This is a genomic window from Clostridiales bacterium (assembly GCA_025757645.1).
Taxonomy (GTDB): Bacteria; Bacillota; Clostridia; order Oscillospirales; family Oscillospiraceae; genus CAG-103.
Window position 1 is genome coordinate 346,029 of the sequence record CP107216.1, and the last position, 57,421, is coordinate 403,449.

Here is a 57,421-nt window from a genome sequence, read left to right on the forward strand (position 1 = left end):
CGCCGGATCAGTCCCGAGCTGACCAGGCCCTGCCGCTTCCGGGGCAAGGCGTTCGCCGTCGGGCTACTGACCGGCCTGATGCCGTGCAGCGCGCTGTCGTCGATGTGGATCTTCGCCGCCACGTCCGGGTCGTGGGCAAGCGGCGCGGTGAGCATGCTCGCCTTCGGCGCGGGCACGTGCGTCTTTATGCTGCTGTTCGGCCTGCTCGGGACGTTTCTCCCGAAGCGGTACAACAAATATCTGCTCAAGGGCAGCACGATCCTCATCGTCGCTCTCGGGCTGAGCCTGATGACCAAAGGCATCCGGCTGCTTGCCTGACGGCAAGCACAAGCGGCGCGTCCGGTTTCGGACGCGCCGCTTGGTTTATCAGATTTTCCGGGGGATCACTTTCCTGCCTCGGTCTCGCAGTACAGGCAGCGGTAGACGCGCCGCTCCCGATCCGTGAGCACGAACTCCTGCGGCAGCTCGCGCTCGGTCGAGGTGATGCAGCGCGGATTCTTGCACCGCAGCACGCCGCGGATGCGCTCGGGCAGCTTGAGCGTGCGCTTTTCCTGCAGCTCGCCGCCGCGGATGATGTTGACCGTGATGCTCGGATCGACATAGCCGATCAGGTCCCAGTCGAGCTCCATCTCGCCGTCGATCTTGATGATGTCCTTGCGGCCGAGCTTGCCGCTGGTGACATTTTTGAGGATGGCAACGGTGCAGGCGAGCTTGTCCAGACCGAGGATCTGGTAGAGCTCCATGGCCTTGCCGGCCGTGATGTGGTCGATGACGATCCCGTTTTGAATCGAATCAATAAGCATAACGTTTCTCCTCCCGTCAGTCGATGCCCAGCAGCTTGAGCATGAGCGCCATGCGGATATAGCGGCCGTTTTTCACCTGCTTGAAATAGCAGGCGCGCGGATCGTTGTCCACGGCGGCGGCGATCTCGTTGACGCGCGGCAGCGGGTGCAGGATGCTCATGTCGGGCTTGGCGGTCTCGAGCTTATCCGGTGTGAGGATATAGCTGTCGCGCAGGCGCAGGTAGTCCTCCTCGTTGAAAAAGCGCTCGCGCTGCACGCGGGTCATATACAGCACGTCCAGCTCCGGCATCACGGCCTCGAGCGACGTGGACTGCGTGTAGGGGACGCCGGGCTTTTTGAGATACTCGTCCTTCACGTAGCGCGGGAGCTTGAGCTCCTCCGGGGAGATGAGCACGAAGCGGATGCCCGTGCAGCGGCTCATAGCGGCGACGAGCGAGTGCACCGTGCGGCCGAACTTCAGGTCGCCGCACAGGCCGATCGTCAGGTCGTCCAGCCGACCCTTTTCGCGGTAGATGGTCATGAGGTCGGTCAGCGTCTGCGTGGGGTGGTTGTGTCCGCCGTCGCCCGCGTTGATGACCGGGACCTGCGCGTGCATGGACGCGACCAGCGGCGCGCCCTCCTTGGGATGACGCATGGCGATGATGTCGCTGTAGCAGCTGACGACGCGCACGGTGTCCGCGACGGTCTCGCCCTTGGAGGCGGACGAGCTCTCTGCCGAGGCGACGCCGAGCACCTTGCCGCCGAGCGAGAGCATCGCGCTCTCGAAGCTCAGGCGCGTGCGCGTGGACGGCTCGAAAAACAGCGTGGCGAGGATCTTCCCGTCGCACTTGTGGGCATATTGCTCGGGGTGCTCCATGATCGCGCAGGCGGTGTCGATGAGCTCCATGATCTCCTGCGGGGTCAACTGCATAATGTCGATCAGATGCTTCATATCACGCCTGACTTTCTGCCTGGATCCAGCTCTCGTCGGAGGGGTTTTCGCGGAAGGCCAGCAGCCGCGCGACGTCGTCCTCGGTGATGTAGCCCTCCTGTGCGCCCGTGCTGGCGACGGTGTCCAGATCCGTGAGGCTCACGTTTCTGACCTGCGCTGCGGCGAGCCGCTCCACGCCCTTTTTCATGCCGTAGGTGAAGATACTCACGACGCCGAGCACCTCCGCGCCGGCTTCACGCAGCGCGTCCACCGCGTCGAGCACGCTGCCGCCGGTGGAGATCAGATCCTCGACGACCACGACCTTCTGCCCCGGGACGAGCTTGCCCTCGATGCGGTTCTGGCGGCCGTGATCCTTGCTGCTCGAGCGGACATAGCCCATCGGCAGACCGAGCAGATGCGCGGCGATGGCGGCGTGGGCGATGCCGGCCGTGGCCGTGCCCATGAGCACCTGCGCCTGCGGATACTCGCGCCTGACCGTCTCGGCGATGGCGCGCTCGACCAGATCACGCGCCTCGGGCGCGGTCAGGATGAGGCGGTTGTCGCAGTAGATGGGGCTCTTGATGCCGCTGGCCCACGTGAACGGCTCCTGCGGGCGCAGGAACACCGCCTCGATCGAGAGCAGGCTGCGCGCAACTTCGTGTTTGATATCCATAGCAGTTCCTCCTGTTGAAAAAGTCTCTGATCCGGCGCTCAGCCGACGAACGCGGCCACGCACCGGCGATAGGCAGCGACGGGGTCGTCCGCCTGCGTGATCGGGCGGCCGACGACGATGTAGTCCGAGCCGATCTCCCGGGCGCGCTCCGGCGTCGTGACGCGCTTCTGGTCGCCGCTCTCCCCGTCGGCAAAGCGCACGCCGGGCGTCACGGTCAGAAAGTCCGCGCCGCAGCGCGCATGAATGCTGCCCGCCTCCAGCGGGGAGCAGACCACGCCGTCAAGACCGGCATCGCGCGCATTGCGCGCATAGTGCAGCACGACCTCGTCGATCGGCGCGTGGATGAGCAGCTCCCGGTCCATGCGCTCCTGATCCGTGGAGGTCAGCTGCGTCACGGCGATGAGCAGCGGGCGCGTGCCGTCCGGCCGGGTCAGTCCCTCGAGCGCGGCGCTCATCATGGCCTTCGTGCCGGCAGCGTGGAGGTTGATGATATCCACATCCAGCGCCGAGAGCGCGGCCATCGCCTTTTTCACCGTGTTCGGGATGTCGTGCAGTTTGAGGTCGAGAAAGATCCTGTGGCCGCGCGCGTGGATCTGGCGCACGATGTCCGGCCCTTCGGCATAAAACAGCTCCATGCCGATCTTCACAAACGGCTTCTCGTCCTGAAAGAGGTCGAGAAATGCGAGCGTCTTTTCCCGGCTGTCAAAATCCAGCGCAATGATAACGTCCTTACCCATGATGTGCTCCTCCTATGATGTCCCTGAGATTGTCGATGCCGAAGCGCGCCATCGCGTCCGGCAGAGTTTCAATGATGTGCTTGCAGGCATACGGCTCGACCAGGTTTGCCGCGCCCACACCGACCGCCGTCGCGCCCGCGAGCATCAGCTCCAGAACGTCCTGCGCGCTCGTCACGCCGCCCATGCCCACGATGGGGATGTGCACCGCCTCGTACACCTGATAGACCATGCGCACGGCCAGCGGGAACATACCGGGGCCGGACATGCCGCCGGTCCGGTTGGCCAGCAGCGGGCGGCGGCGCGCAAGGTCGATGCGCATACCCGGCAGGGTGTTGATGAGGCTCACGCCGTCCGCGCCCGCGTCCTCACAGGCCTTGGCAACGGCGGCAATGTCCGCCGCCGTCGGCGAGAGCTTGAGGATGATTGGCTTTTTCGTCACGGCGCGCACCGCGCGCGTCACCTCCGCCGCGGCCGACGGCTCCGCGCCGAAGGCAGCGCCGCCGCCGTGGACGTTCGGGCAGGAGATGTTGACCTCCAGCCAGCCGACCTGCGGCTGCGCGTCAAGCCTGGCGCAAACCTCGGCATATTCTTCCACGCTGAAGCCGCTCACATTCGCCATGACCGGCTTGTGAAACACCTTTTTCAGCTCCGGCAGCTCGTGCGCGATGACCGCGTCCACGCCGGGGTTCTGCAGCCCCACCGCGTTGAGCATTCCGCCGGCATACTCGGCGATGCGCGGCGTGGGGTTGCCGAAGCGCGGCGCGCGCGTCGTCCCCTTGAAGGAGAACGTGCCGAGCATATTGATGTCATACAGCTGCGCAAACTCCTGCCCGTAGCCAAACGTGCCGCTGGCCGGGATGATGGGGTTTTCCAGCTCGATCCCACAGAGCGTTACGGCTGTTGCGGCCATACGATCTCCTCCTTTGTGAACACGGGCCCGTCCTTGCAGACGCGCTTGCTGCCGTGCGTCGTTTTGCAGGTGCAGCCCATGCACGCGCCGAAGCCGCAGCCCATGCGCGCCTCAAGGCTCAGCTGACCGTCGAGCGGCGTCGCGCTGCACAGCGCCTGCAGCATGGGCATCGGCCCGCAGGCATACACATAGGTGCCGCCCTCGGGCAGCGCGTCGGTCACGAAGCCGCGCGCGCCCATGGTGCCGTCCTCGGTCACGACAGTGACGGGGATGCCGAGCGCTTCAAACGCATCGGCAAGCAGCACCTCTGCCGCCGTGCGAAAGCCGAGCACGGCCAGCGGGCTGCACCCCTCGGCCACGAGCTGCTGCGCCAGACCGTACAGTGGGGACGCGCCCACGCCGCCGCCGACCAGCAGCGGCCGCGCACCGGCGGGTGCGGTGTCAAAGCCGTTGCCGAGACCGACCAGCAGGTCCAGCTCCGTGCCCGGCACCAGCGTGCTCAGCTGCGCCGTGCCTGCGCCCGCCACTTTATAATACAGCGTCAGCGCGCCGTCACTCCAGCTGCACACCGACACGGGGCGGCGCAGAAAGCGTCCGGCAAGCCGGATGTCCACAAACTGCCCCGGCGCGGTGATCGCGGCGGTGTCCCCCGTGAGCTGCAAACGGTAGGTGTCACGGGCGACGGGCGCGTTTTCCGCAATGGTGAAAACTCTCTGCTGCACGGCTTACTCCGCGTGGATCGTGGACACGGCCAGCGTCGTCTCCTCGAGCACGTCGAGCAGTACGCGCACCGTATCGAGCGAGGTAAAGACGGTCACGCCGTTTTCCACCGCGCAGCGCCGGATCGCGGCGCCGTCCTGCGCGTGGACGCTCGAATGGATGGAGCGGGTGTTGATGATGTAGCTGACGTAGCCGCTGCGGATGGAATCGAGGATCTCGTGGCTGCCGTCGCTGATCTTGCCGCGCACGCGCGTGCGGATGCCGAAGGACTTGAGGTAGGCAGCCGTGCCTGCGGTCGCCTCGATGTTAAAGCCCATCTCATAGAACCGGCGCACGAGCGGCAGGCCCTCGGGCTTGTCCTCATCGGCCAGTGTCACGAACACGGTGCCGTAGTTCTGCACGTTCATGCCGGAGGCCTGCAGCGCCTTGTACATGGCGCGCGAGAGCTTCTTGTCGTAGCCGATGGCCTCACCCGTGGACTTCATCTCCGGGGAGAGGTAGGCGTCCAGCCCGTGGAGCTTGGCAAAGGAGAACACCGGCGCCTTGACATAGCAGCGCTCTTTTTCCGGCGGATACAGGTCGAAGATGCCCTGCTCCTTGAGGCTCGTGCCGAGGATGACGTTGGTGGCGATGTCCGCGAGCTGATAGCCCGTAGCCTTCGACAAAAACGGCACCGTGCGCGACGAGCGGGGGTTGACCTCGATGATGTAGACATGGTCGCTCTTATCGACGATGAACTGGATGTTATACAGGCCGACGATGCCGATGCCCAGACCGAGCTTCTTGGCATAGGTCAGGATCGTGCCCTTGACCTTGTCGGAGATGGAAAACGGCGGGTAGACGCTGATGGAGTCGCCGGAGTGGACACCGGTGCGCTCGACCAGCTCCATGATGCCGGGCACGAACACGTCTCTGCCGTCGCAGATGGCGTCGACCTCGACCTCGCGGCCGGAGATGTACTTATCGACCAGCACGGGCTTGCCCTCGCCGGTGCGCACGGCGTTCTGCAGATAGTGGCGCAGCATCTCGTCGTCGGCCACGATCTCCATGGCGCGGCCGCCCAGCACGAACGACGGGCGCACCAGCACCGGATAGCCCACCGTGTGCGCAGCCTTGAGACCGTCGTCCAGATTCGTCACCGCCGCGCCCATCGGCTGCGGAATGTTCAGCTCGAGCAGCAGCTTTTCAAAGCAGTCGCGGTTTTCCGCGCGCTCGATCGCAGCGCAGTCCGTGCCGATGATCTGCACGCCGCGCATCATGAGCGGCTGCGCCAGATTGATGGCCGTCTGGCCGCCGAGGCTGGCGATCACCTGATCGGCCTGCTCCTCGTGCAGGATGTTCATGACATCCTCGGGCGTGAGGGGCTCGAAATACAGCTTATCGGCGGTCGTGTAGTCGGTAGAGACCGTCTCGGGGTTGTTGTTGATGATGATGGCCTCGTAGCCCGCGCGCCGGATGGTCTGCACCGCGTGGACGGTGGAGTAGTCAAACTCCACGCCCTGACCGATGCGGATCGGGCCTGCGCCGAGCACGACGACCTTCTGCTTGTCCGAGCGGCGCGCCTCGCTCTTTGCGCCGGGGGCGTAGGTGGAGTAGAAATAAGGGATGTAAGCGCCGGTGTGGCTGGTGTCCACCATCTTGTAGGCGGGGTAGAGCCCCAGCTGCACGCGCTGGGCATACACATCCTCCTCGCGCACGCCCCAGAGCCGCGCGATGTAGGGGTCACAGAAGCCCATCTGCTTGGCCCGCTTGAGCGTCTCTCCGTCGCCCTTGTGCGCGCAGAGCGTCTGCTCCATGTCCACGATGCCGCGGATGGTCTCGAGGAAGAACGGCGTGATCATCGTCAGCGCAGCGACCTCGTCCACGCTCGCGCCCAGACGCAGCAGCTGCGCGACGGCAAAGAGCCCGTCATCGCGGAACTGGTGCAGGTACTCGGTCAGCTCCGCCTTGGTCATGTTCTGGAACTTCGGCAGCCAGAGGTGCTGCGCGCCGATCTCCAGCGAGCGGACGGACTTGAGCAGGCACTCCTCGAGCGTGCTGCCGATGCCCATGACCTCGCCCGTGGCCTTCATCTGCGTACCGAGCGTGTTGGCGGCGGTCGAGAACTTATCGAACGGGAAGCGCGGCAGCTTTGCGACCACGTAGTCCAGCGACGGCTCGAACGCGGCCGTCGTGTTGGCGACGGCGATCTCGTCGAGGTTCATGCCGACGGCGACCTTGGCCGTGACGCGCGCGATGGGATAGCCGCTGGCCTTGCTCGCCAGCGCCGACGAGCGGGAGACGCGGGGGTTGATCTCAATGAGGAAGTACTCCGAGGTCTTGGGGTTGAGCGCAAACTGCACGTTGCAGCCGCCCTGGATCTTCAGCGCGCGGATGATCTTGATCGCGCTGTCGTTGAGCATCTTCATGTCATGGTCGCTGAGCGTCATGATCGGCGCGACGACGGCGGAGTCGCCGGTGTGCACGCCCACGGGGTCGATGTTCTCCATGCCGCAGATGGTGATGGCGCGGTCGGACGCATCGCGCATGACCTCAAACTCGATCTCCTTATAGCCCTTGACGCTCTTTTCGATCAGCACCTGATGGATGGGCGAGAGCTTGAACGCCTGCATGCCCAGCTCGACGAGCTGCGCCTCATCGTCGGCAAAGCCGCCGCCCGTGCCGCCAAGCGTGAACGCCGGGCGCAGCACGACCGGATAGCCGATGGCCGCGGCCGCGGCCTTGGCCTCCTCGAGGCCGTAGGTGATCTGCGACGGGATGACCGGCTCGCCGATGCTCTGGCAGAGCTCCTTGAACTGCTCGCGGTCCTCGGCACGGCGGATGCTGTCGCTGTCCGTGCCGAGAAGCTCGACCTGGCACTCCTTGAGCACGCCCTTCTGCTCGAGCTGCATCGCCAGATTCAGGCCGGTCTGGCCGCCGATGCCCGGGACGATCGCGTCCGGGCGCTCCTTGCGCAGGATACGCGCCACATACTCCAGCGTCAGCGGCTCCATGTACACCTTGTCCGCGACGGAGGTATCCGTCATGATCGTGGCAGGGTTGGAGTTGACGAGAATGACCTCGTACCCCTCCTCCTTGAGCGACAGGCACGCCTGCGTGCCGGCATAGTCAAACTCAGCGGCCTGACCGATGACGATCGGGCCGGAGCCGATGATCATAATTTTCTTCAGATCCGTTCTCTTGGGCATGTGATTTCCTCCTCAGTACGTAAAAAGTCCTGTATGTCATATATTTAATATGTAAATGAAGGACGCTCAGTCCTGCGCGTCCTGCCAGACGACGGCGCCGCCGCAGACGTTGCGCACGCACCGCCCGTAGACCGTCTGTCCGGCAAAGGGCGTGCTCTTTCCCATGGAGCAAAACTGCGCCGGGTCGATGCGGTACTCCGTGTTCAGGTCCCAGACGGCATAATCGTCCGCACGCAGCGGGAAGCCGAAGCGCTTTCTGGGGTTGACCGCCATGAGCTCCACGAGCTTGTCGAGCGTCAGCACGCCGGTGCGCACAAGGTGGGTATAGAGCACGGGAAACGCCGTCTCAAGGCCGACGATGCCCATGGCGCTCCCGGCGAGGCCCCTGGCCTTTTCCTGCGCGCTGTGCGGCGCGTGGTCGGTCGCAATCATGTCCACCGTGCCGTCGAGGATGCCCTCGATGAGCGCCTGCCGGTCGGCCTGCGTGCGCAGGGGCGGGTTCATCTTGAAGCTGCCGTCCTCGCGCAGGTCGTCCTCGGTCAGCACGAGGTAGTGCGGTGCGGTCTCGCAGGTGACGTCCAGCCCCTGCGCCTTCGCCCGGCGGATAAGCGCCACGCTCTCCTTGGTGGACACGTGGCACATATGATAGGCGCAGCCCGTCTCGCGCACCAGCTCAAGATCGCGCGCGAGCTGCCGCCACTCACTCTCGCTGCTGATGCCCTTGTGCCCGTGGGCGCGGGCATACGCGCCGTCGTGGATATAGCCGCCGTGCAGGAGGGTGTTGTCCTCGCAGTGCGCGGCGATGAGCTTGCCGAGGCTTGCCGCCTTGCGCATCGCGGCGCGCATCACGTCCGCATCCTGCACGCCGCTGCCGTCGTCGGAAAAGCCGGCGACATAGGGCGCGAGCTGCTCCATGTCCGCAAGCTCCCTGCCGCCGCGGTGCGCGGTGATCGCGCCGTAGGGCGTCACATCGATGACCGCATCCGTGCGGATGCGCTCCAGCTGGGGGGCAAGCGTCTGCAAACTGTCCGGCGCCGGATCCAGATTGGGCATGGCGCACACGCGGCTGTATCCGCCGTGCGCCGCAGCAAGCGTGCCGGACGAAATGGTCTCCTTATAAGAAAAACCCGGCTCACGAAGATGTACATGCACATCTACGAAACCAGGTAATACCACGAAAGAAGAAATATCAAGTTCGTCACCGGCAATGCTGCCGCTGCCAAGAAAAACAGAATCACGGTTGCCGGGAAAAAGATCCCACCCAAATGTCTGCATATTCTCTGCGGCCGCAACCATTTTTCCTCGCCTCATTTCTGCCGAATCGCAAATTTTTGATATGATATCACATAATCGTCCGGTCTGTCAACAAATCCGGCGGCTTTGCGCGCCGTCTTTTTGCACGAAAAATTCCGTCATTTTCCGTTCCGCGTTGACACGCATCTCTGCGCCAAGAACCGGATACAGACAGACTCGGCGGCGCGCCCGTCATGGCGCGCCGCCGTGTGCTTCAGAGCAGTTTCAGGATCCCGTCGCCGTAGTCGGCGCAGGTCGCGCCGTCCGGCCGGCCGGTGATGTCGGCCGGGCAGGCGTCGAGCGCCGCCTCGAGCCGGTCGGCCGCGGCCGCGCGGCCAATGTGCCGCAGCAGCATGACCTCTGCGCGCAGAATGCTCTGGGGGTTGGCGTAGTCGCCCATGCCGCGCTCGATCATGCGCGGCGCCGAGCCGTGGATGGCCTCGAACATGGCGTAGCGGTCACCGATGTTGGCGCTGCCCGCCGTGCCGACACCGCCCTGCAGCTGTGCAGCCTCGTCGGTGATGATGTCGCCGTAGAGGTTCGGCAGCAGCAGCACCTGAAACTGCCCGCGCACCCGCTCGTTGACGAGGTTCGCCGCCATGATATCAATATAGTAGTCATCGACGGTGATCTCGGGATAGTCGGCGGCCACCTCGTGGCAGAGGGCGGTGAACTTGCCGTCCGTCTTTTTGAGGATGTTCGCCTTCGTGACGACGGTCACGCGCGTCTTGCCATTGCGCCGGGCATAGTCGAACGCCGCGCGGGCGATGCGCCGCGTGCCGGGGTCGGTCGTGACCTTGAAGTCCACGGCCATGCCGGGCAGCTCCACGCCGCGGCTGCCGAGGGCGTACTCGCCCTCCGTGTTCTCGCGGAAGAACGTCCAGTCGATGCCCTGCTCGGGGATGGTCACGGGGCGGACGTTCGCGTAGAGGTCGAGCGCGCGGCGCAGCTTCACGTTCGCGCTCTCGAGCCCGCCGCCCATGGGCGTCGTCGTCGGGCCTTTGAGCAGCACGTCGCAGGTCAGGATCTCCGCGAGCACATCGTCCGGCACGGCCTGATTGCAGGCCAGCCGGTTTTCGATCGTGAGGCCGCGGATGCGCCGCAGGGCGATGCTGCCGCGCGCGATCTCATCGGCGAGTAGCGCCTCGAGCACGCGCACCGCCTGCTCCATGATGATCGGGCCGATGCCGTCGCCGTCGACAAGACCGATGGTCACGGTCGCTTTTTTCGTATAGTCCACCCGCTCGGCGGTCATGCCCGCAACGCGGGCCTGCTGCTCAGTCAGCAGCGTGCGAAACGCCGCACAGGCGCGGTCAATATCGTTCATAGTGCATGCTCCTTTGTGTAGTTGAGCAGTCCGCCGGCGAGCAGGATGGCCTGCTGCCGCTCGGTAAGGCTGCACACGACGGGATAGGACTTGCCCGCCGCCGTGTCCGTGAGCGTCAGTTTCCCCGCTGCCATGCCGGTGCGGATATCGTCGATGCGCAGCCGCGCGCCGGGCTGCAGCGCGTCGTAATCCGCCGGATCGGCAAACGTCAGCGGCAGGATGCCGGCGTTGATGAGGTTGGCCGCATGGATGCGCGCGAAGCTCTTGGCCACGACGCAGCGGATGCCGAGATACATCGGCACGAGCGCCGCGTGCTCGCGCGACGAGCCCTGCCCGTAGTTGCTGCCGCCGACGATGATGCCGTCCCCGGCCGCTCTGGCGCGCGCCGGAAAGGTCGGGTCGCAGACCGTGAAGCAAAACTCCGACAGCTTCGGGATGTTCGAGCGATACGGCAGGATCTTCGCCCCCGCCGGCATGATGTGGTCGGTCGTGATGTTGTCGCCCACCTTGAGCACGAGCTCCGCCGTGAGCGTGTCGGCAAAGGGCCTGCTCTGCGGGAAGGGCTGGATGTTCGGCCCGCGCAGCACCTCCACCGCGTCCGCCTCGTCCGCCGGGGCTGGCGGCAGCACGGCGCTGTCGTCGATGCGAAACTGCTCCGGCAGCGTGACGGCCGGCATGGGGCCGAGCGTCTGCGGGTCGGTGATCGTGCCGGTGAGCGCGGCGGCGACGGCCGTCTCCGGGGACACGAGGTAGACCTGCGCGTCCTTCGTGCCGCTGCGGCCGAGGAAGTTGCGGTTGAACGTGCGCAGGCTCACGCCGCCGGAGTTGGGCGAGAAACCCATGCCGATGCACGGGCCGCACGCGCACTCGAGCAGGCGCGCGCCGCTGGCGAGGATGTCCGTGAGCGCGCCGCAGTCAGAGAGCATGGTCAGCACCTGCTTCGACCCCGGCGAGATGGACAGGCTCACGCCCGGGGCGATGGTCCTGCCCTTGAGCAGGGCTGCGACCTTGAGCATATCGAACAGGGACGAATTCGTGCACGAGCCGATGCAGACCTGATCGACCTTCGTGCCCGCGAGCGTTTCCACGGGGACGACGTTGTCCGGGCTGTGCGGGCAGGCGATCATGGGCTGCAGCGTGTTGAGGTCGATGTCAATGATGCGGTCATAGCGCGCGTCCGGGTCGCTCGCAAGGGGGATAAAGTCCGCCTCGCGCCCCTCGGCGGCGAGGAAGGCGCGCGTCACGTCGTCCGACGGGAAGATGGACGTCGTCGCGCCGAGCTCGGTGCCCATGTTCGTGATCGTGGCGCGCTCGGGCACGGACAGCGCCGCGATACCCGGCCCGCCCCACTCGATGATCGCGCCGACGCCGCCCTTGACCGACAGGATGCGCAGCAGCTCGAGGCTGATGTCTTTGGCCGTGACGTAGGGCCGCAGCGTGCCGGTGAGGTTGACCTTGAACATTTTCGGCATCGTGATGTAGTACGCGCCGCCGCCCATGGCGACCGCGACGTCCATGCCCCCCGCGCCGAAGGCCAGCATGCCGATGCCGCCGCCGGTGGGCGTGTGGCTGTCCGAGCCGATGAGCATCTTGCCCGGCTTGCCGAAGCGCTCGAGCTGCACCTGGTGGCAGATACCGTTGCCCGGGCGGGAGAACCAGACGCCGTGCTTTTTGGCCACGGTCTGGAGATAGCGGTGGTCGTCCGCGTTTTCAAAGCCGGACTGCAGCGTGTTGTGGTCCACATAGGCCACGCTCAGCTCGGTCTTCACACGCGGGATGCCCATCGTCTCAAACTCCAGATAGGCCATCGTGCCGGTGGCGTCCTGTGTGAGTGTCTGGTCGATGCGCAGCGCGATCTCGCTGCCGGGCGTCATGTCGCCGTGCAGCAGGTGGGCGCGGATGATTTTCTGAGCAAGCGTTTCACCCATGATTTTTCAGCCTCCCAATCATACTTTCCTTGGCGTGGATGGTGTGCTCGGTCGTGAGCGCGGCGGCGCGGTCGGCGTCTCCGGCGGCGATGGCGTCGAAGATGGCGCGGTGCTCCTTGACGACCTGCGCCGTGCGCTTCGCGTCGGCAATGGACGCCTTGCGGTAGCGGCGGGTCTTGCGGTGCAGCGGGACGAGCGTGTCGCTGATGACGGCGTGGCCGCTCATGTCGCAGATGACGTCGTGGAACTGGTCGTCCATCTCGCGCAGGTGCTCGGCGTCGTGCTTTTCAAAGTAAAATTCCTGCAGGTCCAGAATGTGCCGCAGGCGCGCAAGCCCCTCGGGCGAGACGTTTTTCGCCGCGTAGTAGGACGCGAGCCCCTCGATCCGGCAGCGGATGTCCATGATGTCCACCAGATCCTCGGCCGTGATGCCGAGCACGACGGAGCCCTTGCCGGTGTCGGCGATGAGGTGCTCCTGCTCGAGGCGGCGCAGCGCCTCGCGGATGGGCGTGCGGCTGACGTTGAGCTGCTCGACGAGCTTCAGCTCCGTGAGCACCTCGCCGCGCGGGTACACGCCCTGAATGATATCGGATTCCAGCCGCTCAAACACCTGATCGGCCAGCGTAACGGTACGGAAATCTTTCATACTGCGCCTCCTGTCAGACCTGCGCGAAGCGGCCGGGCGCCAGCTCCGCGATCTTGGCTTTGAGTTCCTTGACGGACAAGACGGTCTGGCGGCCGTCCTCGTATTCCGCATCCACCCAGCCCTTGAGCGCGAGCACGAGCGGGTCGTGCTTGTCGATCTGCTTTTCGCCGGTCAGGCGGTAGTTCTGGTTGATCCAGTAGGCGATGCCCGCAAGGCCGGACGTCTTGCCGACCTGCACGGACGCCGGGCGGTTGAGCAGCTTCTCGGTGTCGAAGATCGTGTAGATCTCGGCGTCCTTGAGCAGGCCGTCGGCGTGGATACCGGCGCGCGTGGCGTTGAAGTCGCGCCCGACGAACGGCGTCATCGGCGGGATGTCGTAGCCGATCTCGTGCTGGAAGTAGTCGGCGATCTCGGTGATGACCGTCGGGTCCATGCCGTCGAGCGAGCCGCGCAGCGACGCATACTCGAACACCATCGCCTCGAGCGGGATGTTGCCCGTGCGCTCGCCGATGCCCAGCAGCGAGCAGTTGACCGCGCACGCGCCGTAGAGCCACGCGGTCGAGGCGTTGACGACGGCTTTGTAAAAGTCGTTGTGCCCGTGCCACTCGAGGCACTCGCTCGGCACGTCGGAATACTGCTGCAGGCCGTAGATGATGCCGGCCACGCTGCGCGGCAGCGCCGCCTCCGTGTAGGGGATGCCGTAGCCCATGGTGTCGCACGCGCGGATCTTGACCGGGATGCCCGCCTGACGCGAGAGCTTTTGCAGCTCGTTGACAAACGGCACGACAAAGCCGTAAAAGTCGGCGCGCGTGATGTCCTCGAGGTGGCAGCGCGGGACGACCCCGGCCTCAAACGCATCGGCCACGGTGGCAAGGTAGTAGTCCATGGCCTGCTTTCTGGTCATTTTCATCTTCTTGAAGATGTGGTAGTCGCTGCAGCTGACGAGGATGCCCGTCTCGCGGATGCCGAGGTCGCGCACGAGGCGAAAGTCCTCCTTTGTCGCGCGGATCCACGTCGTGATCTCCGGGAACTTCAGCCCCAGCTCCATGCACTTTTCGAGTGCCTCGCGGTCTTTTTTGCTGTAAATGAAAAACTCCGTCTGCCGGATGATGCCATACGGCCCGCCGAGCCGGGACAGGTACTTATAAATGTTGACGATCTGGTCGACCGTGTACGGCTCCACGGACTGCTGCCCGTCGCGCAGGGATGTGTCCGTGATCCAGATCTCCTCGGGCATGTTCATCGGCACGCGCCGGTGGTTGAACGGCACCTTCGGCACCATTCCCTGCGTGTAGATGTCGCGCTGGAGGTTCGGCTCCGCCACGTCCTGGAGCGAATATTTATACGCATTCTGCTCCAGTAAATTCGTCTTTCCGGATATTTCAAGCATGGCAGTGGGGCTCCTTTCTGTTGCTTTGTATTATTGTATACAATTATACACATGATCGCGCCGTTGTCAACGCACAAATGTTCACAATTTTCCGCTTGCTTTCTGGGCGGAAGCTGGTATAATACAAAATCGTTCAAAATTGAACTATTTTGGGAGGCGACCATCGTGCTCAACGCATCTCAGGTCTATACCTACACGCGCCGCATCCTCGACGCTTACGCCGCCGTCATGCAGCCGCTGAGCGCGGAGCTGGACATGGCGCAAAATGCCGTGGACATTCTGCTCTTTCTGGCCAACAATCCGGGGCTAGACACCGCGCGCGACATCTGCACGTACCGGAAGCTCAAGCCGGGCATCGTGTCGTTCCACGTGGACAATCTCGTGCGCGGGGGTTACCTGCTGCGCACGCGCGACCCCGGCGACCGCCGCCGCTGCCGGCTCGTGTGCACGGACAAGGCAGCGCCGATCATCGCGCGCGGCCAGGCGCTGCAGGAGCAGTTCGCCGCGCAGATGTCCGCGGGCCTCGCGCCCGACGCGCTCGAAACGTTTCAGCAGTGTCTGACGGCGTTCGCGCAGAATCTCGACCGCATGGCCAACAGGGAGGAAAGTTAAATGCAGCAGGACAAAACATTTCTCGGCACGGAGCCGGTCGGACAGCTTCTGCGCCGGCTCGCGATCCCGACGGTGATCGCGCAGCTCGTGAACATGCTCTACAACATCGTCGACCGCATCTACATCGGCCACATTCCCGAGGTCGGCAGCAGCGCGCTGACCGGCGTGGGCGTGTGCCTGCCGATCATTCTGATCGTGTCGGCCTTCGCGTGCTTCACGGCCTCGGGCGGCGCGCCGCGCGCGTCGATCTACATGGGGCGCGACGATATGGACAGCGCGGAAAAGACGCTCGGCGGCTGCTTCACGCTGCAGATCGGCATCTCCGTCGTGCTCACGGCGGTGCTGCTGCTCTGGGGGCGCGACGCGCTGCTGGCCTTCGGCGCGAGTGAAAACACCATTGACTACGCTGCTGACTACCTGCATATTTATGCATTCGGCACGCTCTTTGTCGAGCTCACGCTGGGCATGAACGCGTTCATCACGGCGCAGGGCTTTGCCAAGGTGGGTATGTACACGGTGCTCATCGGCGCGGCGGCGAACATCGTCCTCGACCCGATCTTCATCTTCGCGCTGGGCATGGGCGTGCGCGGCGCGGCGCTGGCGACCGTGCTCTCGCAGGGGCTCTCGTGCGCGTGGGTGCTGGTGTTCCTGTGCGGGAAGAAGGCGTTTTTGCGCCTGCGGCGGGAAAACCTCTTCGTCTCGCCGAAGCTCATCCTGCCGTGCGTGGCGCTCGGCCTGGCCACGTTCACGATGCAGGCGAGCGAGAGCGTCATCTCCGTGTGCTTCAACGCTTCCCTGCTCAAGTACGGCGGCGACATCGCCGTCGGCGCCATGACGATCCTCACGAGCGTGATGCAGTTTGCCATGCTGCCGCTGCAGGGCATCGGTCAGGGCGCGCAGCCGATCACGAGCTACAACTTCGGCGCAAAGAACACCGACCGCGTGCGTGAAACGTTCCACCTGCTGCTGAAGGTGTGCCTGATCTACTCCGTCTCGCTCTGGCTGCTCATCGAGCTCTTCCCCGGTCTGTTCGCGCGCATCTTCACGCCGGACGCGGAGCTCATCGCCTTCACGGCGCGCGTGCTGCGCATCTACTGCGCGGGCCTGTTCCTGTTCGGCATCCAGATCGCCTGCCAGATGACATTCGTGTCCATCGGCAGCGCGGTGTGCTCGATCATCGTGGCCGTGCTGCGCAAGTTTGTGCTGCTCCTGCCGCTGATCTATCTGCTGCCGGCGCTGCTGCCCGACCAGACGACGGCCGTGTATCTGGCCGAGCCGGTCGCAGACGTCATTGCCGTCACGTGCACGGCCATCCTGTTTGCGACGCAGTTTCGCAAAGCCCTGCACAAGCTCGAAGCAAACGCCTGATCTGCTTTTTCGCTCCCCGGCGCGCGGTGAACACCGTGCGCCGGTTTTTTTGCAGAATGATTCAAAAATTTGAAACGCCCTTATCAAAAATGCAAAATCATCCCGCCGTTGACAACCGCCGCCCCGGCGCGTACAATGACAGCCACATCCATTCGAGAGGAGCTGCAAGCCATGCGCAATTCGTTTTTCAGCCGCAAAAACGACAGCACCGCGACCACGTGCGCGGCCGGCTTCGCATGCTCTGACGCGAATACCAACAACAATAGCGTCCTCCTGCTTACCATCGACACTGTGCTTGCAGTGTCGATTTTTGTTATACTCGGCATTCTGGGCATTACGCCGCCAACAGGACACGCCAAACCGGTATTCGCGGGATAACACGACAGCACTTGGCATACCAAGAGTCGGCCCCGACCGTTTTGGTCGGGGCCGATTTTTTTGTATAAAAAACGAAATGGTCGGAAAGGAAACCTGTCATGGAAAAGAAAAAAGTTGGATTTGCCAGCGGTATCGGCTTCATCCTCGCCGCCGCCGGCAGCGCCGTGGGCCTCGGCAACCTCTGGGGCTTCCCGTACAAGACGTCGCAAAACGGCGGCGCCGCCTTCGTGCTCATCTACATCGCGTGCGTGCTGCTCATCGGCTTTGTCACGATGCTCAGCGAGATCTATCTCGGCCGCCGCTCGCAGGCAAACCCCATGACCGCCTACAAGATGGTCAACAAAAACCTCGGCTGGTGCGGCCTCGTGGCGATCATGATCCCAGCGTTCATCATCTGCTACTACTCCGTGCTCGGCGGCTGGACGACGAAGTACGCGCTCAACTCCTTCAGCGGCAACGCGGGCATCGTCAGCACGTTCTCCGTCAACACGGGTGAGGTCATTCTCTACACGGCGCTGTTTCTCGTGCTGAGCGTGACGATCATCATGGGCGGCGTCAAGGACGGCATCGAGAAAGCCTCCAAGGTGCTCATGCCGGTGCTGTTTCTGATTCTCGTCGCCATCGCGGTCTACGCGCTGACGCTCGGCAGCGGCGTGCGCGAGGGCCTGGCGTTCTACCTCAAGCCCGATTTCTCCGGCATCACGTTCAAGTCCGTGCTCGTGGCCATGGGCCAGGCGTTTTACTCCCTGTCGCTCGGCATGGGCATCATGATCACCTACGGCTCCTACACCGGCAAGGAGGTCAACCTCGTGCGCTCCACCGCCATGGTCTGCGTGTTCGACACGGTCGTGGCGCTGCTGGCCGGTCTGGCCATCTTCCCGTCCGTCGCGCACTTTGACCCCTCCCTGCTCGGCAGCAGCAAGGGCGTCGCGCTCATGTTCATCATCCTGCCGCAGGTGTTCGAGTCCATGGGCAGCGTGGGTCAGGTCGTGTCGTTCGCGTTCTTCGTCATGGTCGACATCGCGGCCATCACGTCCGTCGTGTCCCTGATCGAGGTCGTGACGCAGTTCGTCATCCAGAAGTTCCACGTCCACCGCAAGCGGGCCGCACTCGTCGTCGCGTGCGTGTGCTTCGTCGTGTCGATCCCGATCGGCATCTCGCTCGGCCACGTCGCCATCCTCGAGGAGTCCAGCCCCGCGCTGTTCGGGCTCGACTGGCTGACGTTCTTTGACGAAGTGACCAACACCGTGCTCATGCCCGTGTGCGCACTGTTCTCGTGCATCGTCGTCGGCTGGTTCATCACGCCCAAGCGCGCCGTGGCCGAGATCGAGGCCGAGGGCACGCACATGGCCGGCTGGCTCAAGAAGGTCTACGCCGTCATGATCCGCTTCGTGACGCCGGCGCTCATCCTCATCGTCGAGATCGGCGGCCTGCAGAGCGAGATCGCGGCCGGCAACACCGCCGTCATCGTCTTTGCCTACGCGCTCGTGGCGCTGTGCGTGGTGGCGTACTTCGCCTTCTTCCGCAATCGAGACACCGGCACGAACGCCGACGAAAAGCTCTCCGGCGACTACCCAGTGTAACATTCCCTACGCACACCGGTACGGTTTTTCACCGTACCGGTGTTTTTTTCATGTCAAATCCGTTAAAAATCACGCAAATTGCGGTTGAAATGTTGGGAAGAAGCAGGTATAATGAAAATGTCAGTCAGTATGACAGTTATAATGAACAAATTGGAGGTACGCCCATGTCGCTGCAGGAGGTGCGGGAACAGAATATTGCTCTCGTGAAGCAGACGGCACTAGCGTGCTTTGTGGAAAACGGCATCGACAAGACGACCATCCGCGACATTGCGCACCGCGCGGGGCTGACCGAGCGCTCGGTCTACCGCTACTTTGCCACGAAGGACGAACTTGTGGTCGCGGCGGCCTTCCTCTACTGGGATCGGGCCAAGGCGCAGGCAGCGCAGGCGCTCGTCTCGGCGCGGCAGCCGGGCATGACCGGCATCGAGGAGATCCGCGTGCTGCTGCGCAGCTACGCGGGGCTGATCTTCACCGACCCCGCGGGCATCCGCTTCTCGCTCGACGCGGAGGTCGCGCTGTGCAACGCCGGCCGGCAGCACGCGGTCGTCAACCGCCCGCCGGAGCGCTTTGAGGTCGCCCCCGGCCCGATCGCGGCGGCCATCCGCCGCGGCCTCGCCGACGGGACGGTCGATCCCGACGCCGATGTCAAGATGCTCTACTACAACGCCTACGACGCGATCCTCGGCGTCATCCAGCGTATGTCCGTCGGCGTGCCGAGCGTGCACGAGCTCGACGGGCACGCGCGCATCGACGCGCTGTGCGAGCAGTTCACGCGCGCATTCGCAGCGCCGCCACCGGGAGAAAAAGGGACAGGGAATACCTTTTAAATAGTACTCGTCATTGAAGGAGGAAAAGGCATGGCAAAACGACCGAATATTCTCAAGCTGGCCACGAAGATCAGTCTTGAGAGCATGACGTACACCGGCATCACGTACAACGATCCTGAGTACAAGATCCTCGAGCCGATCATCGACGATGAGATGTGTGCGATCATGATGCACCTGCGCCTGGAGGCCAACCGCACCGTGGAGGACGTGGCCAAGCGCGCAAAGCAGAGCGTGGAATACACGCAGACGCAGCTCGACAAGCTCGCCAAGACCGGCGCGGTGCGCTACCGCTACGTCGACGGCAAGCGCTGCTACTTCTACCCCATCTGGGTGCCGGGCATCATGGAGGGCATCCTTGCCAACCGTGAGCAGTGCGACAAGTATCCCGTGCTCGGCGAGAGCTTTGAGGCATACACCCGCCGCCGTCCGGAGATGCTCGCGCCGATGCTCGACTCCGGCAAGACCGGCATGTTCTTCATGCGCGTCATGCCCGTCATGAGCGCGATCGAGAACGACACGCGCACGGCGTCCTATGACGAGCTCAAGACGCTCATCGAAAACGCGACGGCCATCAGCGTCGGCCCGTGCTCGTGCCGCCGGGCCCGCCGCCTCATGGGCGAGGGCTGCGGCCACCTTGAAGAGGACATGTGCATGTACCTCAACGACAACGCCGTCTGCTATTCCGAGCAGGGCTATCACCGGCTCGTCACGAAGGAAGAAGCGTATGAGATCCTCCGCCGCGCCGAGGACAACGGTCTCGTGCACGAGATCAACCAGACCCCCGGCTTTGAGGACGCGACCGCCATCTGCAACTGCTGCGGCTGCTCGTGCTTCGCGCTGCGCATCGAGGAGCTGTTCCGCACGCCGCGCGCCATCCGCTCGAACTACATCGCCCGCGTGGACAAGGAAAAGTGCGTCGCCTGCGGCCAGTGCGTCGAAAACTGCCAGACCAACGCCCTCAAGCTCGGCCAGAAGCGCTGCACGACCGATCCGCACATCTCCGATACCTACGACACCGACGCCAGCGTGCCCTACGACCGCCGGAGCTATGACCCGGAATTCCGCACGAACCGCTCGGACGTCATGCCCAGCGGCACCGCGCCGTGCAAGGCCGTTTGCCCGCTGAACATCCCGGTGCAGGGCTGCCTGCAGCTGCTGTCCGCCGGCAGATACGACGACGCCGCGGCGCTCATCCGGCAGGCCACGCCGTTCCCGGAGCTGTGCGGCAGCGTGTGCGGCCGCCAGTGCGAAAAGGTCTGCACCCGCAACCAGATCGACACCGCCGTCGCCATTGCCGACGTGTGCAGAACGCTCGTCCGGCGCGAGCTGGACGCCGGCAAGGTCATTTTGCCGCCGGCGAAAAACCCGTCCGGCATCCCCCATACGGAAAAGATCGCCGTCATCGGCGCCGGCCCCGCCGGACTGAGCTGCGCCTATTTCCTCCGGCAGCAGGGCTACCCCGTGACCGTGCTGGAAAAGGACACGGTGCTCGGCGGCGCACCGGCAACGCTCATCCCGTCGTTCCGGCTCGACCGCAAGGCCTATGACGCCGAGATCGACGTGCTCGCGCGCATGGGCGTGGAGTTCCGCACCGGCGTGGAAGTCGGCAAGGACACGACGCTCGACGCGCTGCGCGCAGAAGGCTACAAGGCGTTCTTCCTCGGCATCGGCGCCGGAAAGCAGAGCAAGGATGCGCCGGCCGGCGCCGTGGACGCACGCAGATACCTGCACCGGAAAAGGCACACCGTCAAGGGCAGCGTGGTCGTGCTCGGCGGCGGGAAAGAGGCCGTTGACTGTGCGCGCGCCGCGCGCAAGGGCGGCGCTGCAAGCGTGACCGTCGTCGCCGGAGCGATCCAGGCGGACATCTCCGCGGCCAAGAAGGAAGGCATCGCGTTCCGCGCACCGTTCGCGGTGCAGGAGATCCGCGACGGTGCGGTGTCCATCCGCAGCCTGCACGGCGATAAGACCGAGACGCTCGCCGCGGACACGGTCTTTGCTGCCGAGGGCTACGTCCCGGCAGCGGACGCCTTTACCGCCGCATCCGGCGTGTGCCTGAATGCCGACGGCTTTGTCGGTGCCGACGCCGTGACCCGCCAGACCGGCGAGGCCGACGTCTTTGCCGGCGGCGCTGCGACCGGCGCGCATGACGTTGCGCGCGCGATCGCCGAGGGCCGCGAGGCCGCGATCTCGATCCACCGCTTCGTGCACAGCAACCAGAGCTTCGTGATCGGCCGCGACAAGCGGGACTATAAGCCGCTGGCGCGCAGCAGCGTCGGCGTTGCGATCGACGAACTGGAGTCCGCGCCCCGGCAGGCAGCGGAAAACGGCCTGCTCAGCGACGCGCAGCTGCACTGCGAGGCCGGGCGCTGCCTCGGCTGCGGCACCGTGGTGCTCAACGAGGATCAGTGCATCGGCTGCGGCATCTGCACGACCAAGTGCAAGTTTGACGCCATCCATCTCGAGAAGGTCAACGACACGCACGGCCGCGGCTATTTCCGCACCCTGCTGACGGTTGCGAGCAATGCGCCCGCCGCCGGCCGCCGCTTCGTGCGCAAGAAGCTGCAGCACTGAGGACGCCGCCATGCATGAGATCGGCGTCGTGCGCGCAATGCTCCGGACCGTTTCCGATTACGCGGCGGCAAAGGGCGTCAGCCGCGTCTCGGAGATCGTGGCCGACTGCGGCGAGCTCTCGCTCGTCATCCCGCAGTATGTCGAGCAGATCTATCCAACGGTCGTCAAGGGCACGCCGTTTGCAGACACGAAGCTCATCGTCAACATCGTGCCCGGCATGGCCGAGTGCGACGACTGCGACGAGATCTTCAATGTCATCGCGTGCAACGGGCATTGCCCAAACTGCAACAGCTTCAACAAAACGGTGCTGTCCGGCAGGGACTTCACCGTCCGGGAGATCCATGTCCCGGAAGAACGTAACCCCGGGTCTGTGGAGACCTAAAACATAGAAGGAGCGTATTACATGAACGAAAAGTACAACGCATTGTTCACCCCCTGGAAGATCGGCAATGTGGAGATCAAAAACCGCATTGTGCAGTGCTCCATGGGCGGCACGTCCCTGTTCGGCTGGATGGAGCCGAACCACTTTGACAAGGAAGCAGCCTACTTCCTGCTCAACCGCGCACAGGATGGCGTGGGTCTGATCCTGCCCGGTATGCAGTGCATCCGCGACCCGCTGGGCATCCCCGGCCGCAAGTGGCTGTACCAGAACGACCAGATGTTCAAGCAGCTCAAAGAGTACATGGTCGAGTTCCATAAGACGGGCGCGAAGCTGTTCATCCAGCTCGCTGCCGGCATGGGCCGCTCCATGGCCATCAACGGCTGGATGACGAAGCTGGCCAAGAACAACGTCCTCAACAAGATCGCCAGCCCCATCGTGGACGTGCAGTACATCTGCGCCTCCGCGTCCGAGGTTCCGAACCGCTGGAAGGAGGACGTCATGTCCCGCCCGCTGACGGTCAAGGAGATCGAGGACATGGTCTACGCCTTCGGCCAGACCGCCAAGAAGCTGCGCGCCGCCGGCGTCGACGGTGTGGAGATCCACGCCGTGCACGAGGGCTACCTGCTCGACCAGTTCACCATGGCCAACTGGAACCACCGCACCGACAAATACGGCGGCTCGTTCGAGAACCGCTTCCGCTTCCCGGTCGAGATCGTGCAGGAGATCAAGCGTCAGGCCGGCTCCGACTTCCCGGTGTCGCTGCGCTACTCCGTCGTGTCCAAGACCAAGGCCTGGGGCAAGGGCGCCATGCCGTACGAGACCGACTTCGTCGAGTTCGGCCGCGATATGCCGGAGTCCGAGAAGGCCGTCAAGTACCTCGAGGACGCGGGCTACGATATGTTCAACTGCGACAACGGCACCTACGATGCCTGGTACTGGGCACATCCGCCGCAGTACATGCCCGATAACTGCAACCTCGAGTATGTCGAGCACATCAAGCAGTTCACGAGCCGCCCGGTCGTCTGCGCCGGCCGCATGGACCCCGTGAAGGCCGCCGAAGAGATCGCCGCCGGCCGTCTCGACGCCGTGGCCATCGCGCGCCAGAACCTCGTCGACCACGAGTGGGTCCACAAGATCCTCAGCGGCCACGAGGATGAGATCAAGCCCTGCATCCGCTGCCACAACGGCTGCTTCAACATGTCGAAGTTCAAAGGCACCGCGAACCTCCAGAGCATGGACGACTCCCTGCACCTGGCCCGCTGCGCCCTGAACCCGACGACCATGCAGCACAACAAGTACAAGATCGTCCCGACCCGCCATCCGAAGAAGGTCGCCATCATCGGCGGCGGCATCGGCGGCATGGAGTGCGCGCTCGTGCTCAAGCAGCGCGGCCACACCCCGGTCATCTTTGAAAAGACCGGCGAGCTCGGCGGCCTGTTCCTCACCGCGTCCGCGATGAGCTTCAAGGAGAACGACAAGGAGCTCATCCGCTGGTACCTCAACGAGGTCGCCAAGGAGGGCATCGACGTGCGCCTGAACACCGAGGTCACGGACGTGAACACCCTGCGCGGCTTTGACGAGATCATCGTCGCCAGCGGCTCCATCCCGCGCACCATGCCGTCCATCCCCGGCTTTGAGAAGACGCTCACGTTCACCGAGCTGCTCAAGGACAAGAAGGAAGTCGGCGACAAGGTCCTGTTCATCGGCGGCGGCCAGTCGTCCTGCGAAGCGGCGTATGACCTTGTCCTTCAGGGCAAGCACCCCATCATCGTCGAGTACGCGAACGACCTCGTCGCGGCACAGGCCACCTGCCTTGCCAACACCTCCTTCCTGCGTGACGCGATGGAGTACCACAAGGTCCCGACCTACCTCGAGTCCACCGTGACCGAGATCAAGGACAACGGTGTCACCGTCAAGAACGTCAAGACCGGCGAGACCTTCTTCGTCGAGTGCGACAACGTCGTCAACGGCATCGGCTTTGTCCCGACTCCGGTCGGCGGCAAGGACAACAAGCAGGTCTTCCGCGTGGGCGACTGCGTTGCCATCGGCAACCTGCGCACCGTCATCTGGCGTGCCTGGGACGTCTGCATGAAGATCTGATCCCATCCCTACAAACGCGAAACTCCCTCCGGTTTTCCGGAGGGAGTTTTTTGCTGTCAGAAAAGAATGCTTTTGGGCAAAGAAATCGCCCCCGAGAGCCAAAGGCTCTCGGGGGCGTCGTCTCTTTATCTGACTATTTGCCGCGTCCGGCTCACTCGCCCTGCGCGAGCAGCCAGCCGCTCGCCACGCCGGGGTAGTTCGTGATGATGCCCTCGCAGCCCCAGCGGTGGAGCTGCTCCAGACCCGCCATGTCGTTGACGGTCCAGACGTTCATCTTCACGCCGTGCTCCTTGCAGTCGCGCACGTTCTCATCCGTGAGCAGCTCGATCGGCGGGTGGTAGCAGGCGAAGCCCGCCTGCTCGCAGTAGTAGCCGGGGAAGCCGCCGATGCTGTCCTCGAGCACGAGCGCGCCGACTTCGACCGCGTTGCCGCTGATCTCGAGGATGCGGCGCAGCGAGAAGTGGTTGAACGACGAGAACATGACCTTGTGCTCCAGACCGTAGCGCTCGATGGTGGCCCAGATCTTGCGCTCGATGTCATGATAGTAGATCTTGTCGGTCTTGATCTCGATGTTGTGCCCGACGCTCTCGCCGGACGCCCACTCGCAATACTCGTCGAATGACGGGATGCGCTCGGGGGCGTACTTGCCCGCGAAGCGCGCAGCGGCGTTGACCTGCCGCAGCTCGTCAAACGTATGCTCGCAGATGCGGCCGGTGCCGTCGGTCGTGCGCTCCAGGCGCTCGTCGTGGATGACGACGAGGCGGCCGTCGCGCGTCTCATGCACGTCCATCTCGATCGCGTCGCAGCCGACCTTGACCGCCTCGCGGAACGAGAGCATCGTGTTTTCCGGATAAGCACCGCTGTAGCCGCGGTGTGCCATAACTTTCATGCAATTGTCTCCCTTAATAAATGAGATTCGGTATCAGCAGCGAGATACCGGGGATATACGTCAGCAGCAGCAGCGCGATGAGCAGCGCGATGATAAACGGCACGCACTCTTTGATAAATTCCTGCATCTTGCAGTCCGTGATGGACACGCAGGTGAACATCATCGAGCCGAACGGCGGGGTCAGGCCGCCGATCATGATGTTGACGTTGCACACGATGCCGAAGTGCACCAGGTCGATGCCGGCCGCCTTCACGATCGGCACCATGAGCGGGGCGAGGATGATGAGCGCCGCGCCGCCCTCGAGGAACATGCCGACGATGAGCAGCACAACGTTCATGACCAGCAGCACGAGGAACTTGTTGCTGGCAAAGCTCGTCACGGCGTTGAGCAGCATGGTGGGGATGTTCTCCCAGTTGAGGTAGTAGCCGAACACGGTCGCCGACACGATGATGAGCATGACGGTGGCGGTGCCGGAGATGGTCTCGCGCAGGATGGGGATAAAGTGCTCCTTTTTCAGGCCCTTGTAGACGAACTTGCCCACGATCAGGCAGTAGAGCACGCCCACACCGCCGGCTTCCGTCGGCGTGAAGATGCCGAAGCGCATGCCCATGATGATGCCCAGCGGGAAAAACAGCGCCCAGAAAGACTTGAGCGCCTGCCGGCCGATCTCGCCGAGCGTTGCGCGGCGGGGGCGGGACGGCGCGTAGCCGCGCTTTTTGGAGATGAGCGCCACGGCGATCATCAGCGCCACAGCCATAAGCAGACCGGGGACGTAGCCGGCAGCAAAGAGCTGACCGACGGATGCGCCGGCGATCAGACCGTAGACGATGAGGTTGATCCCGGGCGGGATGATGGGCGTGACGCACGAGGACGCCGCCGTGATCGCGGCGGAAAAGCCCTTGCCGTAGCCGCGCTTTTCCATCTCGGGCACGAGCAGCTTGCACTCCATGGCGGCGTCGGCGTTGGCCGAGCCGGAGCATCCGCCCATGAGCATGCTCAGCAGGACGTTGATCTGCGCCAGACCGCCGCGCATATGACCGGTGAGCGCGTCGGCAAAGTCCATGAGCCGCGCGCTGATGCCGCCGTAGTTCATGATCGACCCGCACATGATGAAAAACGGGATCGCAAGGAACGGGAACGACTGCGTGGCCGTGACGAATTTCTGCATCAGCAGGTACGGCATCGTCGTCGTGTCAATAAAGCCAAAGTAGGTCAGCGCCGCGGCAAAGAGCGCGTAGGCGATCGGGATGCCCGTGAAGTACAGCACAAGCGCGATGATGATCGGCAGGATGGAGAGGAACGTGCTCATGCGTCCACCTCCCCGTCGAGGCTGCTGCTGCGCTTGAGGTCTTTGACGAAAAAGACGAGCGAGTAGATCGTCATCAGGCCGAAGCCGATGACCAGCGCCGTGCTGACCACGGAGGACGGCAGCTTTGTGATCGGCATGCGCTTGATCCAGGACGACTGGATAAACTGCACGCTGAGCACCGTGATGTAGCCGTTGATGATCACGAGCAGGGCGTTGGTGATCAGATGCACGACCCTGCGCGCGCCGGCCGGCAGCCGCTCCACGAGCAGATCGACGCCGACGTGCTGGTGCTTGCGGTAGGCATAGGCCGCGCCGATGAACACCGAGTACACGAAGCAGGAGGTGGCGATCTCCTCGCTCCAGATGATGATATAGTTAAACAGTTTTCGCGTGATCACGTTGACGATGACGAGCAGGATCGTTACGATCATCATCGCGCCCGCGATGACCCCGTCAAAATTTTTCAGTAGATTTTTCAAATTCGCATAACCCTCTGCTTTCTGTGGCTTTGCTCAGCAATGCCGGGTGTCCGGCAGCATGTGCGGGACACCCGGCATAAAAGCCGGTATGAGGCTTCCGACCGTCCGTCAGCGCGCAGCGCTCACTTGTTGGCCTGGCGGTACTGGGCGAGGATGGCCTGCGCCTGCTCAAAGAAGCCGGCGGTCACGCCGTCCTCTTTGACCATGCGGTCATACTCCGGCTGCACAGCGGCGCGGAACGCATCGACGTCAACCTCGTTGAACGAGCAGCCCTGCTCCTTCTCGAGCTTGGCCTTCGTCTCGTCGAAGGAGGCGTTGGTGAAGTCGGTGAGCTCCTTAGCGCCCTTGGTGAACTCTTCCTGGATGATGGTGCGGTACTCTTCCGGGATGCTGTTCCAGACCTTGGTGCTGATGTAGGCGCCGCAGGTGCCGACGAGGTGGTTGGTCAGGGACATGTTCTTGCACACTTCGGAGCTGCCGTTGGTGGAGTAAGCGTTCATGTTGCCTTCCAGACCGTCAATGACGCCCTGCTGCACGGCAGAGATCGTCTCGGAGAACGGCATGCCGGTGGGCGTGGCGCCCATGGCCGTGAGGCAGTTGATGTACATGGAGCTGTTGGGCACGCGGATCTTCATGCCCTTGAGGTCAGCGGGGGTCTTGATGACCTTGTTGGTCTGCAGGCAGCGCATGCCGACGTTGAAGTCGAGCGCGAGCACGTGGATGCCGTAGTTATCTTCGAGCTTCTGGCACATATTCTTTACCAGATCGGACTGGCAGACGTAGGAGTACTCGTCGATGCTGTTGTACATCATGGGGCCGATGAGTGCTTCAAAGTCGATGTCGTAGTCGGCGAGGTAGGAGGGGTCTTCGCAGGCGATCCAGTCGGCGCCGTTGACGACCTGCTCGATGTTGTCCTTATAGACGGCGAGCTGGCTGGAGTCGTAGCACTGGATCTCGATCGCGCCGTTGGTGCGCTCTTTGATGCGCTGGGCGACCTGCTGCATCTCGATCGTGAGCTGCTCGTTCGGCTGAAAGACGTGGCTGAGCTTGAGCACGAGATGATAATCTCCGTTGTTGTCGTCAGCGGCCTTATCGCCGTTGCTGCCGCAGGCACACAGTGCGAACACCATGACCAGCGCAAGAAGCATAGCAACAAATTTCTTCAAGGTAGTTCCTTTCTGCTTAAAAAAAGCGTTGAATTTTTCTCCGTCATTTTAACGGCTCTCTGTGAAAAATGTTAACATTTTTGTGCGATGCCGTCAACATGAACGGAAATTTTCCTTGCCATTTTTCTGTTTTCGCTATATACTCCTCTTGGAAATTGGTGAAACTGCAAAGGCAAAAGCGCGATTTTTCACCGAAAAATGCTTAATTTTTCAACACAAAGGTCTCCCTTCTCGTGTTGTCACCGGAGGTGCCTATGAGCAGCAAACCCACCCTGCGCGACATCGCGGAGGCGACCGGCGTTTCGACGGCGAGCGTCTCGATGATCCTCAACGGCAAGTCGCTCGAGCGCTTTTCCTCGCAGCGCGTGGCCAGCGTCCTCGCCGAGGCGGAGCGCATCGGCTACCGCACGCCGTCGGCCCGCTGCGCCGGCAAACAGATCGCGATCCTTTCCCCGTCGGTCTCGAATCCCTATCACACGATGATGATCTCCGGCATCGACGCGGCGGCCAGCGCTGCCGGCTACCAGACCGCGATCTACAACACCTATTGGAATCCCCGCACGGAGAGCCACCTGCTCGACACGCTGGACTTCTCGCGCGTGGCCGGCATCATCTTCGCCATGACGCCGACGCAGCCGGCCAAGGTGCGCGAACTGAGCCACCGTGTGCCCATCGTCGCCGTCGGCGACCGGGTCGTTGACTTCGGCATCGACACCGTGGACGTCGACAATTTCGGCGCGGCGCAGCTCGTGGCCAAGCACCTCATCGGCCTCGGCCACAAGCGCATCGCCTACCTGTCCACGGCGCTCAACGAGCACCACATCTCCCGGATGCGCCGCGCACAGGGCCTGCAGGAGGCCTACCATATGTGGTGTCCGGAGGGCAGCGTGACCATCTGCTCGCACGTCAACTCGCTCGAGGCGGAGATCACCACGCCCGACCTGGAGTACCGTTCGGGCATGGAGCTGGCCTATAAATGCCTGCGCAACGACAAGATCACCGGCATCGTCGCCATCAACGACATGGTGGCCTACGGCGTGCTCGACGCGCTCGTGCGCGAGGGCTACCGCGTGCCGGAGGATTTCAGTCTCTGCGGCTTTGATAACGTCACGAGCTCGGGCTATCAGCGCATCCAGCTCACAAGTGTGGAAAACTACACATTCAACCACGGCAAGAGCGCCTTCAACCTGCTGCTCGAGCGCATTGAGGGCGGGCTGAACAATCGGGAGGATCAGCCGATCAACCGCGTGGAATACCGCAGCCGGCTCATCGTGCGCGGCAGCACCGGCAAGCCGCGCAGCGGCAGCCTGTAACCAGCTCAGAAAGGAATCGCATCCATGGCGTCTGTACTCTCCTACCTGCGTGAACTGAATATCGTCACGATGATGCTGCGCATCCTCCTCGCCGTGCTCTGCGGCGGGCTGATCGGGCTTGAGCGCGAGCGCAAAAACCGCCCCGCCGGCTTTCGCACCTATATGCTCACGGCGCTCGGCGCGACGCTCACCGTGCTGCTGAGCCTGCAGCTCGACCAGATGCTCCACGGACCGTGGCGCGCGCTCGCCGAGAGCATCGGCGCGACGCAGGACGTGTCGCGCTTCGGCGCCGAGGCCGCAAAGGGCATCGGCTTTCTCGGCGCGGGCACGATCATCATCACCGCCCGCCAGCAGGTCAAGGGCCTGACCACCGCCGCCGGACTCTGGGCGAGCGCGTGTCTCGGCCTTGCCATCGGCGCGGGGTTTTATTCCTGCGCGTTCATCAGCATGCTCTTCATGATCGTGTGTATGTACGCGCTGCCGCCGCTCGAGCGGCGCATGACCCGCCGCGCACACCACATGAACATCAGCCTCGAGATCGAGAGCATGGAAAAGCTCGGCTCCGTCGTCGGACATCTGCACGCGCAGGGCGCGCGCATTTTCGACTTCGAGGTCAACCGCAGCGGCTCGGCCGCGCTGCCGAACTTCCTGTGCCAGTTCAGCGCCGTGCTGCCTGACCGGCGCGACCACCCCGAGCTGCTGGCGGAGCTGTCGGCGCTCGACGGCGTGATCCTCATCGAAGAGATCTGAGAAAGGAGGCTGTGCCATGCTGCATTGTTTTGACCCCATCCGCACCCTGAGCTTCTGGGCCATTCTCGTCCGGCTGACGCTGGCCGTCGTCTGCGGCGGCGTGATCGGCGCCGAGCGCGAGACGAAGCGCCGCCCCGCGGGCTTCCGCACGCACATCCTCATCTGCCTCGGCGCCGCCATCACCACGCTCACGAGCCAGTACCTGCTGCTCTCCCTGCATTTGTTCACCGACGTTGCGCGCCTCGGCGCACAGGTCATCTCCGGCATCGGCTTCATCGGCGCTGGCACGATCATCGTCACGCGCGATAAGCGCGTCAAGGGCCTGACCACGGCCGCCGGGCTCTGGGCCGCGGCCATCATCGGCCTCGCCTGCGGCGCGGGCTATGTCGAGTGCGCGGCCTTTGCCACGCTCGTCGTGCTCGTGGTCGAGCTGGTGCTCATCCGGCTGGAGTTCAAGCTCACGAGCAAGAACACCGACCTCACGCTCTACATCGAGTACGCGCACGCCGTGTGCATGGAGTCCGTGCTCGCCCTGCTGCGCGAGCGCCGCGTCCAGATCGAAAGTCTCGAGATCAGCCGCATCGCGGACACCGACGCGCCCGACGCGCCGCACCACTACTGCGCGCTCATCCCCATCCACAGCCGCGCCCCGCTGCGGCCCGGCGACCTGCGCAACGATCTGGCTGCGCTGCCGGACATTCTGACCGTCGAGGAAATGTGAAGCGAACACAAAAGCAAGGGCGGACGCCATATGGCGTCCGCCCTTGCTACATTTTCAATAGCCGCTGCTGACCACGTGCCAGCCGCTGCCGCGCCGCTCGAGCACGATGGGCCAGTCGGTATAAGTCTCGCCGGCGGTCAGGCCGCTGCGCCGCCCCGGGTCGCGCGCATACACGCTCGCAAGCAGCACGATCGTGTTGCCGTCGTCCTGCGCGCCCGCGCCAGCCAGCCAGCACGTCCGGTACGCCTCGTTGTACGCCAGACGCACCATGGCGCAGCCGCTGTGCCCGCGGTGAAACGCGCGCATGGCAGCGTCCATCGCGCCGCGGATGTCCTCGTCGGAAAACTGCTCCGACGCACCCACGACGATCTCAACGCCCGACGTGTCGCCCCGCCGCGCGCAGCCGGTCAGGCCCGTGAGCAGCAGCACCGTGAGCAGCAGCACCGCGATATTTCTCTTGCGCATCGTCTCGCCTCCCGCCTCAGTGCAGCGTGCCGAGGTAGCCCTCCAGGATCAGGCTCGCCGCCACGGCGTCGACCGTCTGGCGGTGCTTTTTCTCCTTGCGGCCGTTGGCGTGCAGGATGCCGTGCGCCTCAATGGAGCTGCGCCGCTCATCCCAGAGCACGACCTCCAACCCCGTCGCCTCGGTGAGCCGCTGCGCGACCGCGCGGCTCTTTTCCGCACGCGGACCCTCGGTGCCGTCCATGTTTTTCGGCAGGCCGAGCACGATGCGCTCCACGCCCTCGGTGCGCACCACGTCCGCGATCGCGGCGACCGCCCGGTCGAGATTCCACTCCGTGAGCGTCCACGCCCGGCCGCACAGCGTGGCCGAGGCATCCGAGAGCGCGAGCCCGATGCGCGCGTCGCCGTAATCAATGCCCAGAATTCTCATTGTGATCCCTCCGCAGATCCATGCGGATCGCGCCCGCCATGTACAGCGAGCCGACCGCGCAGATAACGTCCTCCGGCGCTGCGTGTGCCAGCGCCAGCTCTGCCGCCTGCGCGGGGTCCGCGCAGACCGTAACCGGTTTCCCGAATCGTTTCAGATAGTCCCCCAGCTCCGCCGCCGGCAGCGCGCGGGGCGAGAGCGGCGTCGCGGCGATGTACGCCGCCGCCTGCCCATCGAGCGCCGCGAGCATGGCGGGATAGTCCTTGTCCGCCAGCACGCCCACGAGCAGCGTGATGCGCCGGCCGGGAAAATAGCGTGCGAGATTGTCCGCGACCGTCTGCGCGCACTGCGGGTTGTGCCCGCCGTCGAGCACGAACCACGGCGCGCGCCGCAACAGCTCAAACCGCGCCGGCCAGCGCACCTGCGCCAGACCCGCGCGCACGGCCGCGTCCGGGATGCGCCAGCCGCGCGCGCGCAGCGCCGTCACCGTCTCGAGCGCGACGGCCGCGTTGCGCAGCTGGTGCGCCCCCAGCAGCGGCAGCGTATATTCCGCGCCGCGGTAGGTGAAGGTCTGCCCGTCCACGCCGTCGGTCAGCGGCACGATGGCGGCTGCGTCCGCCTCCGTGAGCGGGATGCCCCGCTGCGCGCAGATCTCGTGCAGGACGGCGCGCACCTCCGGCGTCTGCGGATAGCTGACGGCGCGCGTGCCGGGCTTGAGGATGCCCGCCTTCTCGCGCGCGATCTGCTCGAGCGTATCGCCGAGGATCTCCGTGTGGTCGAGGCCGATGTTCGTGATGACGGCGCACGCCGGCGCGGCAATGACGTTCGTCGCGTCGAGCCGGCCGCCGAGGCCGACCTCCAGCACCACGACGTCGCATCCCCGCCGCCGGAACCACAGCATGGCCGCCGCCGTCACGAGCTCAAACTCCGTCGGCGGGTCGTCCATGGCGGCGATGCACGGCTGCAGCGCCTCGCACACGGCGGCAAACTCCGCGTCCGGCACGGGCACGCCGTTGACCTGCATGCGCTCGGCGAAGCGCTCGAGATACGGCGATGTGAATAGCCCCGTCGTGTAGCCTGCCGCACGCAGGATGGATGCGAGCATCGCCGCCGTGCTGCCCTTGCCGTTCGTGCCCGCGATGTGCACGAACTGCAGCCCGTCCTGCGGGTCGCCCAGGCGGTGCAGCAGCTCGCGCACGCGCGCGAGCCCCGGGCGGGAGCCGCGCCACGCGACGCCATGGATCAGCTCCATGGCCTGCTCAATTGTCATATCGCCGCACCTCCCGCGCAAAAAATCAGATGCTGCGATTATACCACGTTCCGCGCAGCGCGGCAACCGGGGTACTTGCGTTTTTGCGCCGCATGGGGTAAACTGTTACTTTAGTGATTTCCTGACGAACGGAGGCGACATATGGAAAATCTGATGATCTCGGCAAACGCCGTGCTGCCCATGTGCCTGGTCATGGCGCTCGGCTACGGCACGCGCCGCCTCGGCTGGCTCCGCCGTGAGGAGATCTCCACCATCAACAAGATCGCTTTCCGTATTTTTCTGCCATGTTTGCTTTATTATAATATATATTGCTCCGATCTGTCCGGCTCGTTTGACCCGCTGCTGATGACCTATGCCGTGGGCGGCGTGCTGCTGACGTTCGGCCTCGCGCTCGGCTACACGCTGCTGACCGAAAAGCTGCCGGAGCGCCGCGGCGTGCTGATCCAGGGCATGTTCCGCAGCAACTACGTCATCATGGGCATCCCCGTGGCGACGGCGCTGCTCGGCGCCGATCAGCTCGGCACCGTCTCGATCCTGATCGCGGTCATTGTGCCGCTGTTCAATATGCTGGCCGTCGTCGTGCTGGAGGTGTTCCGCGGACAGAAGCCGAAGCCGCTGCACATCCTCGGCCAGATCGCAAAAAATCCGCTCGTCATCGGCTCCGTGCTCGGCATCCTGACGCTGGTCGCCGGCATCCGCCTGCCGCACATCCTCGAGCAGACCATCCAAAGCGTCAGCGCCATCGCATCGCCGCTGCAGCTGTTTCTGCTCGGCGCGTTCTTCCAGTTCTCCGGCCTGAAGACCTACCGCCGCGAGCTTGTGACCGTGTCGATCGCCAAGCTGATCGTCTCGCCGGGCCTGTTTCTGGGGCTGGGCGCGCTGCTCGGGTTCCGGGGCGTGGCATTCGTGTCGCTCATCGGCATTTTCGCCTCGCCGACCGCCGTCAATTCCTTCACCATGGCGCAGCAGATGGGCGGCGACGCCGAGCTCGCCGGCGACATTGTGGTCACGACATCGGCCGCGAGTATCCTGACCATGTTTTTTTGGATCTTCCTGTTCAAATCCCTGGGCATGTTCTAGGCGCCGGGGGCTTCCCAAACCGGACAAACCGGCGTATAATACCATATTCGGATAACGAAAGCATAGAGAGGGCAAAACCATGAATTTTCGAATGATCGGGCAGGTCGTCGGCCGCGTGCTGTGCATCGAGGCCGCGCTGATGCTCCTGCCGATGATCGCAGCTGTGATCTATGACGAATCTCCGGTCCCGTTTCTGATCACGATCGGCATCACCGGCGGCATCGGGCTGGTCATGTGGCGCGTGCGCGCCAAGTCCGGCGGCATCACCGCGCGCGACGGTTTTCTCATCGTCGGCCTGTCGTGGATCGCCATGTCGCTGCTCGGCGCGATCCCGTTTGTGCTCACGGGCGACATCCCGAACTACATCGACGCCCTGTTTGAGACGATCTCGGGTCTGACCACGACCGGCGCCAGCGTCGTCACATCGCCGGAGAGCATGACGCGCGGCGGCATGTTCTGGCGGCTGTTTACGCACTGGATCGGCGGCATGGGCATCCTCGTGTTCGTGCTGGCCGTGCTGCCCATGAGCGGCAACCGGTCGATGCACATCATGCGCGCCGAGGTGCCCGGCCCGACGGTCGGCAAGCTCGTGCCGCGCATCCGCAAGACTGCCTCCATCCTCTACCTGCTGTACATCGCGCTCACGCTCGTGGAGACGGTTCTGCTCATCGCCGGCGGCATGAGTTTTTACGATGCACTGCTGCATTCGTTCGCCACCGCCGGCACCGGCGGCCTGTCCACGCGCGCGCTGAGCATCGGCTACTACAACAGCGCCTATATCGACATCGTCGTGGGCGTGTTCATGATCCTCTTCGGCGCCAACTTCAGCCTGTATTACCTCATTCTGCTCGGCAACATCCGCACCGCGCTGCGCAACGAGGAGCTGCGCTGGTTCCTCGGCATCATCGCCTTCGCCGTCCTCACGATCGCAGTTGACATCCGCAATCTCTACGGCGGCGTCGGCCATGCTCTGCGCTATTCGTTCTTCCAGGTCACATCGATCATCTCTACGACAGGCTTTGCCACCGCGGACTTCAATCTCTGGCCGGAATACTCCAAGTTCCTGCTCGTGCTGCTGATGTTTGTCGGCGGCTGCGCCGGCAGCACCGCCGGCGGTCTGAAAGTCTCGCGCGTGATGCTGCTGTTCAAATCCTGCACGATCGAGGTCAAGAAGATGCTGCGCCCGCGCTGCGTGGAAAACGTCCGCCTCGACGGCAAGCCGGTCGACGGGCAGACCGTCTACAACGCCCTGACGTATTTCACGTTCTACATCATCATCATGCTCATCGCAGGGCTGATCGTGTCGCTCGACGGGCTGGACTTCACGACGAATTTCACCGCCGCACTCTCGTGCCTGTCCAACGTCGGGCCGGGGCTCTCCCTTGTCGGACCGACCGGAAGCTTTGCCATCTTCTCGCCGCTGAGCAAGATCGTGCTCATGATCTGCATGCTGCTCGGCCGTCTGGAGATCTTCCCGCTGCTGCTGCTGTTCGTGCCGTTCACGTGGCGCTGGAAGTGAGCGCCGCCCGCAGCCGGAAACGCACATTGCATAGAACCGCCCCGCAAGTTCTGTAACTTGCGGGGCGGTTTTTTCGATACCCGCTCCTTGCCGAACGAATGATGTAGCATTTCATCTGCGCAGCAGGGGAGCCCGCCGCATCTAACATACCGCAGACAGCGACAACCCCGCAGGCCGAAGCCTGCGGGGTTGCCTCCGCGTTTCCGCGGTTGATTGCACCCGAGGCGAGCCTTGCCCCCTCGGACTCCCCTGCTGCTCTGTTGCGTCTCCCGCCGCATCTAACATACCGCAGACAGCGACAACCCCGCAGGCGATTGCCTGCGGGGTTGCCTCCGCGTATCCGCGGTCCATTGCACCCGAGGCGAGCCTTGCCCCCTCGGGCTCCCCTGCTGCTCTGTCGCGTCTCCCGCCGCATCTATCATACCGCAGACAGCGACAACCCCGCAGGCCGATGCCTGCGGGGTTGCCTCTCTACGCTGCAAACGCAGCGGTCAGTATTTTTTGTTGGGACGCTGGAGAGTTGCGCCGCGATCAGATCACTCCGACAGCTCTGCCTTCTTGTCGGCAGACAGCTTCTTGATCTTCGGGATGCCCCAGATGAACGCCGGGAGCACAACAACGATCAGAGCGTAGTAGCCGTCATAGCCATAGATCTTGGAGATGATGGTCGACAGGCCGAGCAGGGAAACTGCGTAGCACAGGCCGATGACGATCAGGCCGACGATGACGCTGCGGACAGCCTTGCTCTTGATGGCCTTCGGGAAGCAGTGGCCCTCGAAGCGCTGGATCATGGAGTAGACGAGCGTGACGGACGTGGACACGAACGCGCAGAACAGCAGGATGGTGTACACGACGAACAGCCAGGTGTAGCCGCTGCCCATGAGGGTGACGACGCTCTGGTTGGGGAGCTTCATAACGTCGGCAATGTGGCGGGCGGCGATGCTGGCGACGGAGTCAACACCAACGCTCTTGATGGCGCAGAGGACCGGGTACCAGCGCAGCAGCATGGCGCCGGAAGCGGCGAGCGCGCCGCCGTTCATGAGCCAGCCAAGGATGCTGGCGCGCTTGACGCCCTTGTGGGTCAGCTCGGTGGAAGCAGCGATCATGGCCGGGACGGACACGCACTGGAAAGCAGCGTACACGAACACGCCGCGCCAGACGCCCTCGAGGCCCTTCTGGGAGGTGACGTCCGCGATGGCCGGGATGGAAGCGTAAGCCGCGTTCTCAGTGGCCAGCTCCTGAGCGACTGCGTCGATCGGAACGACGAAGCCCATGATGACCAGGATCGCGGTGACGATCAGGATCGCGGTGGAAAGAACGGTAGAAGCCTTGATGATCAGGTCAACGCCGAAGATCGACAGAAGGATCAGCAGGGCGATGATGACGAGGTTGCAGATGATATCGGGCAGGTTGATCAGGCTCTTGACGATGCCGCCGGCGCCGTCAACGCAGGACGCGACCGCCGCGAGGATGATGATGATGTAAAAGATCTCGAAGAAGACCTCCATCCACGGCTTCGGATACAGGGCGCGATAGGTGTCCTTGTAGTTGTCGAAACCGCTGAGCTTGGCAAACTTCATCATGATGTACATGACGACGGCCAGGATGCCCATGGCCAGCAGCGGGAAGATCGCCGCGGTCCAGCCATACTGGACAAAGTAGTTCACGACCTGGTTGCCGGTCGCAAAGCCGGCGCCCACGTGGGTGCCGAACCAGACAGACGCCACGGTGAAGGCGGCTGCCCAGCTGCTCTTGAGCTTTTTGTTATCCATTTTTTACCTCTCTCTTTTTTTCTCTTTTTTTGCTTTTCTCTCTTTTTTATTTCAATCCTGCCTCGTGCTCTCCTACCAACCGAGACAGGGCTCGAAATCCACACCCATGTGTTAATTTATGAACAAGTCGTTAACAACTTGGGATAGTAAATTTATAATTCTCTCACACGCAAAAGTCAATAACAGCCTCTTCCAATCCCCAATTTTTTTCAGCCGTTTTCTGAAAATTGTCGAGTTGCACAAAATCTTGCATGTATTTTTATGCACTCTGATTCTGGCGCTTTTGTAATATTTTATGCGATTTTAGCACTTTGACAGCAAGAAAACAGTTGCGGCGTCTACACTTTCGTGCTATCATAACAACGCTGGGAGTGCAAATCTTTTGTCGAATTTCTGACAAGCGAGATTGGCATATTTTTGACACAGGCCAGCAGGCTCGGCAAACGCGATTGATGAATTTTTAACCATCATTTTGCGTACACATCCATTGCCCAATGTCGATTTTGAGGGGAGCGCGCACGTTATGAAGCTCGTGACATTTGAAAAGGACGGCCGCAGCGCCGTCGGCCTGCTCAACGCGGCCGGCACTGCCGTGCATCCCGTGCCGGGCTGTGCGGACATACAGACGCTCATCGGCATCTGGCCGGCGCTGGACACTGCCGCCGTGCTGCGCAGCGCCGCGCTGCCGCTCGAGCGCGTGCGGCTGCTCGCGCCCATCCCCCGCCCGGAGCAGGACGTGATCTGCCTGGGCATCAATTATTTTGACCACGCCAAGGAGAGCGAGGCCGTCGCCGGCAAGGGCGTCAAGGCGCCGGACACGTTCCCGATCTACTTTTCCAAGCGCGTGAACGAGGCCGTCGCCCCCGGCGGCGACATTCTCAGCCACAGCGATCTGGTCGCCGACCTCGACTATGAGGCGGAGCTGGCCGTCGTCATCGGCCGCCCGGCGCACAACGTCAGCGAGGCAGACGCGCTCGACTACGTGTTCGGCTACACCATTTTGAATGACGTGAGCGCGCGCACGATCCAGAACCAGCATAAGCAGTGGTATCGCGGCAAGAGCCTCGACGGCTTCACGCCGATGGGCCCGTGGATCGTCACGCCGGACGAGTTCGACGTGCGCAGGCCGCAGAAAATCCAGAGCCGCATCAACGGCGAGCTCCGGCAGGACAGCACGACCGATCTCATGATCTTCCACGTGCCGTACGTAATCGCCGAGCTCAGCCAGGGCATGACGCTCCGCCCCGGCACGATCATCTCCATGGGCACGCCGGCCGGCGTGGGCATGGGCTTTGACCCGCCGAAGTGGCTGCACCCGGGCGACGTGGTCGCGTGCAGCATCGAGGGCATCGGCACCCTCACCAACACCGTTCGGTAATCCGCCGTCAGGCATCCGCCTGCAGCGGCCGAAGATATCGCAAACAGAATCAGAAAAGGAGAGAAAAAGTTATGAAATTTGCAATGTATGGTTCCGGCGCAGCCGGCAGCGTCTTCGCTTCTTACCTGCGTAAGGGCGGTGCGGACATCATCCTCATCGACCGCTACGAGGCGCACATGAAGAAAGTCGCCGAGGAAGGCATGCACTTCACCATCCATCAGGAGGAAGATGGCGGCTACAAGGATTACGACTACCAGCTCAAGGGCTTCCGCACCTACACCACCGCTGCTGACGCGGCCGCGGCGGAGGGCAAGGTCGACGTCATCATCTACATGACCAAGGCGACCCAGCTCGAGCAGGCCATCCAGGACTCCATGCCTGTCGTCGGCGACACGACCGTCGCCGTCTCCCTCATCAACGGCCTCGGCAACGATGACAACCTCTTCAAGGTCTTCCCGAAAGAGCGCTGCATCATCGGCTCCGGCGTGCTGGGCACGGCTCTGCCCGAACCCGCACACTGCGTGTCCACCCCGGCCGGCGGCGTGCAGATGAACTTCGGCGGTGCGGTCCGCTCGGAGCTCACCGACGCGGCCTGCGCCGAGATGCTCAAGTGCTACCGTGCCGGCGGCTGCGACGCTTACTGGCGCGACGGCGAGCCGGGCACCGACAATAACATCTACAAGTTCATCTGGAAAAAGGTCTGCGTGAACGCCACCGTCAACACCGTGTGCGCCGTCCTGCGTCTGAAGATCGGCGAGGTCGAGGCGGATCCGTTCGGCCAGTGGCTGTTCCACAGCGTCATCCGTGAGACCTGCGCGGTCGCGACCGCCAAGGGCGTGCCGATGGACGCCGATGAGTTCATCGCCCACGATCACAAGGACATCGTCACCAACATCGCGGACTACTATCCGTCCATGTGCCAGGATATGCTCTTCAACCACCGCCAGACCGAGATCGACGTGCTCAACGGCAAGATCGCGGAGTACGGCGAGCAGCTGGGCATCGACACCCCGGTGTGCAAGGTCCTGTCCCAGGTCGTGCGCTGCATCCAGGGCAACTACGACAAGCAGTACCTGAAGTAATTTCAAACCCCGAGTTTTCTCTGCCGGCCGGCCAACAACCGGCCGGCAGTTTGCTAAGGAGGCAAACGCATGAAAATCGCAATGATCGGCTCCGGCGCTGCCGGCAGCGTGTTCGCCGCCTACCTGCGCAAGGGCGGCGCCGAGCTCTGGCTCGTCGATAAGTACAAGGCACACATGGACAAGATCGTGGCCGACGGTCTGGTCTTCCGCACGCCGGAGGGCGAGGAAGTGCTCACCGGCTTCCACACGAGCGCCACCGCGCACGACATCGGCACCATGGATATGGTCATCCTCATGGTCAAGGCCACGCAGACCGCGGACGTCATGGCCGACACCATGCCCTGCATCGGGCCGGAGACGGTCGTCGTCTCGCTGCAAAACGGCCTCGGCAACGACGAGGTGCTCGCCCAGTTCGTGGAGACCGACCGCATCCTCTACGGCAGCGGCCTGATCGGCACGGAGCTGGCCGGCCCCGGCGTGTGCGTGAGCAAGCCGGAAAAGGGCATCCAGATGCACTTCGGCGCCGTGCACAACAACCCGAAGGCCGACGCCGCCGGCAAGGCGCTCGAGGCGTGCTTCCAGGCGGGCGGCTGCAACGCGAGCTTTGACGAGGATGTGCGCCCGTACATCTGGAAGAAAGTCATCGCCAACAGCGGCTATAACGGCGTGAGCGCCGTCATGCGTCTGAAGGTGAAGGAGACCTTCGCCGACCCCTACGGCCACGACATCGTCATCCATGTGTGGAAAGAGGGCTGCGCCGTCGCGCAGGCGCTCGGCATCGGCGATCTCTGGCCGCTCATGGAAAAGGAAGAGCCGAACATCATCGCCAACCTCGGCAACTACTATCCGTCCATGGCGCAGGACGCCGTGCTGCACCAGCGCCAGACGGAGATCTCCGTGCTCAACGGCGCCATCGCGCGCTACGGCGAGCGGCTGGGCGTGCCCACCCCGTTCAACACCGTCATCACGAAGGTCATCTCCTGCATCCAGAACAACTACGACAAGCAGTATCTGGGCTGATAACGCATCCACGCATTGCATGTATCCCTACGTCAGCGCCCCGGCAGCCGCCGGGGCGCACGTTTTTTCCCATACGCAAAAACACCCCCTGTGCCGTGCACAGGGGGTGTTCGCTATGGTTGTTTCGTTTACCGTCAGCGCCGCGCGCTTACCGGTTGGGATATTTCTGCGCCAGCTCGGCCTCGAGCGCCTTCCAATCTCTGGCCGGCGTGATCTTCGTCCACGTCTCGGGCGAGGTGTTGTTCACGCGCTCGTAATCGTGGTTGTTGGTCGCTTCCTGCACATCCGTGTAATACCAAGCGTCGGTGTTGCTGTTGTCCGGCCATTTGATCATATCGGGCAGGAAATGCTCCTTATCCGGTGTACGGAAGAGAACCTTGTTGATGATCTTCATGGCCTCGTCGCGCTTGATGTTCTGGTTCGGGCGGAATGTGCCGTCCTCATAGCCATCGATCAAGCCACGCGCCGCCGCGCGGTTGATATACTCGCGCGCCCAGCTGCCGGAGATATCCGAGAATGCATCACCGGTAACTTCCGGTGCGTGGTAGAATCGCGCCGCGATCGTCGCAAACTCCGCGCGCGTGATCGGCGCGTCCGGGCGGAACGTGCCGTCCTCATAGCCGGTGAGAATACCGGCGTTGGTCAGCGTCGAAACCGCGCTGTTATACCAGGCACCGCTTGCCACATCGGAGTAGCTGTTCGTGCGAGACCACACATTTTCGCGGGCCTCGTCCTGAAGCAGACGGTAGAAGATCGTTGCGACCTCCGCGCGTGTGATCTGGCGCTCCGGCTTCACCGTGCCGTCCGGATAACCGCAGATATACGCATCGTGCTTGTCGAGCTCCAGCGGCGGGGGCGGCAGCTCGTTGTCCTCGACTGAGAACACGAACGTGATGTGCGCAGCCGCTTCCTGGAACGCATTGCCCATCGCGGGGTCAACATCAATGGTCACGTCCAGATCGACCGGATCGGTCTTCGGGCCGACCTCGGCAATGAAGACGTTGCTCTTGAGGCCATCGGCCGCATCGAGCTGGCTGAAGAGCTTCGCGGTCTTGTTGGACGCGATCACGACGCCGTCTTTCGACACGGTCATGCCGATGTGATCGAGCACATCGTTGTACGAGATGGCGGAGCCTTCCTTGGCGGAGGCGTCGCCGTCGATCTCGGCGCGCAGATAGATCTTTGCGCCCTGCACACCGTTTTTGCCGTCAGCCTGCACGCGGATGGTCTGCGTGAGGCTGTCGCCGGGCATGCAGTTGGAGAAGTTCGGGAACAGGTTCGTGTCCGAACCGTCGCCGGTGTGGGTGAAGGTGAAGCGCGCGCCGTTGCCGTCCGAGCCGTCATAGTACGTGACGGTGGGAACGTTCGTCTCGCCCGTCGCCCAAATGCCCAGTCCGGCAGCCAGCGCGACCACCAGCACGAGGGCGACGATCATGGTAAGTTTTTTGTGTTTCATACCGTTGCCCTCCTTAAGGTGTCGTGGTCGGCTGCGTCAGATAGCCGTTGTTGTCAACGCGCACGCCCCAGCTATCTGTCACGGCCTTGCTCGGCGCGGCCTGAATGCTCTCGGCCAGCACCGTCACCTCGAGGTGGCAGCCCTCGGGCGCATTCGGCTGCGTGATGGGATCTTTCAGCAGGTTTGCAGTCGAATCTTTCGGTCCGACCGGCTTCGTGTAGTAGTAAATGCCGTCTTTCTCGAACCAATCACTATTTGTGATCGTCGGTGCCGGTACCGGAGTCGCAGAGACGTTTCCGTCTTTGTCTACCCAGTTGCACACCAGCTTGACGCGGACGTAGGACGTGGCGGTTCCTTCGTTCTTGACGTAAATCTCCGACTTGATACCGTCGTCTGTCTTCTCTTCGATCTTAATTTCGGATGTGGCAGCCTTAAATGTGTTCGTCACCGGAGACGTGTTCGCTTTGAGATAAGCGAGCGTCGTGCCGACGGCCAGCGCGAAGATCAGGCACAGGGAGAGGATGAGCGCGGCTTTTCTCCCGCCTGAACCGTTAAAGATACGTTTCATATGTCATCCCTCCTATTCAGTTCGTGCCCGAGCCCGGAACATGTCCGGTATTATCGATATTATCCTTGGCCGTCCACTTGTTGATGACGTCGACAATGCTCGTGAGCCAGTCGTGCTTTACATAGGTGTTGGTGATCCCGGCCTCGCCGTTGGGCGTTGTGCTGCTGAGCGTGACGTCTGCCTTTCCATCCTTGTCAGCCGTGTAGCTCCACGACCAAGCGGTGTCCTCGACCACGGTGTAGTCGCCGACAGCCAGACCGGTGATGGTCGTGCTCGCGCCGCCCTTGAGCACCACGGTGGTCACGAGATCGTTGCCCTTCATGACGTTGAACACGAAGGTCTGGTTCGGGTCGCCGCCGCCCGTAACGGTCTTGGAGATCTTCAGGCTGCAGGTGTTGACCGTGATGGTGAACGTAGCATCTTTAGAAACGCTCTCATACGTTCCCGTTTGCGTAGGCGAAACCGTGCACGTCACCTTGTAGGTCGTGGTCTGCTCCGGAGCGACGGTGCCGTTGCTTGCCGGATCGCTCCACACCCATGTTCCGCTGCTGCTTCCGGCGGGAACTGTGTACGTGCCGACAACCGTTCCGTTCTCATCCTTGACCGTATAGGTCACATCCACAAAAGCGTTATTTGTGCCGTCAAATGTGGCATTCTGGTGCACAAGCTCCTGCAAATTGGCAGAATCGCCAAGGTAGATCGCCTTGTCATCCGCCGTCGGCGTGATGCTTTTTACTTCCACGTCCTGCGTCGGCACATCGAACGCCTTGATCATGGTTCCCTTCGCATAGATACCGGACTGCCCATCATTCGTTGGCACCTGATTGCCGCCGAGGAAGCCGTCGCGCACGGAAACGTCAAACTCGATGATCAGTTTCTTTCCGAACGTGCCATCCGCCTTAGCGTTTGTGGAGACATAGTTCTGGTTGAAATCGAAGCCGGTCACATTGACCGCCCGCGTTGCCGGATCGATCGCTGCCGTCACCGAAGGATCGGCTGCGACCGGAGCCCCAAATGCGCTGCCGTTATAGGCTGCAGTGGAGAGACGAATAGCGCCGGCATTTTGCGGCACCGTAAAGTACGGCGTCACGATGTCTTTGATGACCGTCTCGCTGCCAAGGTCAATATTGGCGCTGCCGATGTTCTCGCTGATCGTGGTAAAGATCTTGCTCAGCGAGGCGGAATCGTTCGCCGTCAGGTAGTAGTTGGACTGCTCGCGGGCAAAATTTCTGGTGATCTGCCAGCCATAATTGCCGATGCCGATGAAGCTGGAATCGTACCGCTGGATGCCGATCTCCGTCGCATCCGGGAAGTTGCCAGAGATGTAGTTCAAAAAGCGGTTTCCGGCCGGGATGTCATAGTTCTTGACGTCTCCGATCCCCCACCAGCTAAAGCTGGCCCAGTAGCTTCCGACCTGGCCGTTGCTGTTGTACTTGAAGCCGCTGTCGCCGTAGAGCTGCTCCGGATTCGCGCCGTTGAAAATGCCGACGGAATAGACCGTCGCGCCGGCGTCCTTGAGCGCCTTGGCCGACTGGATGGCGCCGTTGGCGACCGTCGTGTCAAAATCGCTCTGCTTCGTCGGCACACCGTCCGTGAACAGGATCACGACCTTCTGGCGTTTCGTGTTGGTACCGGTGTAGCCGCTGTCGCCCTGCATGAGCGCCTGCGCACTCCGCATGCCGTCGGCGACATTCGTCGCGCCCTCCGGCTCCGACGGGAGGCCGTTGATCTTGGCCTTGAGCGCGGTCTCGCCGGACGGGCTTTCCGCCGTGTCCGTTTCGGCCGGGGTCACGAGCGTCCAGTCCATCAGCGTGGAAGCGTTCGTGCCGAAAGTCACGACCGCGATCCGGTGATCGGACTTTTCCGCGTTATACTTATCCGCCACCGCTTCAATGAACGTGTTCACGGCCTGCTTCATGGCATACTGGCGGCGGGCCGAATCCGTGCTGGTCTCATTCCCGTCAAAATTATACGCCATCGAGCCGGACTGGTCGAGCACGAGCACGATGTCACACGGTGCGATCGAGGTCGTCGTTGTGACCGTGCCGGTCGTGTACGCTTCGAGATGCACGGTATAGCCGCTGCCGTTTGCCGTAACTTCCTTGCTCAGCTCCAGACCGTCGCCGCCGGCCGCGCGGTCGGCTGCGGCGCGCAGCGGCTGCGGCCGCACGGAAACGGCCGGCCGGAACGGCCCCGCCTCCGTGAACACCGCCGTCTGCGGCACTTCGCCCGCGGCTTCTGCCGCATCCTGCGTCACGCCCGCGCCCATGAACAGGCACATGCTCAGGAGCATGACTGCGCAGAGGACGAGCGAGAGAATGCGTTTTTTCATATAGTCGTCCTCCTTTCTCAGGGCGTCGGGATCTGGTCGATCTGCGTGCTCGAGGTGCTCGCTTCGACCGTACCGACGTGCTTCCACACATCTCTGACATCATTGGCAGCGTACTTTTCGAGGTTCGCCGTCTGCACGGCCTCGGCCGTGACGTAGATGTGCACCGTGGCATTCTGATATTCGTTGCCCATGTCCTTACTGAACGTGACGTGGTTGAAGAGCTTCGACGTGGCGGTCTTCGGGTCGACCGAACCACGATAGTAATAGTATCCGCCCTCGCCGGCGATCCAGTCCGTGTCGTTCAGATCCAGCGTGAGCAGCCGCTCGCTCGCATCGAGCGGGATGATCTCGCCATCGGCGCCGACCATCTCGGGCGTGATCTTCACGCGGGTGTAGAAAGCGCCGGAGCCGACATTCTCCACATACACCACTTTGTTCACGACGCTGCCGGGCATGGCGCTCACCGTCGTAAACGGTTGGCCAGCGCCGTCCTCGTCGTGCAGTGCAAGCTTGACGGAGCCCATCGTGATGACGTTATCCGCCGTGCCGACGGCCGAAAAGTACGCCCACGTACCGACCGCCAGCAGTGCCACTGCCAGGAGGAGCACCGTTGCGATGGTCCATTTCTTCTTCATGCACAAACCACCTTTCTCCCTGATAGGATGTTTCTGAGTACCGAGTTCTCACTCTCTCTGCGCCCGAGGGCGCACGCAGGAAATTTTTGTGGGATCATTATTTCAATCTGCGCGCGGACGGCGGCAGCGCCGCCGCCCGCGCCCGGATTGAAGCCGAGCCAGAGTCCCCGATGGGGGCGGCGATTTCGCCGCCCCTTTGGGGTCAAAATGTTGAGGAATTACTTGTCAAATGCAGCGAAGGCAGCGGTTGCATTCGCAAAGCCGTCCGCCTGAATGGCGTCAGCCTCAACGAGGACGTTGAACGCGCCGTTCGGAAGCAAGTTCGCAATCTCTTCATTGGTAACATCGGAATCCATATGAACAGTGCCCCAAACGTTCCAATAGGTCATTTCGTTGGGCTTCAGAGCCTCAGTGCGAGTGAAGGTATAAACATTGTACAGCTTTCCGTCTTTCTCAACGTTTTCTGTTTTCACCATCGTGAACTCGCCACGGCTAATTGCACTTGTCGTATACATACTGCTGTTAAGAACAGCCGTATCCAGCTCTGCGGGGAACATCACGCGGATGCGGATATAAGCATCGTTGGCACCAGTGTTCTTGACATAGGGCATCTTGTGGTAAGACTGTCCCGGAGCAAGCTCGACACCGTCACACGTATACGTGGCAGCGTTAGCTTCGATCTGCGCATCCGTATAGAAGGTATCGCCAGCTTTATACTTGTTGGTATTGCCGGAACCCAGCTTAAGAACTTCGGACCACAGCTCAGCATTTTTGGGATTGAGCTCCTCACCCGGAGTGCCGACGTAACCGGCATTCTCGCGATGCAGGCTAGACTCGAGCAGGTCGATCTTCACATTGCCGACGGTGAAGGTGTTGGTCGCATTGTCTTTATCGGTGAAGTACGCGAGGGTGCCGCCGACGACAAGCGCCGCGACGAGCATGACTGCGATGGCAGCCACAAGAATGGTTTTCTTCTTCATATGTAGTCTTCTCCTTTTCTATTTTCCCACACAGCCTTCTGTGCGTATATTACATGGGAAAAGCAAGGGGTGATCACTTGCCAAAGCAGGCATCAAACGCAGCAGCTGCGCTGCTGAAGCCGGTAGTCTGGCACAGATAAGCATTGAATTGCAGGCTGGAATTCTGAGCAAGCGGAGTGGTCAAATCAACGGCAAGCTGGTTTCCATCCAGAATCGGATAGGTACCAATGGAATTGCCAGAAGTCATCGGAGTCTTATAAACATAAAGCGTACCGCCATTCGGAAGCTGCTTCTGAAGGCCAGTAACTTCCTCCCAGTCGCCGTTCAGCTTGTAATTCAGGCCAGCAGCATTGCCGTAGACTTCCACGAACAGATAAGACGGAGTCTCAACAGCCTTCTTAATCTGAACGAACGGATCTTTCGCAACGGTCATGCCCGGTGTGACTTCATTGTACTCATTGCCAGCGACTTCAACATACTTGGAACTGTCAGTAGTGACATTGCCTTCGGCGTCGACATACTTATAAGTAGCCGTATTGGCATCATAGGCAACTTTGTGTTCCTTCAGGATGAAGTTGGTTTCCGGATCATCAATTGTCTTGCCAACCGTAAAGGTATTGGTAACCGTCTCGGTCTTCGCCGTCAGATACGCATACGTCGCGCCAACCGCCAGCGCCACGACGAGCACGAGCGCGATGGCGACGGTCAGAGTTTTCTTCTTCATGTAACGTTTTCCTCCCCTAAATTTTGTTCAAAGCTTCCTATGTCCAACAGCACTGTGCCGGGTGCTGCCAGCAATCACTAAGTTAATGCACAAACTGGCGAAAATATTGCACGGAAGCTTTATTTTTCCATATTTTCGCCGGGATTTTTGGCATCCGAGGCATCGCCGGGCTTGTCCGCCTGTGCACGGCGGGCAGCGTCGCGCGCGTCCGCCTCCGACGCTTTGCGGAGCATGTCCGGCAGGAACGTCAGGATGATGAGCACGAGCGCGAGCGCGATGGCCAGATACATGCCGGGTGGGTTCGACACCCAGTGCGAAACATAGCCCAGATACGGGATGGTGAACACCGGGCGGCCGATGAGGTTCTTGAAATAGACAGGTGCGCCGTCGGGTGCGTCGTTCGCGTCTCCCTGCGTGTAGAAATGCTCGTTTTCCGCATCGATGGAGATCACGCGGTGTGTGACGACATCCAAGTCCTCATTGAGCACAAAGGTGATCGCGTCGCCGACCTGCACGTCCTCGGGCGCACAGGGCTTGACATAGATCAGCGAGCCGGTGTGATACGTCGGCTCCATGCTGCCGGACAGGACGCACATCGGCCGCAGACCCACCAGCCGCACGCCCACCAGAAGCAGCGCCAGAATGACAACCAGGATCACCAGCACGGTGGTGACAGCGTTCCACACCTTTTGAACTCTCTTTGACATCTGTGACCTTCCTTTCCGCCCCGCTGCACTCCCCCTCCTTTCCGCGGAGACACCGGCCCGTGTCCGGAAACCGGAAACAGGAACGATCATAGCACACGACAGACGCAAAATACGTCGGAACCACATACGGAATTTTTTGTGCGGTTTCCTAAAGTATACCATATGCGCCATAAATGCGAAAGGAAAAATGTTCACAATTTTCCAGGCGCGTTTTTGGCAATAGCAGACAAATCCAGCTGCGAATATGCCGCGGGCGCGCCCATTGCGTCGTGCTGCGAAGCGCCGATTGATGATGGTTTCCATTGTACTTTTCCGGCACGGATGCGTCAAGGGCAAACCGCCCGGGCAGAGCCGGGTGTCAGCGCACGGAAAAACGGCGCGCCACATTCTTACCTTTTTCTTAAATATGACACGTTCCGTCTTGTTTTTGCGCGAAAAACATGATAGGATAAGGCGATTATGGACATTTATCGGAAAGGAGCTGGCAAGCATGGAAACCAACGTGCTCGACTGGCTGGAAGTCACCGCCGCAGCCTGTCCGGACAAACCCGCTTTTCTCGATGAGGACAGTGCGGTGACCTTTGCCGACGTGCGGCGCGAGGCGCGCATCATCGGCACGGCGGCGGCGAAGTTCCGCGCCGGGCAAAAGCGGCCCATCGCCGTCATGAGCGGGCGCAACGCGCACACGCCGGCCGTGTTTCTCGGCGCGGTGTATGCCGGCTGCTGCTACGCCCCGATGGACGGGACGATGCCCGTGCACCGGCTCAACTCTATTTTAAACACGCTGGACACCGATCTGATGATCGTGCAGCGCGCGTTTTACGACAAGGCGAAGACGCTGGACTTTTCCGGCACGATCCTGATCGCGGAGGAGCTGCTCGCGGGCAGCGAGGACGCGGCGCTGCTCGCGGACTGCCGCGCACGCGCCCGAGAGCTCGACCCGCTGTACATCATCTTCACCTCCGGCTCGACCGGCACGCCCAAGGGCGTCATCACGGCGCAGCACTCGCTCATGTGCTACATCGAGGACTACGCCGGCGTGATGGGCATCGCGCGTGCCGACGTGCTGGGCAACCAGTCGCCGCTGGACTACATCGCCGCCGTGCGCGACATTTATCTGCCGCTGCGCTTCGGCGCGACGACGGCCATCATCCCGAAGGAACTTTTCATGTCGCCGGAGCGTCTGTTCGAATACATGAACGACAAGGGCGTCACGGCCGTGGGCTGGAGCGTCTCGGCGCTGACCGTGCCGGCCGCGCTCGGCGCGTTCGAGTGCAGCGCGCCGCAGCACCTGCGCAAGGTGTGCTTCTCCGGCTCGGTGATGCCGTGCAGCTGCCTGCGCCAGTGGCAGCTCGCGCTGCCGGAGGCCCGGTTCGTCAACCAGTACGGCCCGACGGAGGCGACCGCCTCGTGCACGTATTACGTCGTGCCCGGTTTGGTCGAGGACACCGACGTGCTGCCGATCGGCAGGCCGTACCCGCACTATGAGGTGTTTCTGCTCTCGGAGCGCAACGAGGCCGTGCCCGACGGCGAGATCGGCGAGATCTGCGTCAAGGGCCCCATCCTCGCACTGGGCTACTACAACAGCCGCGAGAAAACGGCCGAGAGCTTCCTGCAAAACCCGCTCAACCACGCATACGATGAGCGCATCTATAAGACCGGCGACCTCGGGCACTTCGCGCCCGACGGCAACCTCATGTTCCACGGCCGCAAGGACCGGCAGGTCAAGCACCTCGGCCACCGCGTGGAGCTCGGGGAGATCGACCTCGCCGCGGCGAAGGTGGCCGGCGTGGAGGACGCCTGCGCGCTCTATGACCAGGCGCACGAGCAGATCTGGCTGTTTTACACCGGCGAGGGCGTGACCAAGCGCGACATCGCCGTCGCCCTGCGCGCCGACCTGCCGGGCTTCATGGTGCCGCGCAAGATCGAGCAGCTGGACGCCATGCCCCGGCTCGACAACGGCAAGACGAACATGCGCGCGCTGGCCGAGCGCATCACCGCTGCGGCCAAGCACTGATTTTGCTTACTTTACTCACTTCAGGAGGTATATTACTATGGAACAGGAACTGATGGACATTCTGACCGATCTGCGTCCCGACGTGGATTTTGAGACCGAGACCGCCCTCATCGACGACCACATTCTCGAGTCGTTCGACATCGTGTCGCTCGTCGCGGCGCTCAACGACGCATTCGACATCGAGATCGGCGCCAAGGACCTCGTGCCGGAGAACTTCAACTCCGCGAAAAGTCTGCTAGCCATGGTGCAGCGCCTGCAGGACGAGGACTGATGGACAAGACTGCACTCCGGACGGCAGCCGCGAAATACGGCACGCCGCTGTATCTGTTTGATCTGGAGGCCTTCACGGCGCGCGCTCAAAGAGTGCGCGCCGCGTTTGGCTCGGACGTAAATCTGTGCTACTCCATGAAGGCCAACCCCTTCGTGCTGCGCGGCCTGCCGGACGTGTTCCGCTGGGTGGAGGTGTGCTCCCCCGGCGAGCTGACGATCTGCGAAAGGCTCGGCATCCCGCCGGAGCGCATCCTGTACTCCGGCGTGAACAAGGGCGCGGACGATGTTGCGCGCGCCGTCGCGCTGGGCGCAGACCTGCTCACGGCCGAGAGCACGCTGCACTTTGACCTTATCTGCGCGGCCGCGGCCGCGCAGGGAAAGCACGTGCGCGTGCTGCCGCGCCTGACCGCCGGCAGCCAGTTCGGCATGGATCCCGACGCGCTGGCCGATCTCGTCGCCCGGCGCGCGGAATTCCCGAACGTGACGATCGTCGGCATCCACTACTTTTCCGGCACGCAAAAGCGCAAGGACGCCGTGATCGCCAAGGAGCTTGCGCATCTGGACGAATACCTCACGATGCTGCACGAACGCTACGGCTTCACGGCGCAGCACGTGGAATACGGCCCGGGGCTGAATGCCGAGTGCTTCCGCGACGACGCCGAGGCGCGCGACTGCGCGCTGCTCGGCGCGGCGGCGGCGCACATCCGCGCCTTCGGCGAGAAGTATCCGCTCACGATCGAGATGGGCCGCTTTTTCGCCGCGCCCTGCGGCACGTTTCTCACCGGCGTGGCCGACGCCAAGTGCAACCTCGGCGTGAACTACGCCATATGCGATGGCGGCATGCACCAGGTCAAGTATGACGGCCAGCTCATGGGCATGCAGGCCCCGCCGCTGACGCTCCTGCGCGAGAGCGCGGACGCGCCCGAGCCGTGGATGCTCTGCGGCAGCCTGTGCACGACGGCGGACGTGCTCGTGCGCGAGGCGCAGCTGCCGCCGCTGCGCGTGGGCGACGTGATCGCCCTCGGCCGCTGCGGCGCGTACTCCGTGACGGAGGGCGTGGCCGTGTTTCTGTCGCGCGACATGCCGCGCGTCGCGCTGTACCGCGGTGGGAACTTCACGCTCGTGCGCGACCGGTTTGCGACCGACGCGCTCAACACCTGCCGGACGCCGGAGGACGAAGCATGACGCTGACATCGCTGTCGTTTTACCTGCTGGTACTCGCGCTGCTGGTGCTGTACTACCTCGTGCCGAAGCGGTTCCAGTGGGTGGTGCTGCTGATCGGCAGCTACGCGTTTTACGCGTTCGTGTGCCTGCGCTACATGGGCTTTATCGTCATCACAACGCTCACGACCTACTTCGGCGCCCGCGGCATGGACGCCATGACCGCGCACATGGAGCAGACCGTCGCCGCGCACAAGCAGGACTGGGAGCGCGAGGAGCGCAAGGCGTACAAAAAGCGCTGCAAGTCCCGCCGCAAGGCGCTCATGATCGCCATCCTGCTGCTGAACTTCGGCATCCTCGCCGTGCTCAAATACTATAACTTCTTTGCCGAGTCCATGGAGACGCTCTTTGCGTCCGTGGGGCTGACGGTCTCGCTCGGCCACATCGGGCTGCTGCTGCCGCTGGGCATCTCGTTTTACACGTTCCAGTCCATGGGCTACGTGCTCGACGTCTACCGTGAAAAAGTGCCCGCCGAGCGCAACGTCGGCAAGCTCGCGCTGTTCGTGTCCTTCTTCCCGCAGATCATTCAGGGCCCGATCGGCGTGTACGACCAGCTGGCGCACCAGCTCTATGCCGAGCACAGATACAGCTTTGACAACATCCGCTTCGGCGCACAGCTGATCCTCTGGGGCTTTTTTAAAAAGCTCGTCATCGCCGACCGCGCCGTGGGCATGATCCACACCGTCGCCGGGGCGTACACCGACTACGCCGGCACGTACGTGCTGCTGGCGGCGATCGTCTACGCGCTGCAGCTCTATGCCGACTTCTCCGGCGGCATCGACATCTCGCGCGGCGTGGCGCAGATGTTCGGCATCACCATGGGCGAAAACTTCCGCCGCCCGTATTTCTCGCGCACGCTCACCGAGTACTGGCACCGCTGGCACATCTCGCTCGGCGACTGGCTGCGCAACTACCTGTTCTACCCGCTGTCGATCTCGAAAGCGTTTCTCAATTGGGGCCGCCACGCCAGACAGCACCTCGGCAGCCACATCGGCAAGGTACTGCCGACGGCCGTGGCCTCGCTGATTACGTTTCTCATCATCGGCATCTGGCACGGGGCAAGCTGGAAATACGTCGCCTTCGGTTTCTGGAACGGCATGGTCATCCTCGTGTCAACGCTGCTGCAGCCGGTGTCGGACAAGGTCGTCGCCGCGCTGCACATTGAGCGCAAGAGCGCGTGGTATCAGGTGTTTTCCATGCTGCGCACGTTCGTGGTCGTGCTCATCGGCTATTACTTTGACATCGCCGACGGTTTTCGCGCCGCGATGGGCATGATGTTAAAATCCGTGACCGACCTGCACCTGTCGCAGCTGCGGCCGGGCGCCGTGCTCGAGGCGCTGCCTCTGACGCGGTATGATTGGTGCGTGCTGCTGTTCGGCACGGTCGTGATTTTCACCGCCTCCGTCATTCAGGAGCGCTCGCAGCGCACCATCCGCGAGATCCTCGACGAGAAGTGTCTCGCCCTGCGCTGGGCCGTGCTGCTTGCCGGCATCTTCGCCGTCGTGCTCATGGGCGTTTACGGCCCCGGCGTGCAGGCATCCGAATTCGTGTATATGCAGTTTTAAGCCGGGAAACAGCGCCCGCTATCCCAAGCCCGCGAAGCGGGCTCGCAGCAGACCATCGCCGCAATTTTCCGCGTGGCGCTAACACAGCATGTGGAGAACATCAATGAATCCAAAACAACACGCAAAAAGAAATACCGTCCTGCGCGTAATCGCGTTTCTGCTCATCGTGGCGCTGGTCTACGGCGCGCTCACGCGGCTGCTGACCATCAACAGCATCACCGAGCAGCAGTACATCCGCAGCTTCTATCTAGAGCCGAAAAACTCGCTCGACGTCATGATCCTCGGCGCGAGTGAGACGTTTACCGACTATTGCGCACCTTTGGCATGGCAGCACGCCGGGTTTACAAGTTACCCGCTGGCCGTGTCGGCCGCGCAGGGCACGCTCTATGCATCCATGCTGCGCGAGAGCGCCAAGCGGCAAAATCCGTCTGTCTACGTGGTCGAGGTCAACGGCTTTCTCTACACGGAGGCAGAGCGGGATGAGCTCGGCACGGCCGCAACGCGCGAATGGCTCGACACGCTGCCGCTCTCACGCAACAAGGTGCAGGCCATTGACGAGTGCGTGCAGGGCGACCGGCTGTCATACTATGTGCCGCTGCTCAAGTACCACGACAACTGGAGAAAGCCGGACCTCATCCGCAATTCGCTGTCACTGCAGCAGCAGGCGCGCGACGCGGGCTATTCGTACACCAAGCCGTTTCTGTCCATCTCCATGTTCCTCACGGAGACGGATGAGATCCCCGTGCGCCAGCAATCGCTCGACGATTTCAACGAGCAGAGCCTGCGCACCTTCTGCGAGACAGCCAAGGCACGGGGAATCAAAAACGTGCTCTTTGCCCGCTTCCCGCACCGCACCGTCATTGAAAACTATGACGCCGTGTTTGCCGAGCTGGAGGCGGTCGTGCACGAGTACGGGTATGATTTTGCGAACTTCGACACGCAGATGGACGCCATCGGCCTCGACCCGCTCAATGATTTCGCCAACGCCGAGCATCTGAACATTTTCGGCGCGGAGAAATTCACGCCCTACCTCGCCGACTATCTCGCGCAGCACTATGACCTGAACACCGCGCACAGTCAGGCCGTCACCGACGAATGGACGCGCTGCGCCGCATTCACGCAGCAAATGCTGCCCGTGTGCGAGGACAATACCCGGCGCTACACGTGCGAGAAGCTCGACGAATTCTCGCCCGTATTCGCAGACTGCCGCTGAATAAAGCAAGTTTGCCGCTGAATAAAGCAAGTTTGCCGCTGAATAAAGCAAGTTTGCCGCTGAATAAAGCAAAACGCAGCCCCCTTCGAGACGCTCGAAGGGGGCTGCGTTTTTTGTTGCTTTACCGGCCGGTGCTGCCGAAGCCGCCCGCGCCGCGGTCGGTCTCGTCGAGCGCATCCGCCTCTGCAAACTCCGCCGCCAGAAACGGCAGGATCACGAGTTGGGCGATGCGGTCGCCGGGGGCGACGGTGCGCACTTCGTCCGTGTCGTTGTGCAGCGCGACGGTGCACTCGCCGCGGTAATCGGCGTCGATCACGCCGACGCAGTTGGCCGGGCGCAGCCCCTGCTTAGAGGCCAGCCCGCTGCGCGCGAACACGCCGCCGAAATACCCCGCCGGGATGGCGAGGGCGAGGCCCGTGCCGATCATGGCCGTCACGTGCGGCGCGATCGTGACACACTGCCCGTCCGCCGGGCAGGCATAGAGATCATAGCCCGCCGCGTCCGCGCTGCCGCGCCGCGGCGTCACAGCGCCGGGCCGCAGCTTCTGGATCTTCACTTCCATCCGTTCATGCCCTCCCAGAGTACGATGCGGCCCGCCGCGCGGGTCCGGTCCATGTCGATGATGCGCTGGTTTTCCGAGCCGCGGAAACGCAGGCTGATGTTGCGCTGCGCGTCCACGTAGCGCCCGTCGACGAGGATGTCGATGAGCGAAAGCATCTCGTCCGTGACCTCGCAGCGCGGGTGCGTGCCGTCGACCGTAAGCTCCTTGTCGAGCGTGAAGCCCGAATACGCCCAGATGTCCTTGTCCGGATACTGCGCGCGCACCCGGCGCAGAAACGGCACGAGCGCGCGCTGGTTTTCCGGCTCGAACGGGTCGCCGCCGAGCAGCGTCAGGCCGCGGATAAAGGGCTTTTCCAGCTCGGCAAAAATCACCTGCTCGGCCGCCGCGTCAAACGGCTTGCCGTAGTGAAAATCCCACGTCTGCGGCTGAAAGCAGTTGTAGCAGTGGTTCGTGCAGCCGGAAACGAACAGCGTCACGCGCACGCCGACGCCGTTGGCAATGTCGCAGGTCTTGATCTCTCCATAATACATAGCAGTTTCCTCACAAACGGCGGACGTATCGCATGGACACGCCCGCCGATTTTCATTTTTGCACGTTACAGATGCAGCACGCGCTCCTTGATCTCCTGCGTGCGGCCCTGATTCCAGAACTGGGTGCCGATGTAGCCGCAGGTGCGGCGGGCCACGTTCATCTTGTCCTGATCCGTGTTGCCGCAGTTCGGGCAGCGCCAGATGAGCTTGCCGTCGTGCTCGACGATCTCGATCTCGCCGTCGTAGCCGCAGACCTGGCAGTAGTCGCTCTTGGTGTTGAGCTCGGCGTACATGATGTTGTCATAGATGAACTTCATGACCTCGAGCACAGCCGGGATGTTGTTTTGCATATTCGGCACCTCGACGTAGCTGATCGCGCCGCCGGGCGAGAGCGCCTGAAACTTCGACTCGAAGGCCAGCTTGCTGAATGCGTCGATATGCTCGGTCACATGGATGTGGTAGCTGTTGGTGATGTAGCCCTTGTCCGTGACGCCGGGGATGATGCCGAAGCGCTTTTGCAGGCACTTGGCGAACTTGTACGTCGTGGACTCCAGCGGCGTGCCGTAGAGGCTGAAGTCGATGTTGTGCATCTGCTTCCACTTGGCGCAGGCGTCGTTCATGTGCTGCATGATCTCGAGCGCGAACGGCGTGGCCGAGGGGTCGGTGTGAGACTTGCCGGTCATGTACTTGACGCACTCATACAGTCCCGCGTAGCCGAGGGAGATGGTCGAGTAGCCGCCGTAGAGGAGCTTGTCGATCGGCTCGCCCTTCTTCAGACGGGCCAGCGCGCCGTACTGCCACAGGATGGGCGCGGCGTCCGAGAGCGTGCCCTTGAGCCGCTCGTGGCGGCACATGAGCGCGCGGTGGCAGAGCTCGAGCCGCTCGTCAAAGATCTTCCAGAACTTCTCCATGTTGCCGCCGGAGGACAGCGCCACATCCGGCAGGTTGATGGTCACGACGCCCTGATTGAAGCGGCCGTAGTACTTCGGCTTTCCGTTTTCGTCGACATACGGCGTCAGGAAGCTGCGGCAGCCCATGCAGGTGTAGCAGTGGCCCTCGCCGTTTTTGTCGACCTTGAGCTCGAGCATCTTCTTCTCGGAGATGTAGTCCGGCACCATGCGCTTGGCGGTGCAGCGGGCGGCCAGCTCCGTGAGATACCAGTAGGGGGAATCCTCGTGGATGTTGTCCTCCTCGAGCACGTAAATGAGCTTCGGGAACGCCGGCGTGACCCACACGCCCTTCTCGTTTTTCACGCCCTGATAGCGCTGGCGCAGCGTCTCCTCGATGATCATGGCGAGGTCATGGCGCTCCTGCTCGTTTTTCGCCTCTCCGAGATACATGAACACCGTCACGAACGGGGCCTGGCCGTTCGTGGTCAGCAGCGTGACGACCTGATACTGGATCGTCTGCACGCCGCGGCGGATCTCCTCGCGCACGCGGTTTTCGACGAGCTCGGCCAGCTTTTCCTCACCCGGATGCGCGTCGATGGCCTGCATTTCGGCCTCGACCTCGCGGCGGATGCGCTCGCGGCTGACCTGCACGAACGGGGCCAGATGCGTCAGCGAGATCGACTGCCCGCCGTACTGGTTGGAGGCGACCTGCGCGATGATCTGGGTCGCAATGTTGCACGCGGTCGAGAAGCTGTGCGGCCGCTCGAT

Annotated in this window: 52 protein-coding genes (2 of these 52 only partly in view); 22 read left to right on the forward strand and 30 right to left on the reverse strand. The window is 62.7% G+C overall.

Translation table 11 applies throughout. The features are described 5' to 3' along the window. Positions 1–318, forward strand: partial view of a sulfite exporter TauE/SafE family protein gene (locus tag OGM61_01670; protein ID UYI84799.1) — the 3' portion only. Its footprint begins 69 nt before the window's first position; 318 of the gene's 387 nt are visible here — the last part of the coding sequence; its start codon lies beyond the left edge, outside the window; its stop codon occupies positions 316–318. A gap of 65 nt (positions 319–383) precedes the next feature. Here OGM61_01670 and OGM61_01675 read toward each other — a convergent pair whose 3' ends face one another. The 12 genes from OGM61_01675 to OGM61_01730 form a co-directional block, all read right to left on the reverse strand. Continuing rightward, positions 384–803 (reverse strand): aspartate carbamoyltransferase regulatory subunit, encoded by a 420-nt coding sequence (locus OGM61_01675; GenBank protein ID UYI84800.1) that lies wholly within the window; start codon positions 801–803, stop codon positions 384–386. 16 nt (positions 804–819) lie between these two features. Beyond that, complete coding sequence (gene pyrB, locus OGM61_01680; protein ID UYI84801.1) at positions 820–1,734, reverse strand: aspartate carbamoyltransferase; 915 nt, start codon at positions 1,732–1,734, stop codon at positions 820–822. Position 1,735: 1 nt separating this feature from the next. Further along, positions 1,736–2,380: an orotate phosphoribosyltransferase gene (pyrE, locus tag OGM61_01685; GenBank protein ID UYI85554.1), complete on the reverse strand. Its 645-nt coding sequence runs from the start codon at positions 2,378–2,380 to the stop codon at positions 1,736–1,738. 44 nt (positions 2,381–2,424) lie between these two features. Continuing rightward, entirely contained in the window at positions 2,425–3,123 is a 699-nt protein-coding gene (gene pyrF / locus OGM61_01690; protein ID UYI84802.1) for an orotidine-5'-phosphate decarboxylase, read from the reverse strand. After that, the gene (locus OGM61_01695) at positions 3,116–4,033 is read right to left on the reverse strand and encodes a dihydroorotate dehydrogenase (protein UYI84803.1); all 918 of its coding nucleotides are present in this window, start codon (positions 4,031–4,033) and stop codon (positions 3,116–3,118) included. The genes pyrF and OGM61_01695 overlap by 8 nt, the downstream gene beginning before the upstream one ends. Beyond that, positions 4,015–4,755 (reverse strand): dihydroorotate dehydrogenase electron transfer subunit, encoded by a 741-nt coding sequence (locus tag OGM61_01700; protein UYI84804.1) that lies wholly within the window; start codon positions 4,753–4,755, stop codon positions 4,015–4,017. The genes OGM61_01695 and OGM61_01700 overlap by 19 nt, the downstream gene beginning before the upstream one ends. A 3-nt stretch (positions 4,756–4,758) precedes the next feature. Next, positions 4,759–7,941 (reverse strand): carbamoyl-phosphate synthase large subunit, encoded by a 3,183-nt coding sequence (gene carB / locus OGM61_01705; protein UYI84805.1) that lies wholly within the window; start codon positions 7,939–7,941, stop codon positions 4,759–4,761. A 66-nt stretch (positions 7,942–8,007) separates the two neighbouring features. Beyond that, positions 8,008–9,216: a dihydroorotase gene (locus tag OGM61_01710; protein ID UYI84806.1), complete on the reverse strand. Its 1,209-nt coding sequence runs from the start codon at positions 9,214–9,216 to the stop codon at positions 8,008–8,010. Between the two features lie 232 nt (positions 9,217–9,448). Next, complete coding sequence (locus OGM61_01715; GenBank protein ID UYI84807.1) at positions 9,449–10,561, reverse strand: isocitrate/isopropylmalate family dehydrogenase; 1,113 nt, start codon at positions 10,559–10,561, stop codon at positions 9,449–9,451. Continuing rightward, positions 10,558–12,489 (reverse strand): aconitate hydratase, encoded by a 1,932-nt coding sequence (locus OGM61_01720; protein UYI84808.1) that lies wholly within the window; start codon positions 12,487–12,489, stop codon positions 10,558–10,560. The genes OGM61_01715 and OGM61_01720 overlap by 4 nt, the downstream gene beginning before the upstream one ends. Continuing rightward, on the reverse strand, positions 12,482–13,135 hold the full coding sequence (locus tag OGM61_01725) for a GntR family transcriptional regulator (protein UYI84809.1): 654 nt from the start codon (positions 13,133–13,135) through the stop codon (positions 12,482–12,484). The genes OGM61_01720 and OGM61_01725 overlap by 8 nt, the downstream gene beginning before the upstream one ends. A 13-nt stretch (positions 13,136–13,148) precedes the next feature. Continuing rightward, on the reverse strand, positions 13,149–14,525 hold the full coding sequence (locus OGM61_01730) for a 2-isopropylmalate synthase (GenBank protein UYI84810.1): 1,377 nt from the start codon (positions 14,523–14,525) through the stop codon (positions 13,149–13,151). 165 nt (positions 14,526–14,690) lie between these two features. On the opposite strand from OGM61_01730, the gene OGM61_01735 reads away from it, so the two are divergent. From OGM61_01735 to OGM61_01770, 8 genes are all read left to right on the forward strand, one after another. Further along, positions 14,691–15,137, forward strand: a complete 447-nt coding sequence (locus OGM61_01735) for a MarR family transcriptional regulator (GenBank protein ID UYI84811.1) — start codon at positions 14,691–14,693, stop codon at positions 15,135–15,137. Continuing rightward, a complete protein-coding gene (locus tag OGM61_01740; GenBank protein ID UYI84812.1) occupies positions 15,138–16,505 on the forward strand; it encodes an MATE family efflux transporter in 1,368 nt (455 codons plus the stop codon). 171 nt (positions 16,506–16,676) lie between these two features. Further along, positions 16,677–16,883: a hypothetical protein gene (locus OGM61_01745; GenBank protein ID UYI84813.1), complete on the forward strand. Its 207-nt coding sequence runs from the start codon at positions 16,677–16,679 to the stop codon at positions 16,881–16,883. Between the two features lie 98 nt (positions 16,884–16,981). After that, on the forward strand, positions 16,982–18,466 hold the full coding sequence (locus OGM61_01750) for a sodium-dependent transporter (protein UYI84814.1): 1,485 nt from the start codon (positions 16,982–16,984) through the stop codon (positions 18,464–18,466). A 164-nt stretch (positions 18,467–18,630) separates the two neighbouring features. Then, positions 18,631–19,293: a TetR/AcrR family transcriptional regulator gene (locus OGM61_01755; GenBank protein UYI84815.1), complete on the forward strand. Its 663-nt coding sequence runs from the start codon at positions 18,631–18,633 to the stop codon at positions 19,291–19,293. Between the two features lie 30 nt (positions 19,294–19,323). Beyond that, a complete protein-coding gene (locus tag OGM61_01760) occupies positions 19,324–21,864 on the forward strand; it encodes an FAD-dependent oxidoreductase (protein UYI84816.1) in 2,541 nt (846 codons plus the stop codon). Between the two features lie 10 nt (positions 21,865–21,874). After that, positions 21,875–22,246 carry a hydrogenase maturation nickel metallochaperone HypA gene (locus OGM61_01765; GenBank protein ID UYI84817.1) on the forward strand — a complete coding sequence of 124 codons (372 nt, stop codon included), beginning with the start codon at positions 21,875–21,877 and terminating at the stop codon, positions 22,244–22,246. Positions 22,247–22,267: 21 nt separating this feature from the next. After that, positions 22,268–24,346 (forward strand): FAD-dependent oxidoreductase, encoded by a 2,079-nt coding sequence (locus OGM61_01770; protein ID UYI84818.1) that lies wholly within the window; start codon positions 22,268–22,270, stop codon positions 24,344–24,346. A 151-nt stretch (positions 24,347–24,497) separates the two neighbouring features. Here OGM61_01770 and OGM61_01775 read toward each other — a convergent pair whose 3' ends face one another. The 4 genes from OGM61_01775 to OGM61_01790 form a co-directional block, all read right to left on the reverse strand. After that, complete coding sequence (locus OGM61_01775; protein UYI84819.1) at positions 24,498–25,235, reverse strand: glycerophosphodiester phosphodiesterase; 738 nt, start codon at positions 25,233–25,235, stop codon at positions 24,498–24,500. A 13-nt stretch (positions 25,236–25,248) separates the two neighbouring features. Continuing rightward, a complete protein-coding gene (locus OGM61_01780; GenBank protein ID UYI84820.1) occupies positions 25,249–26,544 on the reverse strand; it encodes a TRAP transporter large permease in 1,296 nt (431 codons plus the stop codon). Next, complete coding sequence (locus OGM61_01785) at positions 26,541–27,023, reverse strand: TRAP transporter small permease (GenBank protein ID UYI84821.1); 483 nt, start codon at positions 27,021–27,023, stop codon at positions 26,541–26,543. Before OGM61_01785 ends, OGM61_01780 begins: the two co-directional genes overlap by 4 nt. Positions 27,024–27,145: 122 nt before the next feature. Continuing rightward, on the reverse strand, positions 27,146–28,189 hold the full coding sequence (locus tag OGM61_01790; GenBank protein ID UYI84822.1) for a C4-dicarboxylate TRAP transporter substrate-binding protein: 1,044 nt from the start codon (positions 28,187–28,189) through the stop codon (positions 27,146–27,148). A gap of 254 nt (positions 28,190–28,443) precedes the next feature. Here OGM61_01790 and OGM61_01795 point away from each other — a divergent pair, with 254 nt between their 5' ends. The 3 genes from OGM61_01795 to OGM61_01805 are packed head-to-tail and all read left to right on the forward strand — an operon-like array spanning position 28,444 to position 30,973. After that, positions 28,444–29,502 carry a LacI family transcriptional regulator gene (locus tag OGM61_01795; GenBank protein ID UYI84823.1) on the forward strand — a complete coding sequence of 353 codons (1,059 nt, stop codon included), beginning with the start codon at positions 28,444–28,446 and terminating at the stop codon, positions 29,500–29,502. A 24-nt stretch (positions 29,503–29,526) separates the two neighbouring features. Next, the gene (locus OGM61_01800) at positions 29,527–30,252 is read left to right on the forward strand and encodes an MgtC/SapB family protein (GenBank protein ID UYI84824.1); all 726 of its coding nucleotides are present in this window, start codon (positions 29,527–29,529) and stop codon (positions 30,250–30,252) included. A gap of 16 nt (positions 30,253–30,268) precedes the next feature. Then, a complete protein-coding gene (locus tag OGM61_01805; GenBank protein UYI84825.1) occupies positions 30,269–30,973 on the forward strand; it encodes an MgtC/SapB family protein in 705 nt (234 codons plus the stop codon). Between the two features lie 54 nt (positions 30,974–31,027). Here OGM61_01805 and OGM61_01810 read toward each other — a convergent pair whose 3' ends face one another. The 3 genes from OGM61_01810 to OGM61_01820 are packed head-to-tail and all read right to left on the reverse strand — an operon-like array spanning position 31,028 to position 33,132. Beyond that, positions 31,028–31,438 carry a hypothetical protein gene (locus tag OGM61_01810; GenBank protein ID UYI84826.1) on the reverse strand — a complete coding sequence of 137 codons (411 nt, stop codon included), beginning with the start codon at positions 31,436–31,438 and terminating at the stop codon, positions 31,028–31,030. 16 nt (positions 31,439–31,454) lie between these two features. After that, a complete protein-coding gene (gene ruvX / locus OGM61_01815; GenBank protein UYI84827.1) occupies positions 31,455–31,865 on the reverse strand; it encodes a Holliday junction resolvase RuvX in 411 nt (136 codons plus the stop codon). Continuing rightward, positions 31,846–33,132 (reverse strand): bifunctional folylpolyglutamate synthase/dihydrofolate synthase, encoded by a 1,287-nt coding sequence (locus tag OGM61_01820; protein UYI84828.1) that lies wholly within the window; start codon positions 33,130–33,132, stop codon positions 31,846–31,848. Before OGM61_01820 ends, ruvX begins: the two co-directional genes overlap by 20 nt. Positions 33,133–33,273: 141 nt before the next feature. Here OGM61_01820 and OGM61_01825 point away from each other — a divergent pair, with 141 nt between their 5' ends. Both OGM61_01825 and OGM61_01830 read left to right on the forward strand, forming a co-directional pair. After that, entirely contained in the window at positions 33,274–34,212 is a 939-nt protein-coding gene (locus tag OGM61_01825) for an AEC family transporter (protein ID UYI84829.1), read from the forward strand. A 79-nt stretch (positions 34,213–34,291) separates the two neighbouring features. Continuing rightward, on the forward strand, positions 34,292–35,731 hold the full coding sequence (locus tag OGM61_01830; protein UYI84830.1) for a TrkH family potassium uptake protein: 1,440 nt from the start codon (positions 34,292–34,294) through the stop codon (positions 35,729–35,731). 536 nt (positions 35,732–36,267) lie between these two features. Here the strand turns inward: OGM61_01830 and OGM61_01835 are convergent. Beyond that, a complete protein-coding gene (locus tag OGM61_01835; GenBank protein UYI84831.1) occupies positions 36,268–37,503 on the reverse strand; it encodes a hypothetical protein in 1,236 nt (411 codons plus the stop codon). Positions 37,504–38,026: 523 nt separating this feature from the next. Between OGM61_01835 and OGM61_01840 the strand changes: the two genes are divergently transcribed. The 3 genes from OGM61_01840 to OGM61_01850 all read left to right on the forward strand — a co-directional run bounded on the left by OGM61_01840 (position 38,027) and on the right by OGM61_01850 (position 40,983). After that, positions 38,027–38,881: a fumarylacetoacetate hydrolase family protein gene (locus OGM61_01840; protein ID UYI84832.1), complete on the forward strand. Its 855-nt coding sequence runs from the start codon at positions 38,027–38,029 to the stop codon at positions 38,879–38,881. 71 nt (positions 38,882–38,952) lie between these two features. Continuing rightward, on the forward strand, positions 38,953–39,963 hold the full coding sequence (locus OGM61_01845) for a 2-dehydropantoate 2-reductase (protein UYI84833.1): 1,011 nt from the start codon (positions 38,953–38,955) through the stop codon (positions 39,961–39,963). Between the two features lie 69 nt (positions 39,964–40,032). Beyond that, complete coding sequence (locus OGM61_01850) at positions 40,033–40,983, forward strand: 2-dehydropantoate 2-reductase (GenBank protein ID UYI84834.1); 951 nt, start codon at positions 40,033–40,035, stop codon at positions 40,981–40,983. Between the two features lie 148 nt (positions 40,984–41,131). Here OGM61_01850 and OGM61_01855 read toward each other — a convergent pair whose 3' ends face one another. From OGM61_01855 to OGM61_01885, 7 genes are all read right to left on the reverse strand, one after another. Then, positions 41,132–42,439: an S-layer homology domain-containing protein gene (locus OGM61_01855; GenBank protein UYI84835.1), complete on the reverse strand. Its 1,308-nt coding sequence runs from the start codon at positions 42,437–42,439 to the stop codon at positions 41,132–41,134. Between the two features lie 13 nt (positions 42,440–42,452). Further along, positions 42,453–43,007 (reverse strand): hypothetical protein, encoded by a 555-nt coding sequence (locus OGM61_01860; protein ID UYI84836.1) that lies wholly within the window; start codon positions 43,005–43,007, stop codon positions 42,453–42,455. Between the two features lie 16 nt (positions 43,008–43,023). Beyond that, positions 43,024–45,339: a VWA domain-containing protein gene (locus OGM61_01865; protein ID UYI84837.1), complete on the reverse strand. Its 2,316-nt coding sequence runs from the start codon at positions 45,337–45,339 to the stop codon at positions 43,024–43,026. Positions 45,340–45,356: 17 nt separating this feature from the next. Next, on the reverse strand, positions 45,357–45,974 hold the full coding sequence (locus OGM61_01870; protein ID UYI84838.1) for a SipW-dependent-type signal peptide-containing protein: 618 nt from the start codon (positions 45,972–45,974) through the stop codon (positions 45,357–45,359). Positions 45,975–46,192: 218 nt separating this feature from the next. Then, positions 46,193–46,954, reverse strand: a complete 762-nt coding sequence (locus OGM61_01875) for a SipW-dependent-type signal peptide-containing protein (GenBank protein UYI84839.1) — start codon at positions 46,952–46,954, stop codon at positions 46,193–46,195. A gap of 73 nt (positions 46,955–47,027) precedes the next feature. Continuing rightward, positions 47,028–47,678, reverse strand: a complete 651-nt coding sequence (locus tag OGM61_01880; GenBank protein ID UYI84840.1) for a SipW-dependent-type signal peptide-containing protein — start codon at positions 47,676–47,678, stop codon at positions 47,028–47,030. A 119-nt stretch (positions 47,679–47,797) separates the two neighbouring features. Then, positions 47,798–48,385, reverse strand: a complete 588-nt coding sequence (locus OGM61_01885; protein UYI84841.1) for a signal peptidase I — start codon at positions 48,383–48,385, stop codon at positions 47,798–47,800. 490 nt (positions 48,386–48,875) lie between these two features. Between OGM61_01885 and OGM61_01890 the strand changes: the two genes are divergently transcribed. The 5 genes from OGM61_01890 to OGM61_01910 all read left to right on the forward strand — a co-directional run bounded on the left by OGM61_01890 (position 48,876) and on the right by OGM61_01910 (position 54,671). Next, positions 48,876–50,402: an amino acid adenylation domain-containing protein gene (locus OGM61_01890; protein UYI84842.1), complete on the forward strand. Its 1,527-nt coding sequence runs from the start codon at positions 48,876–48,878 to the stop codon at positions 50,400–50,402. Positions 50,403–50,439: 37 nt separating this feature from the next. After that, the gene (locus OGM61_01895) at positions 50,440–50,673 is read left to right on the forward strand and encodes an acyl carrier protein (GenBank protein ID UYI84843.1); all 234 of its coding nucleotides are present in this window, start codon (positions 50,440–50,442) and stop codon (positions 50,671–50,673) included. Further along, complete coding sequence (locus OGM61_01900; protein UYI84844.1) at positions 50,673–51,857, forward strand: alanine racemase; 1,185 nt, start codon at positions 50,673–50,675, stop codon at positions 51,855–51,857. Before OGM61_01895 ends, OGM61_01900 begins: the two co-directional genes overlap by 1 nt. Beyond that, positions 51,854–53,458, forward strand: coding sequence for an MBOAT family protein (locus OGM61_01905; GenBank protein UYI84845.1), 1,605 nt, complete (start codon positions 51,854–51,856; stop codon positions 53,456–53,458). The genes OGM61_01900 and OGM61_01905 overlap by 4 nt, the downstream gene beginning before the upstream one ends. 103 nt (positions 53,459–53,561) lie before the next feature. After that, positions 53,562–54,671 carry a hypothetical protein gene (locus OGM61_01910; protein ID UYI84846.1) on the forward strand — a complete coding sequence of 370 codons (1,110 nt, stop codon included), beginning with the start codon at positions 53,562–53,564 and terminating at the stop codon, positions 54,669–54,671. Between the two features lie 121 nt (positions 54,672–54,792). Here the strand turns inward: OGM61_01910 and dut are convergent, their stop codons facing one another. From dut to nrdD, 3 genes are all read right to left on the reverse strand, one after another. Beyond that, positions 54,793–55,233 carry a dUTP diphosphatase gene (gene dut, locus OGM61_01915; GenBank protein ID UYI84847.1) on the reverse strand — a complete coding sequence of 147 codons (441 nt, stop codon included), beginning with the start codon at positions 55,231–55,233 and terminating at the stop codon, positions 54,793–54,795. Further along, a complete protein-coding gene (nrdG, locus tag OGM61_01920) occupies positions 55,224–55,763 on the reverse strand; it encodes an anaerobic ribonucleoside-triphosphate reductase activating protein (protein UYI84848.1) in 540 nt (179 codons plus the stop codon). Before nrdG ends, dut begins: the two co-directional genes overlap by 10 nt. A gap of 65 nt (positions 55,764–55,828) precedes the next feature. Then, positions 55,829–57,421, reverse strand: the 3' portion of a protein-coding gene (nrdD, locus tag OGM61_01925) for an anaerobic ribonucleoside-triphosphate reductase (protein ID UYI84849.1). It continues 582 nt past the right edge of the window; only the last 1,593 of its 2,175 coding nucleotides appear in the window; its start codon lies beyond the right edge, outside the window — the gene reads right to left on this strand; the stop codon is at positions 55,829–55,831.

What these genes read in the sequence shown, in the direction of transcription:
- OGM61_01870 (UYI84838.1), bottom strand. Translation starts at nt 45,974, where the DNA reads ATGAAGAAGAAATGGACCATCGCAACGGTGCTCCTCCTGGCAGTGGCA.
- OGM61_01835 (UYI84831.1), bottom strand. Translation starts at nt 37,503, where the DNA reads ATGGATAACAAAAAGCTCAAGAGCAGCTGGGCAGCCGCCTTCACCGTG.
- OGM61_01825 (UYI84829.1), top strand. Translation starts at nt 33,274, where the DNA reads ATGGAAAATCTGATGATCTCGGCAAACGCCGTGCTGCCCATGTGCCTG.
- OGM61_01880 (UYI84840.1), bottom strand. Translation starts at nt 47,678, where the DNA reads ATGAAGAAGAAAACTCTGACCGTCGCCATCGCGCTCGTGCTCGTCGTG.
- OGM61_01725 (UYI84809.1), bottom strand. Translation starts at nt 13,135, where the DNA reads ATGAAAGATTTCCGTACCGTTACGCTGGCCGATCAGGTGTTTGAGCGG.
- OGM61_01800 (UYI84824.1), top strand. Translation starts at nt 29,527, where the DNA reads ATGGCGTCTGTACTCTCCTACCTGCGTGAACTGAATATCGTCACGATG.
- OGM61_01780 (UYI84820.1), bottom strand. Translation starts at nt 26,544, where the DNA reads ATGAGCACGTTCCTCTCCATCCTGCCGATCATCATCGCGCTTGTGCTG.
- nrdG (UYI84848.1), bottom strand. Translation starts at nt 55,763, where the DNA reads ATGTATTATGGAGAGATCAAGACCTGCGACATTGCCAACGGCGTCGGC.
- OGM61_01820 (UYI84828.1), bottom strand. Translation starts at nt 33,132, where the DNA reads ATGACAATTGAGCAGGCCATGGAGCTGATCCATGGCGTCGCGTGGCGC.
- OGM61_01890 (UYI84842.1), top strand. Translation starts at nt 48,876, where the DNA reads ATGGAAACCAACGTGCTCGACTGGCTGGAAGTCACCGCCGCAGCCTGT.
- OGM61_01710 (UYI84806.1), bottom strand. Translation starts at nt 9,216, where the DNA reads ATGCAGACATTTGGGTGGGATCTTTTTCCCGGCAACCGTGATTCTGTT.
- OGM61_01770 (UYI84818.1), top strand. Translation starts at nt 22,268, where the DNA reads ATGAACGAAAAGTACAACGCATTGTTCACCCCCTGGAAGATCGGCAAT.
- OGM61_01830 (UYI84830.1), top strand. Translation starts at nt 34,292, where the DNA reads ATGAATTTTCGAATGATCGGGCAGGTCGTCGGCCGCGTGCTGTGCATC.
- OGM61_01875 (UYI84839.1), bottom strand. Translation starts at nt 46,954, where the DNA reads ATGAAGAAGAAAACCATTCTTGTGGCTGCCATCGCAGTCATGCTCGTC.
- carB (UYI84805.1), bottom strand. Translation starts at nt 7,941, where the DNA reads ATGCCCAAGAGAACGGATCTGAAGAAAATTATGATCATCGGCTCCGGC.
- OGM61_01745 (UYI84813.1), top strand. Translation starts at nt 16,677, where the DNA reads ATGCGCAATTCGTTTTTCAGCCGCAAAAACGACAGCACCGCGACCACG.
- pyrF (UYI84802.1), bottom strand. Translation starts at nt 3,123, where the DNA reads ATGGGTAAGGACGTTATCATTGCGCTGGATTTTGACAGCCGGGAAAAG.
- OGM61_01905 (UYI84845.1), top strand. Translation starts at nt 51,854, where the DNA reads ATGACGCTGACATCGCTGTCGTTTTACCTGCTGGTACTCGCGCTGCTG.
- OGM61_01750 (UYI84814.1), top strand. Translation starts at nt 16,982, where the DNA reads ATGGAAAAGAAAAAAGTTGGATTTGCCAGCGGTATCGGCTTCATCCTC.
- dut (UYI84847.1), bottom strand. Translation starts at nt 55,233, where the DNA reads ATGGAAGTGAAGATCCAGAAGCTGCGGCCCGGCGCTGTGACGCCGCGG.
- OGM61_01910 (UYI84846.1), top strand. Translation starts at nt 53,562, where the DNA reads ATGAATCCAAAACAACACGCAAAAAGAAATACCGTCCTGCGCGTAATC.
- OGM61_01810 (UYI84826.1), bottom strand. Translation starts at nt 31,438, where the DNA reads ATGCGCAAGAGAAATATCGCGGTGCTGCTGCTCACGGTGCTGCTGCTC.
- OGM61_01795 (UYI84823.1), top strand. Translation starts at nt 28,444, where the DNA reads ATGAGCAGCAAACCCACCCTGCGCGACATCGCGGAGGCGACCGGCGTT.
- OGM61_01850 (UYI84834.1), top strand. Translation starts at nt 40,033, where the DNA reads ATGAAAATCGCAATGATCGGCTCCGGCGCTGCCGGCAGCGTGTTCGCC.
- pyrB (UYI84801.1), bottom strand. Translation starts at nt 1,734, where the DNA reads ATGAAGCATCTGATCGACATTATGCAGTTGACCCCGCAGGAGATCATG.
- OGM61_01730 (UYI84810.1), bottom strand. Translation starts at nt 14,525, where the DNA reads ATGCTTGAAATATCCGGAAAGACGAATTTACTGGAGCAGAATGCGTAT.
- OGM61_01715 (UYI84807.1), bottom strand. Translation starts at nt 10,561, where the DNA reads ATGAACGATATTGACCGCGCCTGTGCGGCGTTTCGCACGCTGCTGACT.
- OGM61_01740 (UYI84812.1), top strand. Translation starts at nt 15,138, where the DNA reads ATGCAGCAGGACAAAACATTTCTCGGCACGGAGCCGGTCGGACAGCTT.
- OGM61_01840 (UYI84832.1), top strand. Translation starts at nt 38,027, where the DNA reads ATGAAGCTCGTGACATTTGAAAAGGACGGCCGCAGCGCCGTCGGCCTG.
- OGM61_01760 (UYI84816.1), top strand. Translation starts at nt 19,324, where the DNA reads ATGGCAAAACGACCGAATATTCTCAAGCTGGCCACGAAGATCAGTCTT.
- OGM61_01895 (UYI84843.1), top strand. Translation starts at nt 50,440, where the DNA reads ATGGAACAGGAACTGATGGACATTCTGACCGATCTGCGTCCCGACGTG.
- OGM61_01900 (UYI84844.1), top strand. Translation starts at nt 50,673, where the DNA reads ATGGACAAGACTGCACTCCGGACGGCAGCCGCGAAATACGGCACGCCG.
- OGM61_01845 (UYI84833.1), top strand. Translation starts at nt 38,953, where the DNA reads ATGAAATTTGCAATGTATGGTTCCGGCGCAGCCGGCAGCGTCTTCGCT.
- ruvX (UYI84827.1), bottom strand. Translation starts at nt 31,865, where the DNA reads ATGAGAATTCTGGGCATTGATTACGGCGACGCGCGCATCGGGCTCGCG.
- OGM61_01865 (UYI84837.1), bottom strand. Translation starts at nt 45,339, where the DNA reads ATGAAAAAACGCATTCTCTCGCTCGTCCTCTGCGCAGTCATGCTCCTG.
- OGM61_01675 (UYI84800.1), bottom strand. Translation starts at nt 803, where the DNA reads ATGCTTATTGATTCGATTCAAAACGGGATCGTCATCGACCACATCACG.
- OGM61_01805 (UYI84825.1), top strand. Translation starts at nt 30,269, where the DNA reads ATGCTGCATTGTTTTGACCCCATCCGCACCCTGAGCTTCTGGGCCATT.
- OGM61_01695 (UYI84803.1), bottom strand. Translation starts at nt 4,033, where the DNA reads ATGGCCGCAACAGCCGTAACGCTCTGTGGGATCGAGCTGGAAAACCCC.
- OGM61_01765 (UYI84817.1), top strand. Translation starts at nt 21,875, where the DNA reads ATGCATGAGATCGGCGTCGTGCGCGCAATGCTCCGGACCGTTTCCGAT.
- OGM61_01855 (UYI84835.1), bottom strand. Translation starts at nt 42,439, where the DNA reads ATGAAACACAAAAAACTTACCATGATCGTCGCCCTCGTGCTGGTGGTC.
- OGM61_01720 (UYI84808.1), bottom strand. Translation starts at nt 12,489, where the DNA reads ATGGGTGAAACGCTTGCTCAGAAAATCATCCGCGCCCACCTGCTGCAC.
- OGM61_01885 (UYI84841.1), bottom strand. Translation starts at nt 48,385, where the DNA reads ATGTCAAAGAGAGTTCAAAAGGTGTGGAACGCTGTCACCACCGTGCTG.
- OGM61_01755 (UYI84815.1), top strand. Translation starts at nt 18,631, where the DNA reads ATGTCGCTGCAGGAGGTGCGGGAACAGAATATTGCTCTCGTGAAGCAG.
- OGM61_01860 (UYI84836.1), bottom strand. Translation starts at nt 43,007, where the DNA reads ATGAAACGTATCTTTAACGGTTCAGGCGGGAGAAAAGCCGCGCTCATC.
- OGM61_01775 (UYI84819.1), bottom strand. Translation starts at nt 25,235, where the DNA reads ATGAAAGTTATGGCACACCGCGGCTACAGCGGTGCTTATCCGGAAAAC.